Source organism: Parageobacillus sp. VR-IP (assembly GCF_013357975.1).
Taxonomy (GTDB): domain Bacteria; phylum Bacillota; class Bacilli; order Bacillales; family Anoxybacillaceae; genus Saccharococcus; species Saccharococcus caldoxylosilyticus.
This window is the reverse complement of the sequence record NZ_JABVYQ010000004.1, coordinates 173,015-230,685: the sequence shown is the minus strand read 5'-3', so window position 1 is coordinate 230,685 and position 57,671 is coordinate 173,015. Positions and strand designations below refer to the sequence as shown.

Genomic DNA, 57,671 nt, shown 5'->3' with positions numbered 1-57,671 from the left:
TCATGTGCTCCCCATCCACAATGAGTGAAATGTAACGGCTTCCATTTCCAATAATCATTGTGTCACATTCATTGTACCCCCACATTGTACAAGCGTCAAGAAAACAAAGTCATAAAATGTTCAAACATTTGTATACGAAAACGATAGAGAAAAATAGAAAGAAAGATAATGCACGTCCCCCACTATTTCGCTATAATGATGAATGGATAGAAAGAGGGGAATCATGTGAAACTGCCAACACTAGAAGAACAATACAAGTCATTAGGAGACATCTCTATTTCCGCATTCGGCGCGGAACTTCTCCGGCAAATTGTCCTTCCGGAATTGCTGGGAAAAGAAACGGCCAACATTTTGTACTGGGCTGGAAAAAGTTTAGCGCGCCGCTACCCGCTCGAAACAGTATCCGATATCATTACTTTTTTTGAAAAAGCTGGCTGGGGGACACTGTCCATTGTTGAAGAGCACAAAGACGAACTTCACGTGGAACTGTCCGGCGACATTATTGTTGCGCGGTTTACCCTTCATGAGCATTGCACCTTCCAGCTCGAAGCGGGATTTCTCGCCCAGCAAATCGAACAACAAAAGCGCCTCGTCACCGAAGCATTTGAACAACAAAAAAGGCGGGAAAATAAAGCACTCATTATCATTAAATGGGACCGCAAACAGAAGATAGAATAATAGAAAGAAGCCTGTCCGGTGCAGGCTTCTTTCGTTTTATGCGCGCACTGCCGCCGCTTCTTCGGCAAGTCCAAACGCTTCATGGAGCGCTTCGACTGCTCGAACCATGCTTTTCTCATCAATGACAGTAGAAATTTTAATTTCTGACGTGCTGACCATTTTGATTTCAATGTTCTCGCCTGCCAGCACTTCAAACATGCGCGCCGCCACCCCCGGGTTTGAAATCATGCCAGAGCCAACGATCGACACTTTCGCCAAGCCGCTCTCATATTGCACGTTTGCCTCTTCAAGCGATTGCAATACTTGAAGCGTTTCCGGCAAATCCTCCGTACGGATCGAAAAAGAAACAGACGTAGTGTCCGCATTCCCCGCGCTTTGAATAATAATGTCCACATTAATGCCGCGCTGTGCGAGCGCCGTAAAAATAGTCGGCAATGCATATAAACTGTTTTTGATTCCAGACACTGTCACTCTCGTTACTTGATCTTCAAAAGCGATGCCGCGTACGATTAAATGCTGTTCCATCGAAACTTCCCCCCTCACGATTGTGCCGTTTTCTTTTTCCATGCTTGAGCGCACCTCAAGCAGCACTTCATAGTTTTTCGCAAATTCCACTGCGCGCGGGTGCAGCACCCCCGCTCCTAAATTGGCTAGCTCAAGCATTTCATCATAGGAAATCTCTTTTATTTTTCTTGCTGTCTTTACATAGCGCGGGTCGGTCGTAAACACGCCGGTTACATCCGTATAAATATCGCACTTATCTGCTTTTAACGTTGCCGCCAGCGCCACCGCTGTCGTATCGGAACCGCCGCGGCCGAGCGTGGTGATCTCCCCTGTTTCCGTCACGCCTTGAAACCCGGCAACGATCACAATTGCCCCTTCATCAAGATAACGGCGGATTCTCGTTGTATCCATGTTCATAATGCGGGCATTGCCGTGCATTTCTTCCGTTGTGATCCCCGCCTGCCATCCCGTTAAGGAAATGGCTTTATATCCCTTTTCCTGCAATGCCATGGCGAGCAGGGCTATGCTTACTTGTTCCCCTGTCGAAAGGAGCATATCCATTTCCCGCTTGCTTGGCTGTAAGGAAATTTGTTTTGCCAAATCAACAAGTTCATCCGTTGTCTTGCCCATTGCGGAAACAACAACGACAACTTGATTCCCCTTGTCTACCTCCTCTATCACCCGAGTGGCCACGTGTCGAATTCTTTCGATCGAACCGACGGATGTTCCGCCAAATTTTTGTACAATAATTCCCATTTCACCTCACCCTTTTGCCTGTTTATAAAATAAAAAAAGCAATGAGAGAAATCTCATTGCTGTGCATCACGAAAACGGAAACAAGCGAATTCGCCTCGCACAGTGAGATAGCTCTCCAAGATGAATAACATCTTGACAGTCCTACATTTCTTAAACGCAGGACCAGCGGAAAAAGCAATGAGACTTTTCCCACTTCGGCGACGCTCCCCTTTCCACACTCATCATCGGAACTCATTTTCCTCCGAATGTGTACTCTTGAAGTTCGCACCTCTATCTTCACTTCAGCGATCGGAAGTGCATGAATATGCAATTTAGAGCAATAATATCAAATTTTTATGCTATTGACAATACTACTCTCGTAATTTCTTATAAATTTTTTCAGCCACCGTGCGCGGAATGTTCGCTTGCTGCAGCTCTTCGATCGTTGCTTCTTTCATGTTTTTCAATGAACCGAAATGCTTGAATAGCGCTTTTTTTCTTTTTTCGCCAACGCCAGGAATATCGTCTAACACGGAGCGAAACATCGTTTTTTCCCGCGTCTGCCGATGGAATGTAACCGCAAACCGGTGCACCTCGTCTTGAATGCGCTGCAGCAAATAAAACTCTTGGCTGTTTCTCTCAAGCGGCACGATTTTCGGCGGATCCCCCATGATTAACTCCGATGTGCGATGCTTCTCATCCTTGGCGAGGCCGGCAAGCGGAATATCCAGACCTAATTCATTTTCCAGCACATCGCGTACCGCTGCCAAATGTCCTTTCCCACCGTCAATAATAATCAAATCGGGAAGCGGAAGCTTTTCTTTTAGCACGCGCGTATAGCGCCTCCGCACCACTTCACGCATCGATTCATAGTCATCGGGTCCTTCGACCGTTTTCACTTTATATTTGCGGTATTCTTTTTTCTCCGGCTTTCCATCAATGAATACGACCATCGCCGATACCGGGTCGGCTCCATAAATATTGGAATTGTCAAACGCTTCAATACGGTGGGGAACAGGTATTTCTAATATTTTTCCTAGGTTTTCCACCGCCTTGATTGTCCGCTCTTCGTCCCGCTCGATTAGATAAAACTTTTCCTTCAAGGCAATTGCCGCATTTTTGCTGGCCAGCTCGACCAATTCTTTTTTCTTTCCCTTTTTTGGCTGCACAATCGTGACTTCTAGCAGCTGACCGGCAAGCTCTCCATCGACTTCGGCAGGCAAAATCACCTCTTTTGGCTTTAAATGATTGGCCTTTGTATAAAACTGTCCTAAAAAAGTCAGCAGCTCTTCGTCCGGATCTTGATACATTGGGAAAATCGATACATCGCGCTCGATCAGCTTCCCTTGGCGAATGAAAAAGACTTGCACGCACATCCAGCCTTTGTCATACGCATAGCCGAACACATCGCGGTCGATAAAGTCATTCAAGGTCATCTTCTGCTTTTCCATTGTCGCTTCAATATGGGCAATTTGGTCGCGGTATTCTTTCGCCCGCTCAAATTCGAGCGCTTCCGCTGCTTTCATCATCTTCTCTGCCAATTCTTTTTTCACTTCCTGATATCCGCCGTTGAGGAAACGAACGATTTGCTCAACCATCTCTTTATTTTGTTGTTCAGACACCGGATATACACATGGGGCAAGACATTGCCCCATATGGTAATATAAACAAACACGGTTCGGCATGGTCGAGCATTTGCGCAGCGGATAGAGGCGGTCTAACAGCTTTTTCGTCTCATTGGCCGCCTGCACGTTCGGATATGGTCCGAAGTATTTGCCGCCGTCTTTTTTCACTTTTCTCGTAATGAGCAAGCGCGGATGTTTTTCCGCCGTAATTTTAATAAACGGATAGCTTTTGTCATCTTTCAGCATGACGTTATATTTCGGATCATACTTTTTAATTAAATTCATCTCTAAAATAAGCGCCTCTGCGTTGGACGAAGTGACGATATATTCAAAATCGGCAATCTCATTGACAAGCCGCTGCGTTTTTCCATCATGCGTGCCGGTAAAATACGAGCGCACGCGGTTTTTCAGCACTTTTGCTTTACCGACGTATATGACCGTACCGTTTTTATCTTTCATCAAATAACATCCCGGCTGCTCCGGGAGTATGGCTAATTTTTCTTTTAAGTGATCATGCATCATAATCACTCCATCAAATTAATTCATCCATTCATACAACGTAATGTTTCCGTACACCGGATCTGCCAATGTGCTGGAACGATATATTTTCACTTTCCGCACATGGCGGGAAAGGGAAATCCCCTGTGCTTGAAAGCCCTTGACCACATGATCGGTCATATAAATTTTAACATGTCTATAGTTCTCCTTGTCTTGTAAAAAAAATGAAAAGTGCAATACGTCTTTGTGTGGAAAATCGACATCAAGATACTGCAATACTCGCGTTTCCTCCCATGTATATAGGACGAAATTTTCTCTGCTGTCGCGTAAATCATACGCCAACTGATAGGTTGCTGGCAACTGCAATGCTTGTTCGCGCAGATGCCATGTCCCCGTTACGAATTGCACGGCTAACACAGCCAGCGCTATGCTCCATCGATACATAGACAGATGATGGCGGACATAGCAGGTCCATCCGTACAACAAAACAAGATGAACAAGCGGGAGAATGTGACGCGGTTTCTCAATATTTTGCGCAAATAACGCCCAAAGAAAATAAACAAATCCAGAAACGAGAAGCCAGCGCGGAAACAAGAACTTCCTTGACCGCCATATCGCTGTCCATACAACCATATACAAAAAAAGCAGGATAACGTTTTGGCTTGCTATCCCTGTCCATAAAATATTATAAAAGAAAAAATGAATCACTCGTTCCCATAACGGCTGCCCGTCATTTGCCGCTGTTCCTCCCCATTCCTCAAAATGGCCGCTTGTAAATGAAAGAGCCAGTTTGAAAAAGGATTGGAAACTTCCTTCTGTCGCCGCAACCGCTGTGATCCAAATAAATTGGAAAAAGGCAGCTGCTGTCAAAAAGCAAACGATTCGGCGGACACTGCGATGTTTTTTCCAATCTTCGTACCATAAAAACAAGATTGCCACCGCAAATGGAGCATACGACAAGCGGATTCCCATTAATAGGCTAAAAAAAGCAAGCGGAAGAAGCTGCCGCTGCCATTTATCGCGCTCTCTTGCCCACTCAACGGACCACCAGTACCACCATAGCGCTGCTAATGCCGCACCGTCCGACATCGGTTGTGCAGCAATAACCATAACATAGCTGGCCGACTGAATGAGAGCACTAATGAACAACGCGGCCGCGGTCGAGAGATATTTTTTTACAAGCAGAACGATTGGAACGGTTGCGGAAAACATGGCAACGACATTAAAGATAGATAGCGCTTTCGCCGGATTGTCAACGAATGCATGAACGAACATGCCGCCAAGAATAAAATACGGGTATCCCGGAAAATGCGGCTGCATCGCCAATAAATCATAACGGTCTAACGCCAAGGCAAAATCGACCTGATCCCATGTCGCCGCATAAGGGCTCGCATAATATATTTCTAGCAAGAACAAACTTGCTAATATAACGAAACTAACATATGACAAAAATCGATTATTTCCTAGAAAATGTTTCATCGCCTTTCCTACCTTTAACCATTTATAAAATGAGAAAAAGCACAAGACATCATGTCTTGCACTTTTTACATCACCTTTTTCTTTTTTGGTTCAAGCGCTTGAACGACTGTTTTTGTTTGCTCCGCATTTTTCTCTGCATTTTTCTTTGTATTACGGTTCGCAACTAATAAATAAATCACGACAAAATATCCAATATAAGCGATTACTTCTTCCAGCGACGGCATGGACGAATAGCCGAAGAGCGCTTTTAAAAACACGCCGACCTCTCCTGAAAAGACAGGCGCGACGCCGTGATCGCGGAGATAATGTTCATAATCAATCGGATGTTCCGGAAGCAGCCATGTTAAATCATAAACGTGAGGCATTACGCTGCCGATGATATTTAAATCCTGAAGCATGGAAATGCCTTGGACAAGCAGGCCCGCAGCAATCAAAACGATGAACGCTCCGGTTACTTTAAAGAACGTCTTTAGCGGGATGCGCATCGTTCCTTTGAAGAAAAGGTAGCTGACAACCGCCGCAACCGCAATTCCTGTCGTCGCTCCCCATCCTTGCATCGCCGCACCAATGTTGCCATGGGTAATCGCGGCAAAGAAAAAGACCGTTTCGACACCTTCGCGGAGAACGACTAAAAACGAATGGATGACCATTCCAATAACATTGCCTGCCGTAATAAATTGGTCCATCTTTCCTTCAACGCTTTTTTTCATATCGCGGCTATGCTCGGCCATCCAAAAGACCATTTGTGTCAGCAAAATCGCCGAAACAAACATAATGCCGATCTTTAAGTACGTTTCGCTTCCCATCGCGGCAAATCCAGTAAACACGACTTGGAAAAGAATTGCGACCCCAACGCTCGCTAAAATCGCCAATCCTGCCCCAAGCCAAACGTACTTTGTATATTCTTGATGGCCGACTCGCTTTAAATAAGACGTAATAATTCCGACAATCAGCAACGCCTCGAGTGCTTCACGGAACGTAATTAACAGCGCTTGAACTTCCATCGCATGTGTCCCCCTTTGTTTCTATCCGTCATGTCCGCTTGCGACGCCATGAATACACGGCAACCCCGGCAATCACAACAATAAGAATCGCAATCGGAATCCAGTTTTTTAATTTGGATAAGTCCGTCCATTCTTTTTTCTGCACTTCTTGTGGCTTTTCCGTTGCACTTTCCGAAAAATGTCCCACTTTCAAACTTTTCAATCCAAATTGCTTTTGCAACGACGTTAAAATCGTTTCCTTGCTTTTCTTAAATTGCTCAATATCCGCTTTCTTCTCGCCGACACCAAACAATCCTGGGTTTCCTAATGACTGCAGCGCTTTATTGAATTCATCTCTTAACCGTTTATCAAGGGCTGCATCTTTGCCTTGCACCATCGGGGAAAGCGTTTCGTATGTAGCAAATGCCTTTGCTAATAGCCGTTTGCTCGTATCATACTGCTCAAAATTTTTCTCGATATTTTCCAACCGGCGTGCGATATTTAAAACAAGAATTTTTTCCATAGTTTCCAAAACTGCTTCTTTATCCTTTTTGTCGAGCGCCGATAACACTGCTTGCGAAGGCTCCGTTCCCATATGCATATCGATTTCTTCTTTTACCGTTTCGAAAATTTTGCGCGCCTCCGTAAAGTTTGGCGGCTGCTCGTTTAACTTTTCAGCCATTTGTTTATAAACTTCCGCCACTTTTTCTTCATTTGGGTCGCCATAGGAGTACGCAAAAGCAGAAATCGGAATACTATTGAGAATGAATATCATCGCTAGAGAAAAAAATAAAAAAAATCGCCTCATTATCGATCTCCTCCTACATCACCAATGATAATGATTATCATCTTCTATGTCAATATATTAATGAAAAAAATTCCCTTTCCTGTTCGCGAAAAAGAAAGGGCTACGAACATTGTTTGTCCGCTATGCTTGGGAGGCGATGGGCGTCTTCATCAATCGCTACTTTTTTCACCGGCCGCCGCATCTCCCTCCAAATTGCTGGAAGAACAGCCGTGACATACGCGCGAAATTTAATAAATGACTGTCCCGTTGTCCGCACTTGATAGCGAATCGGTACTTCTTTGATGCGAAACCCTTTGCGAACTAAATTTAAAGTAAGTACTTGGGCGTAGTTATAATCATGGATGATCTCCGCATGTTCCATCGCTTGCCGCGAAAAAGCCCGCATCCCCGATTGCCCGTCGTAAATCCATGTTCGCAGAAGAAGCGATTGCAGAAACGTAAAGAAGTAATTGCCCAGACGGCGATGCCATTTCATCCCGCGAATCGTGCCAAGAAAGCGCGAGCCCATCGTATAGTCCGCTTCTCCCGCAAAAATCGGAGCGAGCAATTCCGGGATTTGTTCCGCTGGATATTCATTGTCCGCATCAATCATCACGCCGATATCCGCACCGAGGCGGAGAGATTCCTGCAGCCCTTGGCGTACAGCGGCACCAAGACCGCGGTTTTCCGGCATTTGATAAATGTAATCAGCTCCTGCTTCTCTTGCAGCTGCTACGGTGTTATCAGTCGAACCGTCATCAATGACTAATACTTTCACATCCACATAAGGATGGAAAGAACGCGGAATTCTGCGAATGACCTCGCCAATCGATTGCTCTTCGTTATACGCTGGTAAGAAAACGATCACTTTTTGCTTCTTCATCTCCTGCTTCCCTCTTTCGAATCGCTTCCGTTAACACGGGCCCGCGGCTATGGCTCGGGTACGGTGCGCCCAACAAATAAGCAATCGTCGGTGCCACGGATACGAGACTTTTCTTTTCATCGATCCGTTTGCCTCGCTCAATCGCCGGTCCGTACAAGAAAAACGGCACAAACCGCTCTCCTTCATCCAAATGCCCGTGTCCGCCGATGCCGTCTGCTTGTCCGTGATCGGCGCAAATGATTAACGTTGCATTTTTTAATTTTCCTTTCTGTTCAAGCCACTCGACGTACTCCTTGATAAGCGCGTCCGCTTCTTCTATTTTTTGAAGATATTCCTCGTATAATACGCCGCGGCTGTGCCCCGTTTGGTCCGTGGCAATTAATTGAACAATGAGCAAATCAGGATCTTGCTCTTCCATAATGCGTTTGGCGCGTTCGATGATATTACGGTCAGCTACGTCATTATGCATGACCGCCGTTACCGTTTCGACATCATCTCCAAACGAATCGACGAGATGGGCAATGCCAAGCAGCCGCCCCGTTTTTCCTATTTTTCTTAGTGAGTCAAAAATGCTTTCTACCTTGATGCCAAGCTTCCATACCATATTAGAGCGTATGCCGTGTTCAAACGGATATGTTCCGGTGAACATCGAGGTAAAACAAACGACAGTACGTGCCGGATAAACTGTTTCCATTTGCGTAAATTCCGTCCCCTGCTGGCGCAGCCGTTTTAAAAATGGAGCATTGGCTTGTTCAAACCGATCTTTCCGCATGCCGTCGATGACAATCACAATGACTTTCTCATTGATTGGCTCTTTTGGAACGCTGGCATTATTGGTGTATGTCGGAATGATTTTTGGCTTCCAATCAAATAACTGGCTGTGCAAAATGAAAGAAAATAAAAAGACACCTGCATAATAGAGTGCAAAGCCCGCAAGAGAAAGATCGCCTGCTTCTCGCTCCAGCTGTACGTACGCATACTGCCAAATCGACAAAAGCAACAAAAATTTCGGCAACTGTTCTTGCGCGTTTCCGCTTGTCGAATCGCTATTTTTCAGCACTAGTTTCCAAAAACGGGTAAAATTCCACCATGATGTACCAATGCGCAAATGATAGTAAAGCGTACCCCAAAAAAAGACGGTAAAGAAAAAATATAGCCCCAGTGCTAAACTTAGCAGCTTAATGTCGGCAAACTGCCAAACGATTAAAAACACAACGTATGGAATCCATAAATAATTTCGCAAAAATAGCGGATAGTCGTACATATAATAGATAACAAAAAGCGGAAGCGCTGCTAGAAAACCAAAGAACCAGTGTTTCATATGCTCGATGGTGCCGAAACTGGCAAGATGGTAGATCGCCATCGTCCCGATAACGAAAATCGGCGTAAACGGTTTTCCCTCGTTCAGCAAATTCCAACATCGCGCCGCTACTTTCTCAAATGTTGAAGCTTCTTTCATTGTCTCTCCCTTCCTTTTTTCCAAGCCGACCCAACGAACGAAATATCTGTTGGAGACATAAACAGCATGGCAATGCCAACTAAATAAGAAAAAACAAATTTGAACGCATGGGCCATCATCGCTGCCATATACGCGCTGTTCCAGTCCGGGACGATTCTCGTAACCGCAAACGCCATTATCGCTTCATACGTCCCCAGCCCGCCTGGAGTGATTTGAAACACTTGACCGGATACAGTGATGCTGTTGACCCATACGGATTCCCAAAGGGACAAGGGCAACCTAAGCATGTGGGTCATCTCATAAACGACAACCGCCTCACACAACCAGCTGAGCGCAATCATGCCCACCATATAAACGCCGCGTTTTCCTCTTAATGCACTTTTTATCATGCGATGGTGTTTACGAATCCATTCTGCATCCGATTTGCGTGACAGCAAAACAGCAATTGCAGCTGCGCCGATTATTCCTATAACACCAATAACCGTTGCATTGATTGCAGGAAATCGATTGGCGTATGCATACATTCCCCATGCCGACAAAAGACACAAAACCAGCATGTCCAAAAGCCGCATCACCGCCACCGAGTGAACCGCTTCATCGACAGACACGTCCTTCTGCTTTGCTAAAACAGCAACACGGGCAATATCGCCTGCTTTTAACGGAAAAATATGATTAATAAGCAAACTTAAAAAAATGCCTTTGGCGTATACAATCAAAGAAATTGGTTTTCCCACGTATGACTTCCATGCCAGCGCCCTTAGCCAAAAGGAAGCGGCGTATATGATCAACATCCATGCTAGCGTGTCCGGTCTTCGAAAAAGCAGGTGAAGTTGCTCAAGAAGCACCTCTCCATCGAAATAGTAGTATGTCAGCCATAGGAACACAAGGACAAGCCCGGCACCGACTAGCCGTACCGCTGCCATTGCGTGTTTACGTTTCATACGCCCTTGCCCACGCGACTGTTCGCGCCAGCCCGTCCTCGAACGTTACGCTCGGTTTGTATCCGAACGCCCGCTGTGCTTTCGTAATGTCCGCCCATGTCGCTTTTACATCTCCCTTTCGCTCCGGTGCATATCTCATCTTCATCGTTGGAAAATGCGTTTTCAGTTCTTGCAGCAATCGCTCCATCGCGATCGGCCGCCCTGATCCTAAATTAAACACATCATTTCCGCCGCGGCGGCCGAGCGCCGCTACCATTCCGCTGACGACATCATCCACAAACGTATAGTCTCTTGCTGTGTTCGTGCCGTACACGACAATCTCTTCACCACGTAACAAATGACGGATAAACTTGCTGATTGCCATATCCGGTCGGCCCCACGGACCGTATACAGTAAAATAGCGAAAAATCGTCACCTGATAGCCGAATAGATGGGCATACGCATAGCAAAACGACTCCGCTCCGTATTTTGCGGCGGCATATGGCGAAACGACTTTTCCCGTCGCCATCTCTTCTTTCAGCGGCACATTCCCCTGGTTGCCGTAGACAGACGAGGAAGATGCGAATAACACATGCCCGGCCCCGGCTTCCCCCGCTGCCTTTAGTACATTAATCGTCGCTTTGATATCATAATCGACATAATCAAGCGGCTTAAGAAGTGAATTTGGAACACCGGGCAGCGCCGCTAAATGATACACACAGTCCGGCTGATAGCGGCGAAACAATTCTTCCGTTTTTTCTTTATCTAGCAAGTCAATGCGATAAACAGGAAGATTTCCTCCCGTCAACGCGCGAAATTGCCGATGCTTTCGTTCCGCCGGGTAGTAAGGATGAAAATTATCAATAACCATCACATCATGCCCAAGCGAGAGCAATTTGGCAACAAGATGGCTTCCGATAAACCCAGCTCCCCCTGTAATGAGAATTTTCAATGGATTCACCTCAAAATTAATGATTTATTCCTATTAGCATATTATCATAAGAAAATCGAAAAGCAGCAGCGCCAAAATTTGATTTCCTTCATAAGAAGGCAAAAAACCTTGCTAAAGAACAAGGTTTTTTTGCTTTATCGTTATTTTGCCTTTTCCATAGCAGTGTTTAATGTTGCTTCTAGTTGGGAAAGAAGTTTTTCCCCCTCCGCTTTATTTTTCGCTTTTGCTGCCTCAAGATAGCGCTGCGCCTGATCATTCAATGACGCATAAGCTTGATCACCTAACAACGCTTTTAAGTCGCTTTCCATCATATTAATAAATAAAGCGCCTTCCAAAGCGGTAATTACCGATTTATCTTGTCCCCAGCTTTCTTTACTTTCTTCATATTCATGAAGCGCCACCTTTGCCCAGCCGCGGACGAACGCTTTATTGATCGCTGCCGAATCAAGCGTTTTTACATCTGTTTGCAAATCAAATTGTTTTAAAATGTAGTCCGCTTCTTCTGGTGCATGCTTTTTCATATATGGATATACGGATTGATAAAACGCCCATCCTTCTGCTTGTTCGACTTTCGCTTCTTTTTCATCTTGTTTTGCCGCATTTGCCGCCTTTGAAGCGTAGCCGTGCGGAAGTGCACCTGTCGCTAAATAAAAGGTTTTCATCAGCGTTTTGTCTACGACTTGTTTTCCTAAGGAGAAGGCAAGCAAATCATCTTTTGCAGCCGCATCTTCGATTTGTGCGAACGCTCCGTCTATCGCATCGACCAACTTCGTTCCGTAAGCGGCATCACGCTTCTCGACCGTCGGCTGTAAAATCGCGTAAAACTGTTTTGCTTCTTCGATTTCCTTCTTTACTTCTTCCTTATTAGCCCAATTTTCCTCTACTTCGGTAAATTCATGCTTGATTGTGGTATAAAATACTTTTTGCATGAGCTTATCAAAGATTTGTTTTACGACCACTGGATCGAGTGAACCATCTTTCCCTGCCGCCAGCGCAGTAGTAATATGTTGGTCAAGCGTATCTTGAAATTCGGCGTCCCGCTTTTGCACAAGCGTCTGTAAGTTTTCTTCATATAGTTTTGTCACTTTATCAAAGTCAACTTTTTGCCCTTGCTTTGCTTTTTCCAGCTCGACAAGCGCCTGTTTAAATACATCAGCATAATGGATTTCTTTTTTCTCTGTTTCCACTGTTTTTTCTTCCCTTTGTTTAGCGGCTGTTTGCTCTTTTTTCTCCGTTTTGGTTGTTGCTGTTTCTTCGCTGTTCGAGCAAGCTCCCATCATTATCGCAAACGCTGTAAAAACAGCAAGCAGCTTCCATTTAACTGACATTATGTATCCCCCTCATACCTTTTTATTTGATAATAATTTTCATTAGCACAAGTTGATTATAATAGATAATGATTATCAACGTCAATGGAATTTTTATCAAAGAAAAGAGCCTGCCAACGTTTGGGCAAGCTCTTCCCTATCATCACACTTTGATAAATGAAGGAAAAAATTCATGTCCGATAATCTCTCCTTGTATAGACTGTTTTGTCCGTTTTTTGTGGTTTAATGGTAGAAGCGGGAATAGCAGTTCAGCTACCCGATATGCTTCTTCTAAATGCGGGTAACCGGATAAAATAAAATACCGGATACCTAATTGATAGTACTCTAATAGCCGCTCTGCCACTGTTTCCGGATCCCCGACTAAAGCGGTTCCTGCTCCTCCTCTGACAAGGCCAACCCCCGCCCATAAATTTGGACTAATTTCTAACGATTCTCTGCTTCCATTGTGCAACTGTTTCATACGCTGCTGCCCGACCGAATCATACCGGGCAAAAACTCGTTGTGCTTCCTGAATGGTTTTGTCGTCCACATAACGAATGAGCTGTTGTGCAGCATTCCATGCTTCCTTTTCTGTTTCGCGCACAATAATATGAAGCCGAATGCCAAATTCAATTGTACGTCCTTGCTGTTCAGCCAATTTTCTCACTTGGGAAATTTTTTCTTCCACCTGTGCTGGCGGTTCTCCCCATGTTAAGTAAACATCTGCATGTTTCGCTGCCACCTGTTGGCCTGCTAGCGACGACCCTCCAAAATAAACCGGAGGATACGGTCTTTGTATTGGCGGAAACAGAAGCTTAGCCCCAGTTACGTTGATATGTTTTCCTTTTAAAGTGACTTCTTCGCCGCTTAACAATCGTCTCCAAACTGTTAAAAATTCATCCGTTGCTTCATAGCGCTCGTCATGGCTTAAAAATAGCCCATCACCCGCGAGTTCAACGGGATCTCCGCCAGCTACGACATTAATAAGCAACCGGCCTTCCGAAATTCGGTCTAATGTGGAAGCCATTCTCGCCGCAAGTGTAGGAGACATTAATCCCGGTCGTACGGCAACAAGAAAACGCAATTGTTCTGTTTCCGCTGCCAATGCTGACGCAAGCAGCCATGGATCTTCGCATGATTTCCCCGTTGGAATTAATACCCCTTTATAGCCCAGCCGGTCAGCAGCTTGGGCAATTTGCCGAAAATAACTATACTCCGCAGTACGGCCTCCTTTTGTTGTTCCAAGATAACGTCCATCGCCATGGGAAGGGATAAACCATAATAATTCCATTTTCATTTTCTCCTTTCTATCATTAAATGAGGGTTTGAGTGTTTGAAATAGATTGCAACACTTCCTTTATCCTTTCTTCAATGTCGGATGGAAAAAATATTTCGCCCGTTTCATCACGTTGAATCGTTTTGTCTAAAATAAATACTCCATGTAAAATCTCTTTTGCTCCCATAATGGAGAAAATAGGTTTTAGCGCATATTCAATCGATAACAGATGGGCAATAGTTCCGCCTGTGACGATCGGAGCAATAATCTTACCTAAAAATGCCTTTTCCGGTAACAAGTCGAGAAATGCTTTTAAAATACCCGTATAGCTGCCTTTGTAGACAGGACTTAACACCATGACCGCATCTGCCTCACGAATCCATTCGTGGGTTTGAGCAATCGCTTCACTATCGAATTTTGCATGCAGCAAATCTTCTGCCGGCAAATCCCGAACATGGATTAAATGAACATGATGCCCCCTTTTGAGCAATTCTTTTTGCAATCGGTTAGCGATCTCCGCTGTTTTGGATTGTTTAGATGGACTTCCCGAGATTAAAGTGATTGTCGTCATTAATGTCTCCCCCTTTTTTTACATCGTTCCTTTATACGTATCCTGCCAACGAAGCAGCCGTTTCTCCAATACACGGACTAATGAATCTGTAAGTTTTCCTACCACCGCAAAAAGAATAATGCCGACAAAAACAATATCCGTATTGCTAAACTGTCTTGCATCCATCATCATATATCCAATTCCTTCTGTAGAACCCATCAACTCCGCAACAACAAGACCGAGCCAGGCCGCTCCAAGAGAAAGACGAATTCCAGATAAAATAGTAGGAAGAGCAGACGGGATAATGAGCAACGTAATTTTCTCCCATCTACTAAAATGGAGAATACGTGCGACATCAAACAGCTTCGCATCGACTCCTCGTATGCCAAGAAATGTATTCACATACACAGGAAAGAACGCGCCTTTAGCGATCAATAAAATTTTCGATGTCTCTCCAAACCCAAACCATAAGATAAAAAGTGGCGCCACTGCCAAATGAGGAATTGTTCGCAGCATTTGTACCGTAGGGTCGATGACATCCTCCGTTTTGGTAGAAAAACCTACAGCAATGCCTGCAAAGAGCCCGATGCCGGCTCCAAGCAAAAATCCTGTCGCCGCTCGAAAAATACTAACTTTCAAATGGGTAAATAATTCCCCTGAAATAGTTAATTGATAAGCAGCATTCATAATATCTGCCGGCGTTGGCAAGACGGTTTTGGAAACGGTCCCTGTCATCCCAACAAGCTGCCATATGAATATAACGGATAGTGGTAATGCCGCTTGTGTCATCCACTTTTTTATTTTCTTACGACCGAAAGCTGGAATCTTTCTTTCCCACTCTTTTCGCAGAAGCGGCTGCCTGGCAGTGATGGTTGTTTTATTCATGTTTGTTCTCACCTTCCTTCTCTAATTCTTGAAACACCTGTTTAATATATTGGTTATCGACTACTTTGCTTGTATTAATTTTTGTTTTAATGATATGTTGGGCATATTGGAAATCAGCGGTTTTTTGCTGTGCTTGAATAATATCATCCGTAATTGGCTCGTTTAATGATGGGTTGTTGCGTAATGCTCGCAGTACGACATCTTTGTCTAACTTTTTCACTTTCGCATAAATCTCTGCCGCTTCGTTAAAATGATCATTTTGCCAACGCAGAGCTTTCTCATAAATTTTTAAAAATTGGACCGTTAAATCAGGATGTTCTTTGATAAACCCCGTTCGTGCCACGATAAATGATGGTGAATATGCTTGAAGATCTTCTCCATCCGCTACGATACGTGCTTTATTTTTGATCACCTCGTAGGAAATAAACGGCTCCCAAATCGCCCAAGCATCCACTTTATGTGTATCAAACGCTGCTTGCGCTTCATCCGGTTGCAATTGAATCATTTCAACCTCTGACGCTTTCAAGCCAGCGTGCTGGAGGGCTTCATATAAGAAGTTAAATCCACTGCTTCCTTTGGCAACGGCGATTTTTTTCCCTTTTAAATCCTTCAGACTGTTAATTTTACTTCCTTGCGGTACAATGATGGCATCTCCTTTTAATCCTTCTGCTGCTTTACTGATCTCCTTAAATTCAATGTTGGCGGCTTGGGCAGCAATTACCGGAGAGTTTCCAACAACGCCGAAATCAAGATTATTGGATGCCATCGCTTCAAAATGTGGAGGTCCGCTTTGGAACTCAATCCATTTGACGTGGACTCCTTCTTTTTCCAATTCTTTTTCAAACCATCCTTTTTCTTTTGCCAGTAAAAGCGGTCCAAGACTTTGCTGAATGCCGATGCGAATCGTTACGTTTTTTTCTTTTCCTTTCGCTGTTGTACTTGTCATTGATTCCTGTCCGCAGCCAAACATCAACACGATAAACAGGCTTATAAACATAATGAATATATGTTTCCTCATAAGAGGTTCCTCCTCTCTTAAATTCCTAGTCCCTCCAGTAAAGGAGAGTTTTCCGCTGTTTCAAATTCACGCAATATGCGTTGCCTCATTTCTTGGAAAGATGGATGAGCGCGCTGTCGTGGAAATGGCAATGGAACGGAAACAATTTTACGAATTTGTCCTGGCTTTGCTTTCATCACTATTACTTTCGTTCCTAAATAAACCGCTTCATCTAAGTCATGAGTGACAAGAATCATCGTAATTTGTTTATTTTGCCATATATCCAGTAAAACATCTTGCAAATGCTTTCTTGTAAAGGCATCAAGTGCACTAAACGGTTCATCGAGCAATAATATTTTTGGTTCCCGCAGCAATGCTCTCGCAATTGCCACGCGTTGTGCCATTCCCCCTGATAATTCTTTCGGGTAGGCTTTTTCAAAGCCTTTTAGCCGGACAAGCTCTATTAACTCATCCACTTTTTTCCGGACATTTACGTCTTTCAGCGATTGATTGGCTGCAATATTTTCTTCCACGGTTAACCATGGGAATAAACGATGTTCCTGAAAAATAAAGCCTTGCTCTAACCCTGGACCATCAATTTGAACACCATCTATTTCTACCGTACCTTTATAATCGGTATCCAACCCTGCTACAATTTTTAGCAATGTACTTTTTCCACATCCACTTGGGCCAATGATCGTAATGAATTCACCATTTTTTATTTCTAGGTGAACATCTTGAAGCACATGAACTCCTTGTTTTCCTTGGAAAAAACTTTTACTTTTCACATCAATCTGTATACTCACTTCGTCCTCCTCCTTTCTGCGAATGTTAGAAGAAAAATGCTGTAATCACTATTCTCATAAAACCGCCTCCTCTTTGAATCGATCTGAATGAAGAAAAATGATCTTAGTTGTTCTTTATAAAATATATAATTCCTATAGGTTAACTATGTTTATGAACGCAAAAAAACAAAGCGTTGTACCAATAGCAGTTTTTAATTCATAGTTAACCTATAAGATTTATTGATTATAAATATAAACAATTTCGTAAATTCGGTCAATTGTTTTTTTACATTTTTCGTTATCATAAATAAAAAATAAAAAAGAGATTCAAGCAATATATCGCCTGAATCCCCTTGAAGAAAAAGGAATTATACGTGTTTTTCCAGCAATTGAACAAGCGCTTCTTTCGGTTGATAGCCTACCGTTTTGTCAACAAGCTCTCCATTTTTGAAAACGAGCAATGTTGGAATGCTCATTACCCCGAATTTCGAAGCCGTTTCTTGGTTTTCGTCGACATTCACTTTAACGATTTTTACTTTATCGCCCATTTCTTGGTCCAATTCTTCAAGAACCGGTGCGATCATGCGGCAAGGTCCGCACCAAGGCGCCCAGAAATCGACTAAAGTTACGCCGTCTTTCGTTTCTGCCGCAAACGTTTGATCTGTCGCATTCACAATTGCCATTTTGCATTCCTCCTATTTCGCTAGTAATGCTGTAAGCAAAGTATACCATGTAATGAAGTTTGGCGCGAATGTTTTGCTTCGTTTCTAATATTCGCTTTCTGGCAGGAATTATGCCGTCTGACAGACAGCAGAAAACGAGCAAAGGCGGCTTGCCTTGCCCGTTTCTGTCATAATTATGAATGCACTTTTAATTTTTTAAATTCCTCTGTCAGCAACGGAACGACTTCGAACAAGTCTCCGACAATGCCGTAGTCAGCTACTTTGAAAATGTTTGCTTCCGGATCTTTGTTAATCGCTACGATGACTTTTGAGTTGGACATCCCTGCTAAATGCTGGATGGCGCCCGAAATACCGCAGGCGATATAAAGATCTGGCGTGACGACTTTTCCTGTTTGCCCGATTTGCAACGAATAATCGCAATACCCGGCATCGCACGCGCCGCGGGACGCACCGACGGCGCCGCCTAGCACTTCAGCAAGCTCTTGCAGCGGTTTAAATCCTTCCGCGCTTTTCACGCCGCGGCCGCCGGCAACGATAACTTTTGCTTCGGTTAAATCGACGCCTTCGGCTGTTTTACGGACGATTTCTTTCACGATTGCGCGCAAATCCTTAATGTCAACGGAAACCGCTTTTACTTCTCCAGAACGGGATTCATCGCGCTCTAGCGGCTGAATGTTGTTTGGACGTACCGTCACAAAAATAATGCCGTCTGTAACGATTTTCTTTTCAAACGCCTTTCCGGAATAAATCGGACGCGTAAAGATAAGGTTTCCGCCTGCCTCTTCAACCACAACCACATCGGAAACTAGTCCGGAGTTAAGTTTAATCGCCAATTTCGGCGACAAATCTTTTCCTAAAGCGGTGTGGCCGAATACGATTCCTTCTGGTTTTTCTTCGTCAATCACTGCTTTCAGCGCTTGAGAATAGCCGTCAGATGTATAATTTTTTAAGTTCGGATGCTCTACAACAACCACACGGTCGGCGCCGTAGAAGAATAACTCATTGGCATACGATTGAACGCTTTCACCAACAAGGACGGAAACGACCTCCCCGCCCTGGGCGATCGTTTTTGCCGCCGCAATTGCCTCAAACGATACGTTTCTTAATGATCCGTCACGAACTTCTGCTAATGTAAGTACTTTGCGTGCCATTTTTCAGTCCCCCTACTTTATTGATAAAATCAAACTACTTTTGCTTCAGAACGTAACAGCCGGACAAGTTCTTTCACTTGATCTGCAATTTCGCCTTCGAGAATTTTTCCAGCTTCCCGTTTCGGCGGCAAGAATACTTCGATCGTTTTTGTTTTTGCTTCGACATCTTCTTCCTCCAGATCTAAGTCATCCAATTCCAATTCTTCAAGCGGTTTCTTTTTCGCTTTCATAATGCCTGGAAGCGACGGATAGCGCGGCTCGTTTAATCCTTGCTGTGCAGTAACCAGCAATGGCAGCGACGTTTCGATAATTTCTTCGTCGCCTTCCACATCGCGAATGACGGTTACTTTATTGCCGTCAATATCTAATTTCGTAATCGTTGTGACATACGGAATGCCAAGCAACTCGGCAACACGCGGACCAACTTGCCCCGAACCGCCGTCAATGGCCACATTTCCGGCCAAGATCAAATCCGGGTTTTTATCTTTTAAATATTCGGCAAGCACTTTCGCCGTCGTGTATTGGTCTTGCTCTTCAACATCGTCTTCAATATTAATAAGCACCGCCTTATCGCAGCCCATCGCTAACGCCGTGCGCAATTCTTTTTCCGCATCCTCATTACCTACCGTCACAACCGTTACTTCACCGCCATGTTTGTCGCGTACTTGGATCGCTTCTTCGATAGCATATTCATCGTACGGATTAATAATAAATTCTGCTCCTTCTTCGCTTACTTTGCCATCCACAATCGTAATTTTCTCTTCTGTGTCAAATGTGCGTTTCATTAAGACGAAAATATTCATGTGAGCCCCTCCTCATTTTGATCAAACATTACTTCAGTTTCAAAGATTCTGTCAATTAAAAACATTATTTGCCACGAAAGACTGGCGGGCGCTTTTCAATAAACGCTTGCACGCCTTCTTTCGCATCTTCTGTTGTAAACACGCTTCCAAACAGCATTGCTTCCTCATGCACCGCTTCCCGGAACGGTTTTTCTTTAAAAGAATTTAAAAGCTGCAAGGTAGCGCGAATCGAAATTGGGCTTTTTTGCGCAATTTTTTGCGCCAGTTTCTTTGCTTCCTCCAGCAATTGCTCTTCCGGAACCGCCTTGTTTGCCAAGCCCCACTGCACCGCTTCTGTTCCGGTAATCGGCTCGCTCGTCCACATCATCTCGGCCGCTTTGCCAAAACCGACGTAGCGAGGAAGCCGCTGCGTTCCGGCAAAGCCAGGTATAATGCCAAGCTGCAGCTCTGGCAGGCCGAGTTTGGCGTTTTCAGAAACAATGCGGATATGGCAGCTCATCGCCAGCTCCAATCCGCCGCCTAGCGCTGCGCCATGGATGGCAGCAATCACTGGTTTTGGAAAACGCTCGATACGTTCCAGCACTTGCTGGCCATTTTGCGACAGCGCTGTCGCTTCATCGCTGGATTTTACAGAAGTAAACTCTTTAATATCGGCACCTGCCGAGAAAAATCTTCCCTCGCCGTGAAGAAGCACAACACGGACTTGATCATCCGCTTCCAGCTCATCAAGCACGGATGAAAGCTCTTTCAATACAGCGGATGAAAGAGCGTTTGCCGGAGGACGAGAAAAGGTGACGTCCGCGACAAACTCCTCTTTATGGATGTGAAAATATTCCATCTATCCTCTCCCCCTTCCAACAGATTGCGTTTTAGCGAGAAACTGCGCATCCTTTCGTTAACAATTCATAGACAGGTTTGGCCAAAGCGACGAGATCATATTTTTGCTCGTTCATTACCCATGTCGTTATCGTCTCGTCAATCGTTCCAAAAATCATTTGTCTCGTTAGTCGGATATCTAAATCGGGACGAAATTCTCCCTTTTCAATCCCTTCTTTTACAATCCCATCAATAATTCGTAAATATCCTTTCAACACCTCATTAATTCGGTGCCGCAGTTCTTTATTCGATTGACGCAATTCTAATTGAGTAACGACGGCTAAATGATGATCCGCGGCCAGTGATTCAAAATGTTTTTCCACTAATACGTATAATTTCTCTAAAGGACTCGAAATTCCTGCTATTTCTTGTTCGATTTTCTCAATAAAAGAGCCCATCTTTTCTTGAAACAGCGATATGAGAATATCTTCTTTATTTTTAAAATAGAGATAGATCGTGCCGTCCGCGACCCCTGCTTGTTTCGCGATTTTTGATACTTGCGCCTGATGGTAGCCATGTTCGGCAATGACGACTACCGCAGCATCGATAATTTGTTTAAATTTCGGTTTATCCCTCCGCAATACTCATTCTCCTTTACGAAAACATGAATGATTATTCATTCATGTTTTCATTTTACGAACTGTTTATTTATTTTGTCAAGCCTAAGTTGGACAAAAAGAAGTCATTCTTTTTTTCCTTCTTCTCCGAGCAAGGCGCGGCGCAAAATTTTCCCTACCGCTGTTTTGGGAAGCTCTGTGCGGAATTCGTAAATTCTCGGTACTTTGTATGCCGCCAAACGGCTTCGCATAAATTGATCCAATTCTTCTGCCGTACACTGCTGCCCTTGTTTTAAAACAACGAATGCTTTTACCGTTTCCCCCCGGTATTCATCTGGAACGCCAACGACTACCACTTCCTGCACTTTCGGGTGCTGATATAATACCTCTTCTACCTCCCGCGGATAAATATTGTATCCGCTCGCAATAATCATATCTTTTTTCCGATCAACGATGTAAAAATAGCCACGTTCGTCCATATAACCGACATCTCCCGTATACAGCCAGCCATCGCGCAACACGTTTTCCGTTTCATGCGGCTGATTCCAGTAGCCTTTCATCACTTGCGGACCGCGGACAACAAGCTCGCCAATTTCATTGGCTTTCGCTTCTTCCCCTGTTTCTAAAGAAATAATTTTTGCTTCCGTATCCGGCCATGGCACGCCGATGCTTCCTTTTACCCGCTCTCCGTCCCAGACGAAATTGCTGTGAGTGACAGGGGAAGCTTCCGTCAATCCGTATCCTTCAATCAGTTTGCCACTCGTCACTTTTTCGAACTTCTCTTGCACTTCGACTGGCAGCGGCGCTGATCCACTAATACATACTTTAATGGACGACAAGTCATAACGCGCCAAATCCGGATGATTGAGCAGCGCAATATACATGGTCGGCGCTCCCGGAAACATTGTCGGCCTTAATTTCTCAATCGTTTTTAATGTCGCTTCCACGTCAAACTTGGGCAAAAGAATCATTTTATACGCTTGCACAATCGCCAAATTCATCACGGTTGTCATGCCGTATACATGGAAAAACGGCAAAATGCCTAAAATCGATTCTGTTCCTTTATCACAGCGGTACATCCAATGGGCGCACATTAACGTATTAGCGATTAAATTTCGGTGCGTCAGCATCGCTGCTTTCGGCACGCCTGTCGTTCCACCGGTATATTGCAGCAAGGCGATATCTTCCGCTGAGTTTATTTCCACGCTGGGCTCTGTTGCGTTCGGTTGGGCCATAATTTTCGAAAACAAATGCTGGTCGCTCCGCTCTTCCACTTTGACCATCACAGGTTGCTGCTTCCGCTGCATGAGAGGATACAGCCATTTTTTCATTGTTGGCAAATAATCTTTCATACTTGTAATAATGAGATGTTTCACGTTTGTCTTCGCTTTCGCTTTGGCCGCTTTCGGATAAAGCATGTCAAGCGTAATTAGTATCGTCGCACCGCTGTCGTTCAGCTGATATTCCAATTCATGCTCCGTATAAAGCGGATTCGTCTGCACGACAATGCCGCCTGCGAACAGCACACCATAATAGCTGATGACCGCCTGCGGGCAGTTTGGCAGCATAATCGACACGCGGTCGCCTTTTTGCAAGCCGATTTGTTTCAAATAATTCGCTAATGTAAGCGCCTGTTCATATACTTCACGGAACGTAAGCGTTTTCCCAAGAAAATAAATCGCTTCATGTCCGCCAAACTGTGCGGCCGTTTCCCGCAAGTAATCGGGCAACGTTTTATCGGGATAGTTAAGGTGATGCGGAATTTCTCGTGGATAATGAGCAAGCCATGGCTTTTCCATCGTACTCCCCCATATTCAAAAATTTCAAATTCGTTTATTTTTATTTTATTATATTTTTTTGAATTTTACATCCAAAAAAAGATCCCAAAAGTTACCTTTTGGGATCCTTTCCTATAAAAATAAATAAAGAAGACCGATCAATACAAAAAAGGCACATAAAATAAACAATATTTTGGACAATGTTTCCATCGTTTTATTTTTCCACGCTAAATATACGATGCCGCCAATGAGGAAAATTCCGGCAAAAATAAGCAATGTTCTCGCCAATGTCTCCATGCTTCTTTATCTCCCTTTAGTGAATTCCTTCGCCAATGACAAAAGACAAACCAATGGAAATAACCATGGAAATCAAGCCGACAGCCCGATTGTCTTTGGCAATTTCTTCGTCGATGTTAAACTTCGGGGTAAGAAATTCGTAAATGAAATACGCGATCAGCAGCAACAAAAAGCCATATACGCCCCAGCCGATCGTCGCCAGCAATGAATCATGATGGCGAAGGGCATAACGAAAAATATTGGTAATACCCAAAATTTTCCCGCCGGTCGCCATCGCTACTGCAACATTTCCTTTTCGAATCTCTTCCCAATTTTTATATTTCGTCACTAATTCAAACACCGCCAAAAAGATGACCATGCATAAAACGGCTACGCTGAAATTGGCGGCAATTTTTACAATTTCATTTTCCCAAAACGTCTTCATCCCGCTCTCTCCCCGTCATTTCAATTCGACAACCGTTACCCCTGTTCCTCCTTCACTGGCTTCGCCAAAATGGAAGCTTTTCACGGCGCGATGCTTTTTCAAAAACTCCTGCACTCCTTTGCGAAGCGCACCCGTCCCTTTTCCGTGAATAATGGAAACGCGCGGGTACCCAGCCAATAGCGCATCATCGATATATTTTTCCAAACGGACAAGCGCATCTTCGTACCGTTCGCCGCGCAAGTCCAATTCCAAGCCGACGTGATAGTCTTTTCCTTTGACGGTCGCGATCGGCTTTGTCTCTGTTTTCGGAGCGCTGCCGATATATTCCAAGTCTCGTTCATGAATTTTCATTTTCAAAATGCCAAGCTGGACTTGCCATTCCTCATCCGATACTTTTTCGACAAGATAGCCTTTTTGATTTAAGCTTGTCACTTTCACCTCGTCGCCCGGCTGGAAGACATGACGCTTCTCTTTTTTGCGTTCCTTTTTCTTCTTCGCCAAAGTCGGCATCGCTTCGGCAAGGCGCTTTTTCGCCTCAATCAGCTCATGTTCTTTTATTTCCGCTTGTTTTTCTTTTTGCATGCGACGGAGCTCCTGAATAATCCGCTCCGCTTCTTGCTGCGAGGAGCGGATGATATCGGCTGCTTTCCGTTTTGCCTCATCGATGATCTCATCCTGCTTTTCTTCAAGCGCTTCCCATTTTTGTCTCCATTCGTCGCGCAGTTTTTCCGCTTCCATCCGTGCTTCTTTTGCCTGCTTTTCTTCCTCTTCTGCTTGCTTTTTGCTTTGTTCTAGCGAGGCGATCATGTTTTCCACTTTATTACTTTCGGTGCTAATATGCGATTTTGCCCGCTCAATAATGCGCTCGTCAAGGCCAAGCCGCCTCGAAATTTCAAAAGCATTGCTCCGACCTGGGACACCAATCAATAATTTATACGTCGGACGAAGCGTTTCGGTGTCAAATTCAACACTGGCATTAATGACGCCATCCCGATTGTATCCGTACGCTTTTAATTCCGGATAGTGGGTGGTGGCTACTGTCCGCGCTCCGCGTCCATGCACCTCATCTAAAATAGCGATTGCAAGCGCAGCTCCTTCTTGCGGATCAGTTCCTGCTCCTAGCTCGTCAAATAAAACAAGGCTTTTTTCGTCAACGCGGCGCAAAATATCAACAATATTGACCATATGCGAGGAAAACGTGCTTAAGCTTTGTTCAATCGACTGTTCATCGCCGATATCGGCATAAACCGCGCGAAATACAGCCAGCTCCGAGCCATCGAGGGCCGGGACAAATAAGCCGGCCTGCGCCATTAATGTCAATAGTCCAATCGTTTTTAAGGTAACGGTCTTCCCACCGGTGTTCGGACCGGTGATGACGATGGTTTTATATTCTTTGCCGAGTTCAATATCATTAGGAACGACAACGCCCTGATCAATGAGCGGGTGGCGCGCCTGCAGCATGCGAATATAGCCACGGTCGTTCATCGCCGGCTTTGTCGCTTTCAGCTGGTTGGCGTATTTGGCTTTAGCAAAAATAAAATCAAGCTGTGCCAATATATGAACCGTTTCTAGCAATGCTTCTGCGTGATTAGCGACTACCTTTGTCAGTTCGATTAAAATCCGCTCGATTTCCTGTTTTTCTTTCACCCGCGCTTCTCGCAGCTGGTTGTTTAGTTCCACTACCGCTTGCGGCTCGATAAACAACGTCGCTCCGGAAGCCGATTGATCGTGGACGATGCCGCCGTAAGCACCGCGGTACTCCTGTTTCACCGGAATGACGTAGCGTTCGTTGCGGATCGTAATAATCGCATCAGACAGCATTTTTTGCGCCGATGGCGAGCGGATGATGCTTTCTAGCTTTTCCCTAATGCGTGCCTCTGTCATGCGCAGCTGCTGGCGGAGCGAGCGCAATCGTTCGCTCGCGTGATCAAGCACTTCTCCATGATCATCGATGCATCGTTCAATCTCCTGCTCCACTTCTGGAAGCAAAGCAAGGCTTTGTGCATAGCCAGCCAAATGCGGGAAGTTTCCATGTTCCTCTTGCAGCGATTCTATAAACTGCTTTAACTGCCGGCTGGCAGAAACGGTGCTGGCAATGTCCAGCAGCTCCTGCGGGCTAAGCGTGCCGCCGATTTTCGCCCTCTTCAGACTTGCGCGAATATCGAAAATACCGCCAAGCGGCACATGTCCGCGTAAACGAAGCACCGCCGCCGCTTCATCCGTTTCCTCAAGCCAATCCACTACTTCGGCAAAGTCAGAAGACGGAAGCAATGTTTCAATTTTTTCTTTTCCTAACGACGATGCCGCATGCTTTAACAATTGTTCTTTTACTTTATCAAATTCCAATACGTGAAGAACTTTTGTCTGCACTGATGCAAAACCTCCATGCCCATTTTATTTAGTGGAACGTTTTCGCCGTAAAAAATGTCGTAATTCCTCCAGCGTCCATGTGTTGATGACCGTATTTTTGCGAATCCAGCCTTTGCGCGCCGCCACCACTCCAATTTCCATATCCTCAAGCATGTCCAAATGATGGGCGTCGGTATTAATGGCAATTTTCACACCGGCATCTTGCGCTTTTTTCAAATAAACATACGATAAATCAAGGCGGTTCGGATTCGCGTTTAATTCCAACACGGTATCCGTCTCCCGTGCCAACTCTATGAGCATATCGATGTCGACGTCATATCCGTCCCGTCTGCCGATCAGCCGTCCTGTCGGATGGGCGATGACATCAACATAGCGATTGCGAAGCGCAGCCGTAAGCCGCTTCATAATGACATCGCGCGGCTGCGAGAAGCTCGAGTGAATCGCAGCAATGACAAAGTCCAATTCCGCCAACACCTCATCATCGTAATCGAGCGTCCCGTCCGGCAAAATATCCATTTCCACGCCAGCCAAAATCGTAAAATCATCGTATTTCGCGTTTAATCGTTCAATTTCTTCGCGCTGCCGCTTTAATCGTTCGACTGTCAGCCCGTTGGCAACCTTTAAATATTGAGAATGGTCAGTAATCGCCATATAGCGGTATCCTCGCTTCCGACATGCCTCCGCCATCTCTTCAATCGAACACGCCCCGTCGCTCCAAGCCGAATGCATATGCAAATCCCCCTGGATATGGGAAAGATGAAGAAGCGGATAATCGTCGCGGTAACGGTCGACTTCTGTGCCGTCTTCCCTTAACTCCGGCGGAATAAACGGCAATTGAAAATAAGCAAAAAACGCTTGTTCACTCGGAAACGTTTTTATTTCTCCCGTTTTTCCATTTTCTACGCCATATTCGCTAATTTTTTCCCCTCGTTCTTTCGCCAGCTGCCGCATGCGGACATTATGCTCTTTCGACCCTGTAAAATGATGAAGCGTTGTGGCAAATTGTTCTTCTGTCACTAACCGAAAATCAACGGCAATGTCGTACTCATAAGAAAGTTGCAATGATACTTTCGTATCCCCGCTGGCGATCACATTGGAAATGTGATTTAGCTGTAGCAGCTGTTCCCGCACCAGCTGCGGGTCATTCGTGGCAATAATGAAATCCAGATCTTTTACTGTCTCTTTCATGCGCCGCAAACTACCGGCACGCGAAAAACGGATGATTCCTTTCATCGTCCTCAACTGCTCTTCAATTTCCGTGGCAATCGGTAGCACCGCTGCCAGCGGCAGCCGCTCCGGACGGGCTCCGCTTTCTTCGATCGCCGCTAATAGTTTTTCTTCTGTTTTTTTTCCAAAGCCCGGCAGTTTCTGCACTTTCTGAGCGAGGCAAGCTTCTTTTAAGGTGGCCATATCGACAACCCCTAGCTCCTGGTACAATTTGGCGATTTTCTTTCCGCCAAGCCCGGGAAGCCGAAGCAACGTAAGCAAGGTTTCAGGAATTTCCTCCTTTAATTGTTCAAGAACCCTCGATGTACCCGTTTCCAAAAATTCGTTGATGACGCTTGATGTCCCCTTTCCGATTCCCGGGATGGCGGTGAAATCGTCTATTTCCGCAATGCTTCGTTCATCGGTTTCCAATGCGCTTGCCGCCTTGCGAAACGCTGCAATTTTAAACGGATTTTCCCCTTTTATTTCCATATATAGCGCAATCGTCTCCAACAGACGAATGACATCTTTTTTGTTTCCTTTCATTTTATCCTCCACCTATCTGTACCATCCGCTACGAAACATAATACAAGTTTTTACGAAAAAGTACAAAAAAACTTCCCTATGAGTCATAGAGAAGTGATTACACCATGTAGCGCATCCACATTTGTTTCAACATTTCCGATAAAAATGGGGTATGCTTGACAATGGCAGTAGCAAGAAAAGAACCTTGAAGCTTTGCCTGCCAGCTTTGAATGGGAACTAGTGCACCAATGTATAGGATAAGAAACACAATTAAATATACTTCGACAAATCCTAACGCTCCGCCAGCCCAGCGGTTGATGCTACGAAGGAGCGGCAATTGCGCCACGAAATCCAGCATTGAACCAATAATTTGCATCACAATTTTCGTAGCGAAGAATAAAATCGCAAACGCGATCGCCCGATAATATGCGTCATCCAAATGCGTGCTTTCAAACAACAGTTTGACCGTTTCCGGATCGCCAAACGTCGGATACGGAATCCACAGACGCAGCGGCGGCACTAATTTTTCATAATAAAGATAAGCGACAACAAAAGCGATGATAAAGCCGGTCATATGAATAAATTGGAGAATAAAGCCTCGCTTTAGCCCGATCATAAACCCCATTAAAAGGATAAAAAGTAAAAGAAGATCGACCATTCCGTTACTCATCCTTTTCCTTATGTAGTTTTTGTAAAAGCCGATCATATTCTTCTTTTAATTTTATATAATCATGAACGATATTAATTGCTGTTAGTACCGCTAGTTTATTAATATCCAATGTCGGATTTTTCTCGCTAATCTCCCGCATTTTGTCGTCGACAATCGATGCGACTAATCGGATATGGCTTGAGCTTTCTGTGCCGACGATCGTATATTGCTGCCCGTATATATCGACTGTCACCCGCGTTTTTTGTTGCTCCGCCAAATGATTTCCCCCATTCTGCAAAATCCTATTGTTTATCATACCATGAATGCTGATATAATGAAAAGATACGACTATGATATGCAAAAGAAAAAACAATTGCAATTAGGAGTGAATGGCCATGGCAAATCACGTCATCACGGCAACAGCAGCGATGCTGGAAAAGATGCGGAATCATTACGCTTCCGATATAACGGGGCATCTTCCTGCAGGTGCTTTGTTCGTTGCCAAACGATCAGGCTGCACAATTACCGCTTACCGTTCGGGAAAAGTGCTGTTTCAAGGAAAAGAGGCAGAACAGGAAGCAGCGAAATGGATGAAACAATCGGGTCAAAAAGAAACGGCGGCTTTCCAACCTCGTTTGGCTGCTGCATCAGCAGTCGGCTCTGATGAAGTCGGAACCGGAGATTATTTTGGGCCAGTTGTCGTTGCCGCCGCATATGTCGCCAAAGACCAAATGGATGTGATCACAGCAACGGGAGTAAAAGATTCGAAACTATTAACCGATGAAGCTATCCGCCGGCTTGCCCCATCGCTTATGAGCATGATCCCGCACCAAACGGTGATACTGTCCAATCCAATGTATAATGACTGGCAACGAAGCGGAATGCCTCAAACGAAAATAAAAGCGTTATTACATAATGAAGCAATTAGAAAGCTCGTGGAACAACTTTCGCCGCTTGAGCCAGAAGCGATCATTATTGACCAATTTATTGAGCGTAACTTATATTTTCGCTACCTCGAAAGCGAAACAAATGTCGTCCGCGATCGTGTGTATTGCTACCCGAAGGCAGAAACGATTCATATTGCAGTGGCCGCTGCTTCGACGATCGCCCGCTACGTATTTTTGCAGGAAATAGAGCGGCTAAGCAAGCAAGTCGGCATGACATTGCCAAAAGGGGCAGGAGCACAAGTCGATCAAGCTGCTGCAAAGCTTATCCAAATGTACGGGCCTGCCATTCTCGAAACGTGCGCAAAGCTTCATTTCGCTAATACGGAAAAAGCAGTGCGGCTTGCTAAACAGTAAACATAAAAAGAGGATGGCTCGAAAAGACCGTTGTTAACGACCTTTTGAGTCAGCCTCTCTTCGTTCATACATAGACGAGTCAGTTCGGCTCCCGTTGCCGTTTATCATCTTTACTTTCCTTTCTCCTCCAGCGCCTCAACAACCTTTTCCGCCGTGCTTCTACTGGATTGCGGGTTTTGCCCGGTAATCAAATTGCCGTCACGCACGGAGAAATCTGTCCATTTTTCACCGTGGACGAAATTGGCGCCTCTTAAGCGCAACGTCGATTCAAGTAAAAACGGCATATATTGATCTAACTGCACCTCTCTCTCTTCTTCATCCGTAAACGACGTTACCGTCTTTCCCTTGACAAGCGGCGTCCCGTCCTTATATGTCACATTGACAAGACCAGACGGACCATGGCAAACGGCGCCAATGATTCTTCCATCTTCAGCGAATTGCTGCAGAACGTACTGCAATGTTTCATTATCTGGAAAATCAAACATCGTCCCATGACCGCCAGGAAGGAAAATCGCATCAAACCCAGTTGCATCGTCTTTGCTCAAACGGGCAGTGTTTTTCAACTCTTTTTCAGCTTCTGCCCAAGCTGGATCTTTTTCTTCAATGCTGCGCGGATCAAGCGGTACTTCCCCGCCTTGAATGCTTGCTACTTTTACGTCATATCCTTTTTCTTTAAACACCAGATACGGAACGGCGAATTCTTCGAGCCAAAGCCCTGTTTTATGGTCGTCGGTAATCGTTGTATGGTTGGTAACCACCATCAGCACACGCTTGGTCATTGGTTATTCCTCCTTTTATCGAATTCGTACTTTTATCATAGATTACCTTCTACAAAAACACCAATAAATATGCTCAAAAAAGCGGGCTCCCTGCCAGAGCACCGCCTTTACTTCATAAACGGCCACCAGTTTGCCTTGCCAAATGTTTTCACCATCACAGGGACAAAGAGCGGCAGCACAACAAGCGCGTATAAAATTAATCCTGTAAGAACAATCGTCGCGATTTGCAAGAGCGACAAGACGCCGGACGGATACATCGCCGCAAACGTCCCGCCTAAAATGACAGCAGCGGAAATAATGACCGTTCCCATATTGCGCATCGCCAGAAGCATCGCTTCCTGCACCGTCTTGTCACGATATTCGTTGAAGCGGTCCATCAAGAAAATGCTGTAGTCGATGCCAAGCGCGATCAAGATGACAAACGCGAAAAACGATACCGCCCAGTTTAGGCCGGTATATCCAAGTCCATGGACGAAAATAAGCTCTGTTACCGCCATCGATGTGTAGTATGTCAAAATAAGCGATAAAATTAAATACATTGGCATGATCAGCGAACGAAGCAAAATGATTAAAATAAGCGCAATGCCGGCAAGCATCAACACGACAGTGCGGGAATAGTCATTCGACGAGATGGTGTGCAAATCAGAATAAATGCTTGTCACTCCGCCAACGGCAACTTTTGCGTTTTCGAGTTTCGTATCTTTGACCGCGCGCGCGACCGCTTGTTTAATATCATCGATTTTATTTAACGCTGACGTCGAATACGGATTTTCATCAAAAATTACATCAAACGTCACTACTTTTCTATCTTTGGACATATATGCATCTTGTGCTTGGGCAAACTCTTTGCTCTCAAGCACTTGTTTCGGCAAATACCAGCCTGTCATTTCTTCGTTTGGCGAAGACGAAAGCTCGGATAAATAGCTTTCTGCGGAACCGAGGCCTTTCGATACTTGCCGAAGACCGTTCGCGCTTTGATCCAGTCCTGTAATTAATTGATTCATTTGCCCGTCTAACTGCGAAAAGCCTTGCAACAGCTGTTCTTGCCCGTCATTTACCTGGCTTAATCCATTCGCCAATTGTGGCAGGCGTTCGATGACTTGATGCTGTCCGTTTGCTGCTTTATCCATCCCTTTTTGCAGCTTGTCAAGCCCGGCAATCAGCTTGGTCATGCCAGCGATCAATGCTTTTTGGCCGCTGATAAGCTGCGTAAACGAGCCATTCGCTTGACGCACCTCATCGCTCACCTGTTTGAGCGCAGTATTTAATTGTACAAAACCAGCAGTCATTTGTTGTGATTGTTTCGCCAGTTCTGCAGCAACCATTTTTGCCCGCTGGTATTCGCGGTCTTGCTGCAACTCTGGATGTGTTTGCTCAATACGGTTCAACGATGCGCTTACCGAGGATAATTGCCCCGATAAGACGTTCATGCCTTCTTGCAGCTGTTCATACTGGCTGACAAGCGAAGAGAGACCGGCGCCCGCCTTTTCATAGCCTTGCAGCAACTGTTCAGCGCCTCGCTTTAACTTTTTCGCATTGTCATGGATTGTTGTCAATCCTTTTTTGATTTCGCCAGCTCCCATCGAACCGCTGCGAATGCCTTGCTCAATTTGTGCCAGCCCTTTTTGCAGATCGCCGACCCCCATTTTGAGCCGCTCCGTCCCTGATACAATCTTTTCCATAACTTTTGTCGCTTGTTTTAATTTTGGCGCGGACACAGAGAGCTGTTCGCTCGCTTGACTTAGTCCAGAGCTGATTTTCTCAATCCCTTCTTTTCCTTGTCCAAGACCGTTTTTTAAGTTTTTCGCTTGCTCGGTGACAAACAATTGTTCAATCGGTTTTCCTGTCGGACGCGTGACAGAACGTACTTTGTCCACCCCATCGATTTTTTCGACTTCACGGCTAATTTTTTCGATTAATGCGAAATACTCCTGCGAGTTCATCGCTTCATCGTTTTTCATGACGATTTGCGTCGGCATCGCTTCGCCAGGATTAAAGCTTTTGGCAATAACGTTAAAAGCTTTGACGGACGCATAGTCGTCACCAATTTCTTCAAGGGAATCAAACGACAAATTCCCTTCATATGTCACCAATACGGGAACGGTAATGACCGCAACGATGCCTAACGCAATTAACGGTCTGGCAAACGCAAACCGGCCTGCGGCATCCCACAATCGGCTTTGTTTATGTTCCAAATTTCCTTTTACCGGCCAAAACAGCTTTGGGCCAAGCGCCGCCATAAAAAACGGCACCAACGTCATCAGCGCAACGAGCAGCACCGCGACACCAACCGCGACCGCGGCAGCCGATTGATACAACTTAAACGTCGACAGCCCAATTGCGGCAAACCCGATCATCACCGCGATTCCACTGAACAATACCGTTTTTCCTGCGGTACGGTATGTGGCGACAATGGCATCCGTGCGGTTTTCATGCTGTGAAAGTTCTTCCTTAAACCGGCTTAACAGCAAAATGCAATAGTCCGTCCCAATTCCAAACAACACAGCAACTAGAAAGATTTGCGTAAACGTAGACAGCGGAAAATTCACTTGATCCACAAGAAAAGCAACGATCGACTGCGACACTAAATACGTCATCCCGACGGTGACAAGCGGAATAAGTGGCGCGACAAACGAACGGAACACGACAAATAGCACCACTAAAATAAACACAACCGTAATGCCTTCCGTCTTTTTCAACCCTCTCTGCGAGCTGACGACAACGTCTTCGTCAATCATCCATCCTCCCGTGTAATAATGTTCGACAGAAATGTCATCAATCGCTTTGTAAAGGGCCTTGCTTATTTCTTTCGTGCTTCTTCCGTTCCGCTCCAGCTTCACGGACGTTAAAATCGTCGTGCCATCCTTGGAAACAAGTTGATCTTTCAATTCTTTTTCTTTAAACGGGGAAATAACTTCGGTAATCCCGAGCTCCTCTTTCTGCGCTTCCAGCTGTTCAACGGCACGCTCTGCTTCCTTCCAATCGTTGTCCGTCAGCCCGCCTTTGCGGTAAAACACAAGCGCCGTTGACAGTTCGCTTCCTTTGTTCTCCTTCTTTTGCACTTCGTTTAAAATATCGATCGCTAGCGAAGAGGAATATCCTTTTGGCACGCTAAGCTGCCCTTTCTCGCGGACAAGGTCGGCCATGTTCGGCGCCGTCACCATCAGCACGACAAGAGCGGCAATCCACGCCAACAGCACAAACCATTTTCCTTTTACGATTCCTCTCACAATGTTCCCTCCATCTCTTGCAAAATGCGGGCAAGCTTTTCATACGTTTGAATAAATGCTTCAATTTCCTTCTCCGAAAATTTGGTTATGAACGACTCGACTAATTTATGAATTTTTTCTTCCGTTTCCGTAATCCATTCGTCCCCTCGTTCCGTTAACGTCAAATAAACAACCCTGCGGTCGTTTTGGTCACGCGTGCGCTGAATCAAGCCTTTTTTGACAAGGCGGTTTGTCATCGCCGTAATCGCGCTTTTGTTTACGCCAAACATGGACGCAAGCTCGGTTGATGTGCATTTCATTTTCTTTTTTATGTAACGAAGCAGGTAATATTGGTCGTTTGTCATATCCTCATCAAGCTCGCACTTGACGAGCGCCGCTGCTTTTCTCATCACGATAAAGGAAACAGACAAATATCGTTCTACTAAATCTTGAATGTTTCCGTACCGCAAGCTATCACTCCTTTTTGTGAAAAATAGTTTAATTATTTAACTATTAAACAATGTAACAATCTCCTAGAAAAAAAGTCAAAAGAGAAGTATTGAGAAAGGACAACTGTTATTTTTATGCCAAAAACTTAACAAACCGCAGCCATGTGACTTTTTCGATAATGCCGAAAACACAAACAGGCTTCACCTATGGAGCCATTGATGGCAGATTGTTCTGACCCAATTATGGTAGTGTTCCCAGCTCTTCCAGACATCTTCTGCCTAGGATTTAAGCATCTCGTCTCTTTTCTTGCCTGGTTCCACACGCAACACATCGAATACCGTCAGCGAATATGTTTGATGAGGTGGTTCGAAGCGAGGCCAGTCATGCCGCCGCTTGGCTAATTCCATGTGTGCTTTCTGTACTTGCCTTCCCGTGTATCCGCATTCAATGGATAAATATAAGCCGATGAGCGCAAATGCTGTTGTGATGTTGCGCGTCACTCCTCCTGAATGTTGCGCGCCGTAGGCGTCGACGGCTAGTTGGTGGATGAAACCGGGATCATTTTTTGACATGTTATATGCGGCTAATTCTCCGTAAAGCTGCCAACACTCGCCGGATGAGTGATAACGGTCGCAAGGCTCCAAATTTTTACTAGGAAGTTTCAGTTTGCATCCTGGGCATTCTACCATAAGATTTCCCATTTGAAAACACCTCCGTATATTCTTTTCATTTTACAAGATAAAATTACAAGAAACGATAGATTCGTAAACGAGCGGCGTTTGCTCGTTTAAGCATAACAAATACATAAATGAGAATGGACAATAATTGGTTATATACCTCATTCTCCGTTGCACTAAACAATGCTTGGACATTTAATAAAAAAATCCATCTCCTTGGCAGTCACATACCATGATAAAAAACAAGGGCCAAGGAATGGATCGTTTCCATAAACGAATAGGACCGATTACGCCGCAACATCGCGCTTCCGGAAAATAAACCATGTAAGTACGCTAAATATAACAAAGTAAATAAGCAGCATCATCATGGAAAATGGCATCGTCATTCCTTCGACAAGCGGCGTTCCATCAATATATTGCGTTAAGTTTGTATTGGCAAATAATAAATATTTTGCCCAGTCAAATTTCATGGCAAGAAGCGTCGTAATCTGCGGTCCTACAAATAGTGCAAAAGTCGTCAGTCCAACCGCAAGTGAGTGATTGCGAAACACCGCGGATATCATAAACGCAAAAGTCGTCATCATAACAAGATCAACACAATTTAAGGCATATACTTGCATGACATAGAGAAGCATGTTTTTCTCAACAACCGTTCCGTTTTGGTACGCTAAATATGGTTCGCGGATGTTTTCGATTCCAAAAACAATCGCGCCGACGACGGACGAGAAAACAAATAGCAATAGCAGCATGCAAAGCGCAAACAACAGGGCGGCAATGTATTTCGAAAGCAAAATTTTCGTGCGGCTGGCAGGACGAATGAGAAGCAGCTTGATCGTTCCCCACGAGAATTCACTCGCTACGCTTCCTGCCGCCACAATAATCGTAAACAGTGTGATCAGCACAATAATGTCTGCAGAATTTACCAAATATCCCCAGAACGTATTGGACGCCACAGGTTTTATATTATGCTCTAGACGATACTCATTGATTTTCAACTGCTGTTCGAGATGATTTTTATACATTTTTGGCACCTTTTCCTCAGAAAGCTGGGCTTCAATTCCCTTTATCTCCGAAGCAACCTCGGCCTTCCAGTTTGCCGGTTCTTTATATGTTGCTTTTATAATCAGCGCTCCCGTTAATGCCGACAAGGCAAGAAGCCCGATCATGAACCATGTGCCAATACGGCGATAAATTTTCATATTTTCGTTTTGAATTAATGAAAGAATGCTAGACAATTTCATTACCTCCCGTCATTTCTAAAAATCTTTCTTCCAACGATTTCGTAAGAACTTGAATGCCATATACTTTGATATTTTCTGACACTAAGGCGGCATTCAAGCTTGGTATTTCCTTATAATCAATGGAAACTTCAATTCCTTGCTTTGTCTATGTGATGTTCATATGAGGATAGATGTTTTTGATCACAGTTAGTGCCTGTTCCACCGGCTCTACTGTTAGCAGCACTTTTTGAGCTTGTTTTGACAGTTCCTGAACCGATTCAATTCCAACTAATCTTCCATGTTGAATAATCGCAAAGCGGTTGCACATCATTTCCATTTCCGACAGAATATGGCTTGAAACGATGATCCCCAGCCCTTCTTCTTTCGCCAGCTTGCGCAAGTAATCGCGGATTTCGCGGATGCCGGCGGGATCGAGCCCGTTTGTCGGTTCATCCAAAATAAGCAAAGAAGGCCGATGAAGCAATGCTTGCGCCAGCCCTAGACGCTGCCTCATGCCGAGCGAATATGTTTTCACTTTGTCATAAATTCGTTTTTCCAAACCCAATAGTTTGACAACCTCATCGATTCGCTCTTTTGTTACTCCTTTTGTCATTCGCGCATAGTGCAATAAATTTTGGTAACCCGTTAAAAATTTATACATCTCTGGATTTTCCACAATGGCACCGACATGTTGAATCGCTTTTTCAAAGTCTTTTTGAATACTAATTCCATTAATCAGCACTTCGCCGCTAGTAATTCCCATCAGTCCTACGATCATGCGAATCGTTGTCGTTTTTCCGGCGCCGTTCGGTCCAAGAAATCCAAACACTTCTCCTGGAAATACCTCAAGCGACAAATCATGGATAATCGTTTTCTTGCCAATATCTTTCCTGACATTTTTCAACTGCAAAAGTGGATTCATGGTCGTTCCTCTCCCTTATAAATTTTTTTCAGCCGGTTTACTACACTATCGCGGCTTGTTTCTCTTAATTCATCGACGTGGACGAGCTCCGCCACTTTTCCATCACGGAGGAAAATCGCCTCATCCAGCAATGGTTCCACTTCATCGATTTCATGTGTCGTCATCACAATCGTCTGCCGTTCTAGATCGACAAATGAAATCAGTCCCTTGACGATGGATTCGCGCACCATCGGGTCAAGACCGGACAGCGGTTCATCCATCAATAAAATCGGCGCTTCCCGCGCTAACGTAAAAGCGATTTTCGCACGGCCCCGTCCGCCTTTGGACAGCTGTCTTAGCTTTTTATCAGGCTGGATTTCCATAAACTCTAAAATGTCATGCGCTTTTTCTTTGTGGAAATCGCTAAATTGCGAAGCGTAAAACTCCAGCATATCCTGAACCGTAAAGCTGTCATAATAGACGTCCAGCTCCGATAAATACGCGACTTTGCCGCTGATTTTTCTCGTTACTTCCATTCCATCGACTAGCACTTTTCCTTTTGTAGGAAAAACGAGCCCGGCAATCAATTTCAAAAAAGTCGATTTGCCGCTGCCGTTTGCGCCAAGGACGCCGATGATTTTTCCTTTTTCTAAACTTAGCGATACATCATCTAATGCGATGACATTACCGTATTTTTTTGTGACACGCTCGAATTCAATCATTGTTTCTCTCCATCCTCTCCCCTGCTGAAATCTTTTAACGAAGCTATCATGTCATTCATCGTAAATCCAAGCTCTTTCATGTTCCGTATAAAATCAGCCACAATATCTCGCTTCAGCTGTTCACGCAACCGTTCGATGACTTCCACATTTTCTGTGACAAACGTTCCTTGACCGCGCCGTGTTTCCACAATCCCTATCCTTTCGAGCTCACTATATGTGCGCTGGATCGTATTCGGGTTTACTCCAGTTTGTACAGCCATTTCCCGCACAGACGGCAATTTATCTCCCGCTTTCCATTCGTTACGCACAATTTTCTTATTAATTTTTTCCATTATTTGTATATAGATCGGTTTCGTTGTATCAAATTCCTCTGTCACGATGCTTACACCTCAACTTTTCTGTCAATCAACCAAATAGAAGCACAAAATACGAGAACAGCAATAATACCGTAAAAAACAATTACTCCTATTGCTATCGTTTCAATCTTTTCGATCATTATCCATCCTTCAGTTGTATCGTATTTGAACGCAACCCCCGGCATCGCTACTTTTCCCCATCCCGTTAGCCATTCGTATACGTTTGTTTTCATAAACAACGAAAATAGCCAGCCTAACAGAAAATAAATAAGCGCAACGATCAACCCCGAGAGTTTTGGAAACATTTGTTTACAGATGCGGTAAATCACCCAATAAAACAAACACCAGATCGCCATATGGATAGATAGCAGCACAATAGATAGAACCGCCAGCACACCGGCTTGGATAAAAAGCTCATGATTCCACATCTCCTCATGGAAATACCTCTCTTTTATCTCAAGCGACGCAATGTAGGTAAATAGCGCTGAAACAAACAAGGAAACAAGCAGACTGCCAAACGCGATGAGCAGTTTGGCGCTTACTAATCGAAATACCGATTGCGGGGTTTGAAGCCATAAATGGAGCCGCTTCGTTTCTGTTTGCAAGCTGAGAGCCATAAATATCAACATATAAAAAGCATGCAGGCATGTGACAATCAATGATGGAAAGAACATCGTTACCGGCTCATCGTATTTTAGAGCCAATAAATATGCCACTATATTAACAGCGATCACGATTCCAACCGTAGTTATTATCCACAGTTTCGAGATGCGCCATTCTTTTCTTAATAAGCCAATCCACGGATTCATTCTTTCCCCTCCAACAACAGTGAATTAGTGTACTAGTAATATAGTACACTAATATTCAAAATAATGTCAATTTGTCACTCTTCTTTTCTTCATACACATAAACGACCGAAAATCGTCTTATGCTTAAACAAAGGAAACGAGGCAAATAAAAAAGATGTCGTAAAATTGTTTGATCGACATCCTTTGTTCCACACTATTTACATTTTGAAATATCTCAGCAAAGATTTTCTGGAAATTCGCGGTCGTCCTACCGCGTATAGCGTTTCAGTAAAAAAATGTCGGCCGATGCATCGCAACAAAGATTGCAAAAAGAGGAGCGATTTCATCATCCATTGCATGTTCCGCAACTCAATTAGAAATCATGTTAATATCCACCCCTTGGGATGGTAGTTGGACCTCAGTATATAATTTCCAAGGTGGTGGATTTTCATGAATCGATTATGCATTTTTTACCACGTTCTAAATATTGACAAAATTTCTTAGATCCTAGATATTGATTAACCTTAATGAAAATGAGTTTAATCATGTTAAAATCACTGAAAAAGAGTTTTTAGCACTCCATTGAAAATGAGATAAAGTCCAATTTTACAATTGACTTAATCTTCTTGAGACACAACAAAAATGAACAATTATCTAATTTTTATTTACTTTGGTTAAACCTGTACAATTTATGTTCAGCATCTTTGCATTAAAACCAGCTTTTCCGTGATTTTTATGCTTGGAATCACTGCTGGAAAGACAAATTTCCGATTCGTGATTCGTCTCATAAAGCGACAAAGGCGTCACGTTTTTGCTCAACAGATGGGGTATGCAGAGACTGAGTGAGTGGAAGATATAAGGATACTTGCGTTCCCTTGTTGACTTCGCTCGCAATTTGGATCGTTCCACCCATCGATTCGATAATTCGATAGACGACCATCATTCCAAGTCCGGTGCCTCTTCTTCCTTTTGTTGTAAAATATGGTTCTCCGAGGCGCTCGATTTGTTCTTTTGTCATCCCGACTCCTGTATCTGAGATGCGGATCAGCACTTGATCTTTTTCGATAGAAATGTAAACTTCGAGTGTGCCGCCATTTGGCATTGCTTCAATGGCGTTCTTGATAATATTGAGCAAGCATTGTTGAAGTTTTTGGCGTTCCCCTTTGACGTTACAAGGAATAAGCGACGTTTGGACTTCAACACTATTCATGTTTGCCAGCGGACGCACAATATCGATGACGCGTTCTATTTCTGTTTTCACATTTAGATTTTCTACGCTTTCCGGAGCAGGTTTGGCAAATGTAAGATAATCCGTGATAATCGCTTGAGCGCGATCTAATTCTTCGATGGCAATGCGAATGTATTGTTTCCGCTTTTCTTGCGTTAAATGGCTTTGCTCCAGCAATTGTATAAACCCTCGCGCGGTCGTTAGGGGGTTGCGTACTTCATGGGAAATAGAAGCAGCCAAGTGGCTGACCACTTCCATTTTTTCCGCGCGGATAATCCGTTTTCTTAATACGCTGTTCTTGTATAAAATTTCCTTAAGATAGCATGTGAAAATCATACTGATTGGCTGAATAGGCAGGTAGAGCCAAAACGCTGAAGAAGCCGGCAATGTGTGATGAAAGGATTGGATCAAAACGACCATGAGCATCTCGGAAACAGCGGATAATAGAAAAGCAAGCAAAATGCGCTGTTTGGAAGACAAGGCCAAAAATTTTTTCGATAAGGCTATGCCGGCGATCATAATGGCGACCGATGTAATAGCGGTCAGCATGAATTCTTTTCCGCCAAAAAAAGAGTGGTAGCCAATCGTCACCATACAAAGAAAAAAGCTGGCGATCGGCCCTTTATACAAACTGCCCAACCAAAGAGGCACTTGATGTAAATCGTAAATATATTCCGCATCGATGTTGGGATTGATAGGAAATGTCATGCAAAGAATGATGATAATAGCAAAAGCAAGTGTTAAAATGTACTTCCTTATTTTTTCAGGTGCGTTTCTTTCCTCAAGCCATAATGCAAGAATGAAAACTGGGATTAAAATAAAAAACAAATTTAATAGGACGTTTTTTACAATGTCGAGGAACATATTCACACCTTCCTTTACATGACAAAATCTTAATGAATTCAGCATTTATTTAGCCATTTACTATTGTAAAAGAAAGAAATGTCAGATGTTAAGTACGAATGTTTAGTGTTTTTCTGACATAAACGTTTGTTTTTCGACATAATTTTCCTTAAAAAATTTTTTCAATCGTTTTATTTAAATTTTCCTAAAATCAACAAATCCCCCACCTTATGCTTTCGCATAAAATGGGGGATTTGTTTTATCCGCGCAATGTTGCGCCGAATTGCTGTTCCACCGCCTGAATGACTTTTTCATGAACGGCGGTTACTTCTTCATCTGTTAATGTACGTTCCGGATCGTAGTAACGGAGCGAAAAGGCAATCGATTTTTTGCCGTTTGGAAGGCGGTCTCCTTTGTATACGTCGAAGATCGATACTTCTTTCAACAATTTGCCGCCCGCTTCGATAATCGTTTTTTGCAGTTCGCCAGCGATGACGTTTTCATCGACAACAAGGGCGATATCACGCGTAATCGATGGGAAACGCGGAATCGGCGAATAGCGGATATCTTCCACTTCGGCGTTTAACAAATCGGTCAAGGCAAGTTCAAAGACATATGTTTCTTTTAAATCGTACTCCTTTTGTACAACCGGATGGAGCTGTCCGACAAAGCCGATCGTCTTTCCATCTAGCAAGATATCAGCGGTGCGCCCCGGATGCATATGTTCGCGTTTTGCTTGTTTATATTCAATGCGATTCGTTAAACCTAGCAACTCGAACAATCCGTCTAAAATGCCTTTCGTGACATAGAAATCGACCGCTTTTTTCTCGCCTTGCCATAAGTGGGCGTGCCATACGCCTGTTACAACTCCGGCGAGGCGTTCTTTTTCGTTTGGCAATTCGTTGTCGCCATTCGCCAGATACACCGCACCTGTTTCATAGACAGCGACGTTTTCAACTTGGCGCGCGCGGTTGTAGCTCGCTACTTCCAAGAGGTGCGGCAGCAGGCTTTGGCGAAGGGCGCTGCGCTCTTCGCTCATCGGAAGCGCCAAGCGGATCGGTTCCGCCGTTTCCAACGCGAACATTGTCGCTTTTTCCTCGCTTGTAAGAGAATACGTAATCGCTTGGAACAGGCCGACATCTTCTAAATAACGGCGTACTTGCCGGCGTTTTGCTTGATATGCTGTCAGTTTGCCCGGCTTCGCTTCCGCGACTGGCAATGTCGCCGGCAAGCGGTCATAGCCGTACAATCTCGCCACTTCTTCGATAATATCTTCTTCAATCGAAATATCCCGGCGTCGTGACGGAACGGTAATCGTAAACGTTCCGTTATCTTCCATGAACGCAAATTGCAAGTTCGTTAAAATCGTGGCAACTTCGTCTTTCGTAATCGTCGTGCCAAGCACACGGTTAATGCGGTCTAGCGTAATGGTGACCGTCACTTCTTGCTCTTTTAGCGTATTGGCCTCGACAATGCCGCCAACCACTTCGCCGCCAGCGTACTCGGCCATTAACGCGGCCGCGCGGTCAAGCGCTTCTTTCGTCCGCGCCGGGTCAATGCCTTTTTCAAAGCGCGTGCTTGCTTCACTGCGCAAGCCGTGGTCTTTCGACGCTTTGCGAATGACAGGGCTCGTGAAATAGGCCGATTCAATAAACACCGTTGTCGTGTCGTTTCGCACTTCGGAATTCGCGCCGCCCATGACACCGGCAAGCGCCACTGGCTCCGTACCGTTGGTAATGACAAGATGATCTTCCGTTAACGTGCGCTTCGTATCATCCAACGTGACAATTGTTTCTCCTGCTTTTGCGCGACGCACAACAATTTCTTTCGAACCGAGGCGGTCATAGTCAAACGCATGAAGCGGCTGGCCGTACTCAAGCAAAATGTAGTTCGTAATATCGACCACGTTGTTATGTGGACGGATTCCTGCCGCCATTAATCGCGTTTGCATCCAAAGCGGCGATGGACCGATTTTCACGTTTTTCACAATACGCCCTGCGTATAACGGATTGTCTTCCGGCGCATCGACGCGCACAGAAATATAATCATGAACATTTTCGTCATTTTCTTGAAGCTCAATGGTTGGCAGCTTCACGTCCCGGCCTAAAATCGCCGCCACTTCATACGCGACGCCAATCATGCTTAAGCAATCGGCGCGGTTTGGCGTAAGTCCGAGCTCTAATACTTCATCATCTAGATTTAGTAATTCCAATGCATCGGCGCCAACCGGAGCGTCGCTCGGAAAAACGAAAATGCCATCAGCGTATTCTTTCGGTACTAATTTCGATTCAATACCGAGCTCTTGCAAGGAGCAAATCATGCCGTTCGATTCTTCGCCGCGCAGTTTTGCCCGTTTAATTTTCAAATTTCCTGGTAAGACGGCACCGACTTTCGCAACTGCTACTTTTTGCCCTTTGGCGACGTTCGGGGCGCCGCAAATAATTTGTACCGGCTCCCCTTCGCCGATATCGACGAGGCATTTGCTTAATTTATCCGCGTTTGGATGCTGCTCGCGCTCAAGCACATGCCCGACGACAACGCCTTTTGCCCCTTTATTTAATACTTCCACGCTTTCGACTTCAATGCCGCTTTTTGTAATGCGGTCGGCTAGTTCTTTTGCGGTGATGCCTGTTAAATCAACATATTCTTGCAGCCATTTATAGGAAACAAACATCGATCAAACCTCCCTTTTATACGCGATGGAATTGTTGCAAGAAACGAATGTCATTTTGATAAAAATGACGGATGTCATCAATGCCGTATTTGAGCATTGCAATGCGCTCTGGCCCCATGCCGAACGCGAAACCCGTATATTTTTTCGAATCAAATCCAGCCATTTCTAATACGTTTGGATGGACCATGCCGGCGCCTAAAATTTCAATCCAGCCCGTTCCTTTACATACGCTGCAGCCATGACCGCCGCAATGGAAGCAGGACACATCGACTTCGACCGACGGCTCGGTGAATGGGAAAAAGCTTGGACGGAAACGGATTTCGCGATCTTCGCCAAATATTTTGCGGGCGAACTCGCGCAGCGTTCCCTTCAGGTCGCTCATGCGAATGTTTTCATCGACAACAAGCCCTTCGATTTGCGTAAATTGATGCGAGTGAGTCGCGTCATCATTGTCGCGGCGGTACACTTTCCCCGGACAGATGATTTTCACCGGACCGCGCCCTTGATGTTTTTCCATCGTGCGCGCCTGCACCGGTGACGTATGGGTGCGAAGCAAAATTTCTTCGGTAATGTAGAACGAATCTTGCATATCGCGCGCCGGATGGCCTTTTGGCAAGTTCAACGCTTCAAAATTGTAGTAGTCTTTCTCGACTTCCGGCCCTTCGGCAATCGTATAGCCCATGCCGATGAATAAGTCTTCGATTTCTTCAATGACGCGTGTGAGCGGATGGTGATTTCCTCTTCGGACCGGGCGGCCTGGAAGCGTGACGTCAATGGCTTCCGCGGCTAATTTTTTCTCGACTTCCTCTTGTTCGAGCTTCGTTTGCTTTGCTTCTAACGCGTTTTGAATCGCTTGCCGTACTTCGTTGGCGAGCGCGCCTATGACCGGACGCTCTTCTGGCGATAATGCCCCCATGCCGCGGAGCACTTCGGTAATCGGTCCTTTTTTGCCAAGATAAGCGACGCGCACCTCATTGAGTGCTTTCAAGTCACGAGCCTGTTCGATTTTTTCGAGCGCTTCTTGTTGAAGCTGCTGCAACCGTTCTTTCATGGAAAACTCCTCCTTTTCTTCTTTATTCGAACGGGCATAGAAAGAAAATGCTTCTTCGACTGCCCATACTTGATGTTCATGGAACAACACTTTTGGAATATCTTCGCGTGGAATCCACACTAGTTCGTGGTCTTTTTCGAAAACGGAGTGTTGCTCTCCTGTAATTTCTGCTATGTAGAAAAACCCATCGCTAGCCATATAGTCATGAAAAGTCGTTGAGTAGAAATACTTTTGCGCACGTCCGATAAATTGGAGAATACGGACGTTATACCCCGTTTCTTCCAAAACTTCACGCTTGAGACAGTTTCCCAATGTTTCTGTCCCTTCCCCCCACCGCCGGGCAAAAAATATCCCGTTGGCGTTTTCACGACAGCGACCATGCCGTCGTTAATGATGACCGCATAGGCGCCTCTCCTGACGATGTAATGTACATGTTCGAGGCGATTGCCAAATATCCACGCTCCCTCCATCCCCCTACTCCTCTTCACTATGTTCCATAAAAAAACTCGCCCCTTAAAATAAGGGACGAGTGCACTCGCGGTACCACCCTTGTTAACAGCGCAAAAAGGCGCTGTTCGCTTCATTGCGATAACGGCATAGGCCGGAACACCTTTACATTCCGCAGACGCGGAATGGTCCCGGTGTCAACTCCAGAGGTGAATTCACTTGCTTCTGCCATAAAAACGCTCCCAGTCTACGGCGTTTTCTCCCTGGATGGCGAGTGGCAAGCTACTCTTCTCTTTCATCGTCGTTTTCCGTATTTATAACTTATTTAACTATTTTTATATTATAGGCAACGGGCAAGGGCGATGCAACCTCTCATATTCAAAAATAGCTTTTATCTATAATTTTACAATGCCCTGACGCAAATGATAAAGCAAAATTCCGGCGGCGACGGCGACGTTTAACGACTCGGCCTGCCCATAAATCGGAATGTATAAGTTTTTCGTCGTCATTTGCAGCAATTCCTTTTGAACCCCGCTTCCTTCGTTGCCGACAAGCAAGGCAAACGGACGCGCCGGTTTGATATGACGATAATCTTCCCCGTTTTCCAGCGCTGTTCCGTAGACCGCGACATTTTCCGTCTGCAGGCGCTCGATCCATTCGCGGAGATTTCCGCGCATAATCGGCAGATGGAAAAGAGAGCCTTGCGTCGCGCGGATGACTTTCGGATTGTATACATCGGCGCATCCTTCGCCAAGAATGACGGCATCCATTCCCGCCGCATCAGCGGTTCGGATCATCGTGCCGACGTTGCCTGGATCTTGCACGGCGTCAATCAGAAGCACATTCGCCTGCGCCCAGTCCATATCGTCATAGGAAAACTGTTCGCATACAGCGGCGATGCCTTGCGGTGTTTCCGTATCGCTGATCGTTTTCATCACGTCTTCTGTAACGATGGCTATCGGGAGACCGCTCACATCCCAAGTTGCCGGGATCGCTTTATTCTCGTCAACAATCAATTGGATAATGGATATGTTGCTTTTTAACGCTTCTTCCACTAAATGAAATCCTTCGATAAGAAAGTGCCCTGTTTTGTCTCGTTCCTTTTTCGTCAACAGCTTTTTCCATTGCTTCACTTGCGGATTTTTTACCGACTCAATTCGTTTCAACGTTGATTCTCCTTTACGTTTTGCGTATCCATATACATAATAAACGAAATTCGCGTAAAAAATAAGCATGTAACTACATACTAGTGAGGTGAACAAGATGGATTTAAATTTGCGCCAAGCAGTTATACAAAATGTGGCCAACAACACGAAGGAGCAATTAGAAGATACGATCGTTGATGCGATTCAGCGTGGAGAGGAGAAATATTTGCCAGGGCTCGGCGTCCTTTTTGAAGAAATTTGGAAACATTCAAGCGAGCAGCAAAAAGAAGAAATGCTCACAACACTGGAACAAGCGGTCAAGCAACACGCATAAAAAGGGAAGCAGAATCACGCTTCCCTTTCCTATTGAATTTTCACGAAGGAAACGTTCCCCCGCTAGAAAGTGCCTTTCCCCGCGCTTCCCTTGCCGCATCTCTTTCATGATCTTCATCGTGTATCATCGGCTTTCACATTTTGATGACAAGGTGTGCCGCTACGCGTAACAGGCCTTGAGGTTGGCGGCAATTTTCGCGGCAAGGACAGCGTTGTTTTTGACTAATGCGATATTTGCTTCAAGGCTTTTTCCGCCTGTTAATGTTTTGATTTTATCGAGCAAGAAAGGCGTCACCGCTTTTCCGGCAATTTGTTTCTCTTTCGCTTCTTTCAGGGCTTCCTCAATAATCGAATTGATGTATGACTCTTCTAGTTCTTCTTCTTTTGGAATCGGATTGGCAATAATCAGACCGCCGTTTAGCCCAAGTTCCCATTTTGTTGCGATTAATTTCGCCATTTCTTCCGGTGTATCGACACGGTAATTCACTTTAAATGGACTTGTGCTCGAATAAAAAGCTGGCAATATGTCCGTACCGTAGCCGATGACGGGAACGCCATTTGTTTCAAGATATTCCAGCGTTAACCCTAAGTCCAAAATCGATTTGGCTCCTGCGCATACAACAGCCACATTTGTGTGCGCCAGTTCCTGCAAGTCCGCGGAAATGTCCATCGTTTGCTCAGCGCCGCGGTGAACGCCACCGATTCCGCCAGTGGCAAACACTTTAATGCCGGCCATATTTGCGCAAATCATGGTCGCCGCTACGGTGGTCGCCCCGTGTTTTTTCATGGCAATCACATATGGCAAATCTCTCCGGCTTACCTTTTCAATCTCTTTGCTTGTCCCTAAAAATTCTAGTTCCTCTTCATTGACACCGATTTTCATCTTTCCATCCAAAATGGCGATCGTCGCAGGAACAGCACCGTTGTCGCGGATAAGCTGCTCCACTTCCTTTGCCGTCTCTACATTTTGTGGATACGGCATGCCATGGGAAATGATCGTTGATTCCAAAGCCACGACCGGTTTATTTTCTTTCATTGCTTTTTCGACTTCTTCTGAGAAAACAAGCACGTCTTTTAAATTCATCGATTAGACCTCCCGAGAAAAATATTGCGCAAATGTTTGCTTTAATAAATGTTGATTCAAGTTGGAACAAACGGTTTCTTTCGTTTGCAATGTAATGATGGAACAGCACATTCCTAGCTGGCAGGACTTGACAAACGGTTCTCCGTTATGGATGCCATATAAAAAGCCTGAAATAAACGAATCTCCCGCACCGGTTACGTCGATCACTTCTATTTTTGGGGTGGGAAGCGCTCCATGCTCTCCTTTTTTGTTTTTGAATACGATTCCCTTTTCCCCTTGCGTAATAATAACATGATCAACGCCGCGCTCTAATATTTTTTCGCATGCCGCTTCTACATTCCCATCTTCCACTCCCGCCAGGGCCAGCGCTTCATCTTGATTGGCAATCATCCATGTAACGCCATTCAAATCAAAAGGCAGTTTTTTGACCTTGATGGCGGATACCGGTGCAACGCAGAGGGGAATGTTTTCTTGACGGCAGCGTTCGATGACCGTCTTTAACACCTCGCCAGGAAAATTCGTATCCAAAAGCACCATGGAGGCGGAAGAAATATGGCTCCAGCGCTTTTGGATAAAATCCGAAGTAACGTTGTCATAAATCGCCATATCCGCTAGCGCGATCACCATCTCGCCTTTTTCATCCAATACGGCCGTGTATGTACCCGTGTTCGCCTTATCCAGCTTTACCGTTTGGCTTATATCGACGTAAGCGCTTGTTGTCTCAAGAAGCCATTGCCCTTCTTGATCGTTCCCCACGACGGTGAAAAGAGAAACGGAATGGCCAAGCCGCCCGAGGTTTTCAGCAATATTGCGCGCTACGCCGCCGCATGTTTGCGTCACCGTAACAGGATTAGAAGTGCCTAGCTGAATCGCCGATAGACATTGGGCTTTCCGGTCAACGTTCGCCCCGCCAATGCACACAATTCTTGACGGTTCGGGCAGCACATACGCCCTGCCGATAATTTTTCCTTGTTTTGTTAACGAAGAAATGTAGCCCGCTACTGCCGACCGCGAAAGCTTCAGCTGCTTTGCCAGCTCGTTTTGTGTCATAAATGGGTTTTTACGGATTAACTCTAATATGAGTTTTTCTTTTTCATTCATGATGTGCATGCACCTCAGCACAATAAACAAACATTTGTTTATATATTAAACATTTGTATAAACGTTGTCAACAAAAACCGGTTTACAGCTTTCCGCTGATATGGTGGAAAGTTTAGTGTAAAAAGGGGTTTCTTTGACTTTGTGTAATTTATTAATAAGACATATTAGTGTTTTATCGAGATATTTGAACTGAATTTAGGGGGATACTGGATGGATAATGGCGTTATTACTGTTATGGTTTGTAGTTTTATGGGTGCATTTGCTTGTTTGATAGATGTCACAAAAATAAAAAAGGTAGGACATATTTTTAATAATGAATGCTTGAGTCGAATAAGACGTAGAAATTTTAAAATGACATTTCTCATACTAAAAAATAAAAAAGCGTGTCAAAACTGTTGTCAGTTTGCACGCTATTTTTCATGTAAAATTAACTTTTGCACCCTAAAACAGAATTCGTTAGAATCATACCCATATTTCTCTTTTCCCGCTTTTCTCTTCTTCACTGCTATCATTCGAATCCGTTTATAAACATCATCGCCCACTTCATAGCCCCATATACTTCGCTTTACCAACACCCGTTTTTGTGTTTTACTAATAATTCACCGCTATCCCATACCGTTATTGATAAAATACAAAATCGCTCTGCCGCGGCGGAAAAGAAGCGGTTCTTTCCGCTGAACTCCGCTGTTTCTGCCTGCAGCTCTGTTTTTCATTTTTATGCTCTTTTTATCAATATCAAAAAGAGAAGCCGGCATCCTTTGTTGCTGGCTTCTCTTTGCTGATTATTCAAATGTAATTTGTTTTACTTTTTCCGCGTCTAAGCGCTTGATGACTTCAACAAGCAATTTTACTGTGTTTTCGTAATCGTCACGGTGCAAAATCGCCGCATGGGAGTGGATATAGCGCGTTGGAATCGCGATTGTCAGCGACGGAACGCCGCTTGCCGTTAAATGAATCGCGCCGGCGTCGGTGCCGCCGCCTGGCATCGCATCAAAATGATACGGAATGTTGAGTTCTTCGGCGACATCAATGACAAACTCACGCAAGCCGCGATGCGATACCATCGTTGCGTCGTATAGGACGATATGTGGCCCGGCGCCAAGCTTGCCCATCGCTTCTTTTTCGGAAACTCCTGGCGTATCTCCGGCAACGCCGACGTCCACGGCAAAAGCGATATCCGGCTGAATGAAATGCGACGCTGTTCTTGCCCCGCGCAAACCGACTTCTTCCTGCACCGTACCGACGCCATACACGACGTTTGGATGATCGACATCTTTTAATTGCTTTAACACGTCAATCGCAATCGCGCAACCGATCCGGTTATCCCAGGCTTTCGCAAGCAGCATTTTTTCATTGTTCAACACGGTAAATTCAAAATACGGAACGATCGAGTCGCCCGGGCGCACACCCCATTCCATTGCTTCTTCGCGGCTTGTAGCGCCGATGTCGATGAACATATCTTTAATTTCAACCGGTTTTTTGCGCGCTTCCGGCGGCAAAATGTGCGGCGGTTTCGAACCGATAACGCCTGTAATTTCTCCTTTTTTCGTTAAAATCGTCACGCGCTGTGCCAGCATGACTTGGCTCCACCAGCCGCCTAGCGTTTGAAAGCGGATAAATCCTTTGTCATCGATTTGCGTCACCATAAAGCCGACTTCGTCCAAATGGCCGGCAATCATAATTTTCGGACCGTCGGCGGTTCCTTTCTTTTTCGCGATTAAACTGCCAAGACCGTCGGTTGTTACTTCATCGGCATAAGGAGTTATGTATTTTTTCATTACTTCGCGCGCTTCCCGTTCATTTCCAGGGACTCCTCTCGCGTCGGTCAGATCCTTCAGCATCGTCAACGTTTCATCGAATTTCGCCATTATGAAACCCCTTTCTGTTTCTATCCATCCTTTATTATACCCAAAACCGCCAATAATGTATAAAATTTGTTAATAATTCTGATTTTGCCGTTCATGATTGACTTGATTTTTTTGCTTATAGGCTTGTTCGATTTGTTCCGTAGAAAAGCCTAGCTGTCCGCCAAGCAGCAAATACTCGGTAAACAACCGGTCATAGCTTTGCCGCGATTTCGTTTTTCCAAACTCATCCGCGGCTTGAAAAACAGCGAGAAACTGCTCGACAAGCGGCAAAGCGGCCGATTGCGGCGGAATCTCGGAATATAGAAAATCGCATTCCAAGCCGAGCGATAAAATAAAATGCAGGCCGTCGACATATTCTTCAAGCACTTTTTCTTGCGGAGAAGGCGGTTTTACGCTCCAAAATTTAAAACAACGCGTTTCATTGGCCAGCTCGCCAATTTCGACGAGCAAAGCAAGCAGTTTTTTTGCAAACAACTCTTCCTCCATAAGGCCGTGCTGCGTCTCAATCCGCTCATCGAGCTGGCGCTGCAGCGAGTAAAGCGCCGCAAAGTCCATCCTTTCACCCCCTACAAAGAGTTAAAAAACAAACATATGCCACAATCTCCATCACCGCCAGAAGCGGCAAACCATAACGGAAAGCACGATGGCGCGTTTTATGATGAAACAAATACATGCCCGCCGCCGTACCGGCCGCCCCGCCAATAAAGGAAACGAGCCAAATCGTTTTTTCGGCGATACGCCATTGATGGCGCTTCGCTTTATATTTATCGATCGCCATGATGAAAAGGCCGATAATATTCATCACCAAACTATATTGTACCATTGCCATTTCCTTTCCTGTAAGAAAAAAGACCATTCCCGTCAGCGAGAATGGTCACTGCTTCCTTACTTGTTCAAATTTGCTTTCGCCAGGTCGGCAAGCTGTGCGAACGCAGCTTGGTCATTAACCGCTAAGTCTGCTAACATTTTGCGGTTTACTTCTACTCCCGCTAATTTCAAACCGTGCATAAAGCGGCTGTAGGAAAGGCCGTGCATACGTGCCGCTGCGTTGATGCGCGTAATCCAAAGTTTGCGGAAATCGCGTTTCCGCTGACGGCGGTCGCGATACGCATACATTAACGATTTCATTACTTGTTGGTTTGCGACTCTATATAAAGCATGTTTCGCTCCGAAATAACCTTTTGCTAATTTCAACACTTTTTTGCGACGTCTGCGCGTTACCGTTCCACCTTTAACACGTGGCATACATATTCCCTCCTATATTTCTCCATTATTTCAAGTTGTCAAGCAGTTGGCGAATGCGTTTGAAGTCGCCAGGAGATACAAGCGCTGCTTTGCGAAGTTTGCGTTTTTGTTTTTGCGTTTTATTGGCAAATAAGTGGCTTGTATAAGCATGACCGCGTTTTAATTTACCGGTACCAGTCTTTTTGAAACGCTTTGCAGCGCCACGATGAGTTTTCATTTTTGGCATAGGGTGTTCCTCCTCACTCGATTATTTATCGTTTTTCGGTGCTAGTACTAAAAACATATTGCGCCCGTCCATTTTCGGTGCCGTCTCGACGACGCCGATATCCGAACATGCCTCGGAAAACCGTTCAAGGACGCGTTGACCAATTTCCTTATGCGTAATCGCCCGTCCTTTAAAGCGGATTGTCGCTTTTACTTTATCGCCTTTTTCAAGGAACTTGCGCGCGCTGCGGAGCTTCGTATTAAAATCGTGCTCCTCGATCGTCGGGCTTAAGCGCACTTCTTTGACGTTGATCACCTTTTGCTTTTTGCGCGCCTCTTTTTCTTTCTTTTGCTGCTCGAAGCGGAATTTGCCGTAGTCCATGATGCGGCATACCGGCGGTTTCGCGTTTGGCGCTACCAGCACTAAGTCGAGGTTTAATCTCGCCGCAATTTCAAGCGCTTCTTGTTTCGATTTGATCCCCAGCTGCTCGCCGTTTGGATCAATTAAGCGGACTTCACGGGCACGAATGTTTTCGTTGATAATAAAATCTTTGCTAATAACCAGCCACCTCCAAGGTTTTTTGCGAATTACTTGTTTGTCGCATCGCACTCCCGGCATCGAGCGGTTCCGGAAGAGCAACCGATCGCCGGCCTTTCTCTTCCAACAAAAAAGTGTGGATGCATACGACACCCACACTACTTACGTCCGAAAACCATTTCACGAACCGTAACGACCTGTCAACAGCCATGCCGGCGTCAACCAGGTGAGAAGCGGGGTGCTTCTGCTTTTGTTACAAACAAGTATTCTATTCACTTTATACAATATATCACCTTGGAGGTGGCATGTCAAGGCGTTTTTCTTGATTGATAAACAACGTTTTTTATTATAGCGAATACACATTTATTTAGCAATATGAATTTCAAAAAATTATAGAAGGGTTTTCCATCTAAAACTGCTTTTTATCCATGCATTATTCGTGTGCGCTCTCTTTTAATTTTACTCATGCAATTTACTTAAGAACATTTAAAGTACTAACCTAAACACTCCTTTGCAAATATGCTATAATTAATAGCACAAAAAAATATTCTGAAACTTCACAAGAATTATGTACAAGAGAGGGAAATAGTTCCATGTCTAATGTATATCAACTTATTGCTAGCAAAATACCACAAATGAGTAAATCACAAGCAAAAATAGCAAAGTATATTTTAGAGAATCCGAATTTAGTTCCGTTTTTTACTGTAGGAAAGTTAGCTGAAAAGACAGGAGTTAGTGAAGCAACGATTGTCAGATTTGCTAATTTTCTTGGTTATTCTGGTTATCCCGAACTTCAACAATATATGCAACATTCTGTTCAAAAGCAGCTAACGACTGTCGAACGACTTCAAATGTCACACCATATTTATGAACATGAAAAAGGTGTATATGACATTTTTCAAGACGATATACACAATATAAAATCTACAATGGAGCAATTAGATTTAAGTGCTTTTAAACAAGCGGTAGACTCTATACTAAAGGCCAACAGAATTTATATTGTTGCGAATCGAAGCGCGATGTCGCTCGGTATCTTTCTTCATTATTATCTACAAATTATTTTAAATAATGTACACATTCTTAAATCGATGGAGACAGAAGTGGAAAAAATATATGATTTAAGTGAAAAAGACGTAGTCATTGGAATAAGTTTTGCTAGATATACCAATAGTACTATAAAAATGTTATCATACGGAAAAAAGAAAGGAGCAACAACAATCGCGATCACGGATAATCTACTTTCACCTTTAGTTCCTAATGCTGATATAGTGTTAACCGCCTCTAGTCAAATGCCCACTTTTATCGATTCTTTTGTGGCCCCACTAAGTTTAATTAATGCACTTATTACCTTTATAGGAAAAGAAAAAATTAACGATATCCAAATTAAGCTGGAAACATTAGAGGATATTTGGGATCATTTTGGGGTCTTTTATAAAAAAGAAGACTTATAAAATATACCTAGTTGTTATTCTGATCCTCTGCATGATGGAAAGCGGCAGGTTCTAGCGCATAAAAGTGTTTTTCTACACTTCGTGTACCCGAGTTCGACACTCACTAGATAAACATTCGTTCATCAATCCTTGGTATATAAGGATTGATGAACGATAAGGACATACATTATTTTGCTTTACTCCATTGTTCCTCTCCATTCGTGATCAAACTAACATTCTCGCTTGCATTTGGTGAAAACACACCCTCCCATTTTGCCACTGCTACAGAAGAGAATACGTGACCAATAACATTAATTGCTGTTCTCGCCATATCAATAATCCTATCGATTCCTAAAATAAGTGCAACACCTTCAGCTGGCAAACCAACAGCCGTTCCTGTTGCAAGAAGGATTACCATGGAAGAAGAAGGTACTGCTGCAACTCCTTTACTCGTAACAACAAAAAATAATATCATAATTAGCTGTTGAGACCAACTCATATCAATTTCAAAAGCTTGAGCAATAAATAATGCAGCAATACTTAAATACAGTGTTGTACCATCTGAATTTAGTGGCATACCAGAAGGAATAACGAAAGAAGAAATGTATTTTGGGACACCGAATTTTTCTACCCGTTCCATTAATTGAGGAACTACTGTCTCAGTACTACCTGTTGATGCTCCGATTAACATTAAATCCCAAACCATTTTATAAACATCAGTTATCTTTATTTTCAATAAAAGTGCTACCAATGGGAATAAAACGAATAGAACGATTGCCAATCCAAAATAAGCTGTACCAATTAATTTTATTAATGGCAATAATAAACTAATCCCATAAGTACCAATAGTCGCTGACATAAGAGCAAACACACCTATGGGAGCCACTGACATGACTATATTTACAAGTTTAAAAGAAGCCTTTGAAATCGTTTCCATAATTCGTATTACTGGCTTTGCTTCCTCTCCAATACTTACTAAAGCAATACCAAACATGACACAAAAGAAAATAACTGCGAGGAGATCACTTCTGGCAAGTGCATCAACAATATTAGTTGGAATAATATTCAAAATTAATGTTTTGCCATCCATGACAACGGAGGTATTCTCTGCGATAGAGGAAATATCAGCTTTAGGTAAATTTTTTAAGTTTGTCCCGACACCAGGTTTTAATATGTTGCCTACAGCTAGACCAATAAATAAGATAATAGTAGTAATCAATTCAAACCAAATGATTGTTTTTATGCCAATCCTCCCCATTCTCTTTATATCTCCAACCCCAGTAATACCAACTAAAAGAGTAGAGACAATAACCGGCAGAACAACCATTTTAATAAGACGGATAAAACCGTCACCTAATGGTTTAATAGCAACTCCTGCTTCTGGGAAAAAATGGCCAAAAACTGCACCTAAGATGGCTGCAATCAGAATAAAGAAGGCAAACCTGGTTTTCAAATGAATCCCTCCTAAATTTTTCATTTTGAAATAAATCTAACATATTTGAATATTCTGTGCAATAGATTTTTCATTATTCAATATATTCTAAAATATAAATCATAATTCTTACCATAAATGACTGTACTGCAGATAATTTTGCTTACTAACTTTAAAATATACTGAAAATTCTTGATAAAGAAATAAAAATTTCATATAATTATGTACAAAGAAATAAAAATTTTATAATGGAGGCAATAAAATGACTATTCCAGAGAGTGAAATTTTGTTGTCTAATTTGACACCAAAATCAGCAGAGTATTATCAAAGAGCATGTAAAGTTATTCCAGGGGGAGTGACCGCTAATATTAAATATTTTGCACCACATCCTATTGTGATGAAAAAAGGGAAAGGAAGTAAACTTTATGATCTAGACGGGAATGAATACATTGATTATTTATTATCTTACGGGGCACTTATCCTAGGTCATGGCCATCCTGATGTACTTCATGCCGTTGAGAACCAAATTAAAGAAGCCGGCACAACTATATTTGGTACACCACATGAACTAGAAATCATAATGGCACAAACTTTGATTGATTTATATCCTGGAATTGAAATGGTTCGCTATACCAATTCAGGTTTAGAAGCAACACTTTTGGCGATTCGAATTGCGATGGCATACACAGGTAGAAAGAAGTTAGCAAAATTTGAAGGCCATTACCATGGCGGCTATGATCAAGTATTACTTAGTGTAAATCCAAACTTAAATAAAGCGGGAGAGCCTCACCAACCTCAGACGGTCCCTGAATCACCTGGAATTCCAGATTATTATGTTCAAAATACGATCATATTGCCATTTAATGATATAGAAGCAACAGAAAATATTTTACGTACGCATAAACATGATATAGCAGCAGTTATTCTTGAACCAGTTCAAGGAGGATTCATTCCAGCTGAACCAACATTTATGAAAAAACTTCGCAAATTAACTGAGGAACTTGATATTGTGCTTATTTTTGATGAAGTAAAGACAGGTTTCCGAGTATCCCTAGGTGGGGCACAAGAAGTATATGGAGTGAAACCAGATTTAACTGCATTAGGAAAAGTACTTGGTGGAGGATTTCCAGTAGGAGCTGTTGGTGGGAAAAGGGATATTATGATGATTAGCGCGCCAAATCAAGGGCGTGATCTTCTGACTTTTGGAGAAGATAGTGAGACAAAGAAAGACCCTTTGTTTCATAGTGGTACTTACAATGGTCATCCAACAGTCTTGGCTGCAGGTTTAGCCACAATTGAAGCGTTAAAAAAAGACGGAGTAATGGATTCACTATTTAATAATACAAACATGTTGCGACAGCAATTAGAAACACTTTATCATTCTTATGGTTTAAAGATGCAAACACTTGGAATGGGAAGTATTTTCAACATAATTTTAACAGATAAACCAATAAAAAATTACAGAGATATGTTTCAAGCAGATATGATATTACGTAAAAAGATAGATTATGAGTTATTAAAAGCTGGTGTTTATATAAAACCATTAAATCGATATTCGATGTCTATTGTTCATGATGAAAAAGATATCGAGCGGACGATAGAAGCACACGAAATCGCTTTAAAAAATGTAACTAAAAATTATACAGGTCATTAACTTTGCATAAATCAAATTTTCATTTATCAAGTAGATAACACAAAATAGTTGATTTAATAAAAAACTCCTTATAATTAGGAATGTCTAGCAAACAACCCCTAATTATAAGAAGATCCCTAGTGTGGTATCACATTTCAAGCATTATGGAAAGAACTAGATGCACAAACGTACATATAAGAAAATCAAGGAGGATATTGGACAAAAAAGCAAGGCGGCACTGAAACACCCGTGAAGCAAAACTTCACGGGTGTGTTTTTGTCTATTTTCGCCGCACTTCCTCCTGCAGGGAAGCAATAAAGTCATCGAGCGCCACCGTTTCGCTTTTTTGTTCACCGTATTTGCGGACGTTCACGGCGTTTTCCGCGATTT

At 44.1% G+C, this 57,671-nt stretch carries 54 protein-coding genes, 2 pseudogenes, 1 riboswitch and 2 other annotated features (1 of these 59 cut by a window edge); of the genes and pseudogenes, 5 read left to right on the top strand and 51 right to left on the bottom strand.

The window, feature by feature from the left end; all coding sequences use genetic code 11:
* Positions 1–225 precede the first annotated feature (225 nt).
* Positions 226–678 (top strand): YslB family protein, encoded by a 453-nt coding sequence (locus HT574_RS11760; protein ID WP_175244748.1) that lies wholly within the window; start codon positions 226–228, stop codon positions 676–678.
* A gap of 36 nt (positions 679–714) precedes the next feature.
* Here the strand turns inward: HT574_RS11760 and HT574_RS11755 are convergent, their stop codons facing one another.
* The 27 genes from HT574_RS11755 to zapA all read right to left on the bottom strand — a co-directional run bounded on the left by HT574_RS11755 (position 715) and on the right by zapA (position 28,899).
* A complete protein-coding gene (locus HT574_RS11755) occupies positions 715–1,938 on the bottom strand; it encodes an aspartate kinase (RefSeq protein WP_175244747.1) in 1,224 nt (407 codons plus the stop codon).
* Positions 1,939–2,038: 100 nt separating this feature from the next.
* Positions 2,039–2,219, bottom strand: a riboswitch (Lysine riboswitch).
* Between the two features lie 69 nt (positions 2,220–2,288).
* Positions 2,289–4,061 carry an excinuclease ABC subunit UvrC gene (gene uvrC, locus HT574_RS11750; protein WP_175244901.1) on the bottom strand — a complete coding sequence of 591 codons (1,773 nt, stop codon included), beginning with the start codon at positions 4,059–4,061 and terminating at the stop codon, positions 2,289–2,291.
* Positions 4,062–4,079: 18 nt separating this feature from the next.
* A complete protein-coding gene (locus HT574_RS11745) occupies positions 4,080–5,519 on the bottom strand; it encodes a nucleoporin-interacting protein (RefSeq protein WP_175244746.1) in 1,440 nt (479 codons plus the stop codon).
* Positions 5,520–5,584: 65 nt separating this feature from the next.
* On the bottom strand, positions 5,585–6,523 hold the full coding sequence (locus HT574_RS11740; protein WP_175244745.1) for an FTR1 family iron permease: 939 nt from the start codon (positions 6,521–6,523) through the stop codon (positions 5,585–5,587).
* Positions 6,524–6,551: 28 nt separating this feature from the next.
* The gene (locus HT574_RS11735; protein ID WP_175244744.1) at positions 6,552–7,310 is read right to left on the bottom strand and encodes a hypothetical protein; all 759 of its coding nucleotides are present in this window, start codon (positions 7,308–7,310) and stop codon (positions 6,552–6,554) included.
* Between the two features lie 100 nt (positions 7,311–7,410).
* A complete protein-coding gene (locus HT574_RS11730; protein WP_175244743.1) occupies positions 7,411–8,172 on the bottom strand; it encodes a glycosyltransferase family 2 protein in 762 nt (253 codons plus the stop codon).
* On the bottom strand, positions 8,132–9,631 hold the full coding sequence (locus HT574_RS11725; protein WP_175244742.1) for an alkaline phosphatase family protein: 1,500 nt from the start codon (positions 9,629–9,631) through the stop codon (positions 8,132–8,134). The genes HT574_RS11730 and HT574_RS11725 overlap by 41 nt, the downstream gene beginning before the upstream one ends.
* On the bottom strand, positions 9,628–10,572 hold the full coding sequence (locus HT574_RS11720) for a lysylphosphatidylglycerol synthase transmembrane domain-containing protein (RefSeq protein ID WP_175244741.1): 945 nt from the start codon (positions 10,570–10,572) through the stop codon (positions 9,628–9,630). Before HT574_RS11720 ends, HT574_RS11725 begins: the two co-directional genes overlap by 4 nt.
* Positions 10,562–11,503 carry an NAD-dependent epimerase/dehydratase family protein gene (locus tag HT574_RS11715; protein WP_175244740.1) on the bottom strand — a complete coding sequence of 314 codons (942 nt, stop codon included), beginning with the start codon at positions 11,501–11,503 and terminating at the stop codon, positions 10,562–10,564. The genes HT574_RS11720 and HT574_RS11715 overlap by 11 nt, the downstream gene beginning before the upstream one ends.
* A gap of 140 nt (positions 11,504–11,643) precedes the next feature.
* Positions 11,644–12,831, bottom strand: coding sequence for a hypothetical protein (locus HT574_RS11710; RefSeq protein ID WP_175244739.1), 1,188 nt, complete (start codon positions 12,829–12,831; stop codon positions 11,644–11,646).
* Positions 12,832–12,973: 142 nt separating this feature from the next.
* Complete coding sequence (gene ssuD / locus HT574_RS11705) at positions 12,974–14,101, bottom strand: FMNH2-dependent alkanesulfonate monooxygenase (RefSeq protein ID WP_175244738.1); 1,128 nt, start codon at positions 14,099–14,101, stop codon at positions 12,974–12,976.
* Positions 14,102–14,123: 22 nt separating this feature from the next.
* Positions 14,124–14,657, bottom strand: a complete 534-nt coding sequence (gene ssuE, locus HT574_RS11700; RefSeq protein WP_017435447.1) for an NADPH-dependent FMN reductase — start codon at positions 14,655–14,657, stop codon at positions 14,124–14,126.
* A gap of 18 nt (positions 14,658–14,675) precedes the next feature.
* Positions 14,676–15,521: an ABC transporter permease gene (locus HT574_RS11695; RefSeq protein ID WP_175244737.1), complete on the bottom strand. Its 846-nt coding sequence runs from the start codon at positions 15,519–15,521 to the stop codon at positions 14,676–14,678.
* On the bottom strand, positions 15,514–16,539 hold the full coding sequence (locus HT574_RS11690) for an aliphatic sulfonate ABC transporter substrate-binding protein (RefSeq protein ID WP_175244736.1): 1,026 nt from the start codon (positions 16,537–16,539) through the stop codon (positions 15,514–15,516). Before HT574_RS11690 ends, HT574_RS11695 begins: the two co-directional genes overlap by 8 nt.
* 17 nt (positions 16,540–16,556) lie before the next feature.
* Positions 16,557–17,324, bottom strand: a complete 768-nt coding sequence (locus tag HT574_RS11685; protein WP_175244735.1) for an ABC transporter ATP-binding protein — start codon at positions 17,322–17,324, stop codon at positions 16,557–16,559.
* Between the two features lie 347 nt (positions 17,325–17,671).
* The gene (gene trxA / locus HT574_RS11680; protein WP_017435443.1) at positions 17,672–17,986 is read right to left on the bottom strand and encodes a thioredoxin; all 315 of its coding nucleotides are present in this window, start codon (positions 17,984–17,986) and stop codon (positions 17,672–17,674) included.
* Between the two features lie 173 nt (positions 17,987–18,159).
* Positions 18,160–19,137 (bottom strand): electron transfer flavoprotein subunit alpha/FixB family protein, encoded by a 978-nt coding sequence (locus tag HT574_RS11675; protein WP_175244734.1) that lies wholly within the window; start codon positions 19,135–19,137, stop codon positions 18,160–18,162.
* Between the two features lie 29 nt (positions 19,138–19,166).
* Positions 19,167–19,940: an electron transfer flavoprotein subunit beta/FixA family protein gene (locus HT574_RS11670; RefSeq protein WP_017435441.1), complete on the bottom strand. Its 774-nt coding sequence runs from the start codon at positions 19,938–19,940 to the stop codon at positions 19,167–19,169.
* Positions 19,941–20,004: 64 nt separating this feature from the next.
* Positions 20,005–20,778 carry an enoyl-CoA hydratase gene (locus HT574_RS11665; protein WP_042406564.1) on the bottom strand — a complete coding sequence of 258 codons (774 nt, stop codon included), beginning with the start codon at positions 20,776–20,778 and terminating at the stop codon, positions 20,005–20,007.
* Between the two features lie 31 nt (positions 20,779–20,809).
* Positions 20,810–21,397: a fatty acid metabolism transcriptional regulator FadR gene (locus HT574_RS11660; protein ID WP_017435439.1), complete on the bottom strand. Its 588-nt coding sequence runs from the start codon at positions 21,395–21,397 to the stop codon at positions 20,810–20,812.
* A gap of 101 nt (positions 21,398–21,498) precedes the next feature.
* Positions 21,499–23,172 (bottom strand): long-chain-fatty-acid--CoA ligase, encoded by a 1,674-nt coding sequence (locus HT574_RS11655; protein WP_175244733.1) that lies wholly within the window; start codon positions 23,170–23,172, stop codon positions 21,499–21,501.
* 111 nt (positions 23,173–23,283) lie between these two features.
* Positions 23,284–23,448: a hypothetical protein gene (locus HT574_RS11650; protein WP_017435436.1), complete on the bottom strand. Its 165-nt coding sequence runs from the start codon at positions 23,446–23,448 to the stop codon at positions 23,284–23,286.
* A gap of 16 nt (positions 23,449–23,464) precedes the next feature.
* Positions 23,465–23,872 carry a DUF350 domain-containing protein gene (locus HT574_RS11645; protein WP_175244732.1) on the bottom strand — a complete coding sequence of 136 codons (408 nt, stop codon included), beginning with the start codon at positions 23,870–23,872 and terminating at the stop codon, positions 23,465–23,467.
* 15 nt (positions 23,873–23,887) lie between these two features.
* Positions 23,888–26,242 carry an endonuclease MutS2 gene (locus HT574_RS11640; RefSeq protein ID WP_175244731.1) on the bottom strand — a complete coding sequence of 785 codons (2,355 nt, stop codon included), beginning with the start codon at positions 26,240–26,242 and terminating at the stop codon, positions 23,888–23,890.
* A 24-nt stretch (positions 26,243–26,266) separates the two neighbouring features.
* On the bottom strand, positions 26,267–27,994 hold the full coding sequence (polX, locus tag HT574_RS11635; protein ID WP_175244730.1) for a DNA polymerase/3'-5' exonuclease PolX: 1,728 nt from the start codon (positions 27,992–27,994) through the stop codon (positions 26,267–26,269).
* A 97-nt stretch (positions 27,995–28,091) separates the two neighbouring features.
* A complete protein-coding gene (locus HT574_RS11630; RefSeq protein WP_017435432.1) occupies positions 28,092–28,631 on the bottom strand; it encodes a CvpA family protein in 540 nt (179 codons plus the stop codon).
* A 4-nt stretch (positions 28,632–28,635) separates the two neighbouring features.
* Positions 28,636–28,899, bottom strand: a complete 264-nt coding sequence (gene zapA / locus HT574_RS11625) for a cell division protein ZapA (protein ID WP_017435431.1) — start codon at positions 28,897–28,899, stop codon at positions 28,636–28,638.
* 118 nt (positions 28,900–29,017) lie between these two features.
* On the opposite strand from zapA, the gene rnhC reads away from it, so the two are divergent.
* A complete protein-coding gene (gene rnhC, locus HT574_RS11620; protein ID WP_175244729.1) occupies positions 29,018–29,923 on the top strand; it encodes a ribonuclease HIII in 906 nt (301 codons plus the stop codon).
* Positions 29,924–30,033: 110 nt separating this feature from the next.
* Here the strand turns inward: rnhC and HT574_RS11615 are convergent, their stop codons facing one another.
* The 14 genes and pseudogenes from HT574_RS11615 to HT574_RS11550 all read right to left on the bottom strand — a co-directional run bounded on the left by HT574_RS11615 (position 30,034) and on the right by HT574_RS11550 (position 46,434).
* Positions 30,034–30,702, bottom strand: coding sequence for a type 1 glutamine amidotransferase domain-containing protein (locus HT574_RS11615; protein ID WP_061579356.1), 669 nt, complete (start codon positions 30,700–30,702; stop codon positions 30,034–30,036).
* A gap of 107 nt (positions 30,703–30,809) precedes the next feature.
* Positions 30,810–33,932 carry an MMPL family transporter gene (locus HT574_RS11610; protein ID WP_175244728.1) on the bottom strand — a complete coding sequence of 1,041 codons (3,123 nt, stop codon included), beginning with the start codon at positions 33,930–33,932 and terminating at the stop codon, positions 30,810–30,812.
* Positions 33,929–34,381, bottom strand: coding sequence for a MarR family winged helix-turn-helix transcriptional regulator (locus HT574_RS11605; protein ID WP_175244727.1), 453 nt, complete (start codon positions 34,379–34,381; stop codon positions 33,929–33,931). Before HT574_RS11605 ends, HT574_RS11610 begins: the two co-directional genes overlap by 4 nt.
* 258 nt (positions 34,382–34,639) lie before the next feature.
* The gene (locus tag HT574_RS11600; protein WP_175244726.1) at positions 34,640–35,062 is read right to left on the bottom strand and encodes a DUF5946 family protein; all 423 of its coding nucleotides are present in this window, start codon (positions 35,060–35,062) and stop codon (positions 34,640–34,642) included.
* A gap of 263 nt (positions 35,063–35,325) precedes the next feature.
* On the bottom strand, positions 35,326–36,273 hold the full coding sequence (locus HT574_RS11595; protein ID WP_175244725.1) for an ABC transporter permease: 948 nt from the start codon (positions 36,271–36,273) through the stop codon (positions 35,326–35,328).
* Positions 36,266–37,180 (bottom strand): annotated as a pseudogene (locus HT574_RS11590) (ABC transporter ATP-binding protein). The gene HT574_RS11595 and the pseudogene HT574_RS11590 overlap by 8 nt, the downstream one beginning before the upstream one ends.
* Positions 37,177–37,881 carry an ABC transporter ATP-binding protein gene (locus HT574_RS11585; protein ID WP_175244724.1) on the bottom strand — a complete coding sequence of 235 codons (705 nt, stop codon included), beginning with the start codon at positions 37,879–37,881 and terminating at the stop codon, positions 37,177–37,179. Before HT574_RS11585 ends, HT574_RS11590 begins: the two are co-directional and overlap by 4 nt.
* Entirely contained in the window at positions 37,878–38,258 is a 381-nt protein-coding gene (locus HT574_RS11580; protein WP_175244723.1) for a GntR family transcriptional regulator, read from the bottom strand. Before HT574_RS11580 ends, HT574_RS11585 begins: the two co-directional genes overlap by 4 nt.
* Positions 38,259–38,263: 5 nt before the next feature.
* Positions 38,264–39,046, bottom strand: coding sequence for a hypothetical protein (locus HT574_RS11575; RefSeq protein ID WP_175244722.1), 783 nt, complete (start codon positions 39,044–39,046; stop codon positions 38,264–38,266).
* Positions 39,047–39,809: 763 nt separating this feature from the next.
* On the bottom strand, positions 39,810–41,117 hold the full coding sequence (locus HT574_RS11570; protein WP_175244721.1) for an ATP-binding protein: 1,308 nt from the start codon (positions 41,115–41,117) through the stop codon (positions 39,810–39,812).
* Between the two features lie 238 nt (positions 41,118–41,355).
* Positions 41,356–43,770: a phenylalanine--tRNA ligase subunit beta gene (gene pheT, locus HT574_RS11565; protein ID WP_175244720.1), complete on the bottom strand. Its 2,415-nt coding sequence runs from the start codon at positions 43,768–43,770 to the stop codon at positions 41,356–41,358.
* Between the two features lie 16 nt (positions 43,771–43,786).
* The gene (pheS, locus tag HT574_RS11560) at positions 43,787–44,821 is read right to left on the bottom strand and encodes a phenylalanine--tRNA ligase subunit alpha (RefSeq protein WP_175244900.1); all 1,035 of its coding nucleotides are present in this window, start codon (positions 44,819–44,821) and stop codon (positions 43,787–43,789) included.
* A gap of 150 nt (positions 44,822–44,971) precedes the next feature.
* Positions 44,972–45,106 (bottom strand): annotated as a pseudogene (locus tag HT574_RS19940) (NUDIX domain-containing protein); the annotation flags it as partial.
* Positions 45,107–45,339: 233 nt separating this feature from the next.
* Positions 45,340–45,576, bottom strand: a binding site (T-box leader).
* Positions 45,577–45,663: 87 nt separating this feature from the next.
* Complete coding sequence (locus HT574_RS11550; RefSeq protein ID WP_175244719.1) at positions 45,664–46,434, bottom strand: TrmH family RNA methyltransferase; 771 nt, start codon at positions 46,432–46,434, stop codon at positions 45,664–45,666.
* Positions 46,435–46,531: 97 nt separating this feature from the next.
* Between HT574_RS11550 and sspI the strand changes: the two genes are divergently transcribed.
* A complete protein-coding gene (gene sspI, locus HT574_RS11545) occupies positions 46,532–46,747 on the top strand; it encodes a small acid-soluble spore protein SspI (protein WP_017437220.1) in 216 nt (71 codons plus the stop codon).
* A 159-nt stretch (positions 46,748–46,906) separates the two neighbouring features.
* Here sspI and HT574_RS11540 read toward each other — a convergent pair whose 3' ends face one another.
* From HT574_RS11540 to infC, 8 genes are all read right to left on the bottom strand, one after another.
* Positions 46,907–47,830, bottom strand: a complete 924-nt coding sequence (locus HT574_RS11540) for a pseudouridine-5'-phosphate glycosidase (RefSeq protein WP_175244718.1) — start codon at positions 47,828–47,830, stop codon at positions 46,907–46,909.
* 3 nt (positions 47,831–47,833) lie between these two features.
* Complete coding sequence (locus HT574_RS11535; protein ID WP_175244717.1) at positions 47,834–48,931, bottom strand: carbohydrate kinase; 1,098 nt, start codon at positions 48,929–48,931, stop codon at positions 47,834–47,836.
* Between the two features lie 782 nt (positions 48,932–49,713).
* Positions 49,714–50,799: a M42 family metallopeptidase gene (locus tag HT574_RS11530; protein ID WP_175244716.1), complete on the bottom strand. Its 1,086-nt coding sequence runs from the start codon at positions 50,797–50,799 to the stop codon at positions 49,714–49,716.
* Positions 50,800–50,868: 69 nt separating this feature from the next.
* A complete protein-coding gene (locus HT574_RS11525; RefSeq protein ID WP_017437225.1) occupies positions 50,869–51,354 on the bottom strand; it encodes a dUTP diphosphatase in 486 nt (161 codons plus the stop codon).
* Between the two features lie 4 nt (positions 51,355–51,358).
* Complete coding sequence (locus tag HT574_RS11520; protein ID WP_175244899.1) at positions 51,359–51,622, bottom strand: DUF1294 domain-containing protein; 264 nt, start codon at positions 51,620–51,622, stop codon at positions 51,359–51,361.
* Positions 51,623–51,684: 62 nt separating this feature from the next.
* The gene (gene rplT / locus HT574_RS11515; protein ID WP_017437227.1) at positions 51,685–52,044 is read right to left on the bottom strand and encodes a 50S ribosomal protein L20; all 360 of its coding nucleotides are present in this window, start codon (positions 52,042–52,044) and stop codon (positions 51,685–51,687) included.
* Positions 52,045–52,069: 25 nt separating this feature from the next.
* Positions 52,070–52,270 carry a 50S ribosomal protein L35 gene (gene rpmI / locus HT574_RS11510; RefSeq protein ID WP_017437228.1) on the bottom strand — a complete coding sequence of 67 codons (201 nt, stop codon included), beginning with the start codon at positions 52,268–52,270 and terminating at the stop codon, positions 52,070–52,072.
* Positions 52,271–52,291: 21 nt separating this feature from the next.
* Positions 52,292–52,867, bottom strand: a complete 576-nt coding sequence (gene infC, locus HT574_RS11505; RefSeq protein WP_175244715.1) for a translation initiation factor IF-3 — start codon at positions 52,865–52,867, stop codon at positions 52,292–52,294.
* 41 nt (positions 52,868–52,908) lie between these two features.
* Positions 52,909–53,042: a sequence feature (ribosomal protein L20 leader region), on the bottom strand.
* A gap of 337 nt (positions 53,043–53,379) precedes the next feature.
* Here infC and HT574_RS11500 point away from each other — a divergent pair.
* On the top strand, positions 53,380–54,237 hold the full coding sequence (locus tag HT574_RS11500; RefSeq protein ID WP_175244714.1) for a MurR/RpiR family transcriptional regulator: 858 nt from the start codon (positions 53,380–53,382) through the stop codon (positions 54,235–54,237).
* A gap of 166 nt (positions 54,238–54,403) precedes the next feature.
* On the opposite strand, the gene HT574_RS11495 is transcribed toward HT574_RS11500, so the two are convergent.
* Positions 54,404–55,669: a dicarboxylate/amino acid:cation symporter gene (locus tag HT574_RS11495; protein WP_175244713.1), complete on the bottom strand. Its 1,266-nt coding sequence runs from the start codon at positions 55,667–55,669 to the stop codon at positions 54,404–54,406.
* A gap of 241 nt (positions 55,670–55,910) precedes the next feature.
* On the opposite strand from HT574_RS11495, the gene HT574_RS11490 reads away from it, so the two are divergent.
* Positions 55,911–57,302 (top strand): aspartate aminotransferase family protein, encoded by a 1,392-nt coding sequence (locus HT574_RS11490; RefSeq protein ID WP_175244712.1) that lies wholly within the window; start codon positions 55,911–55,913, stop codon positions 57,300–57,302.
* 259 nt (positions 57,303–57,561) lie between these two features.
* On the opposite strand, the gene thrS is transcribed toward HT574_RS11490, so the two are convergent.
* Positions 57,562–57,671, bottom strand: partial view of a threonine--tRNA ligase gene (thrS, locus tag HT574_RS11485; RefSeq protein ID WP_175244711.1) — the final stretch only. 1,825 nt of this gene lie beyond the right edge of the window; only the last 110 of its 1,935 coding nucleotides appear in the window; its start codon lies beyond the right edge, outside the window; it ends in the stop codon at positions 57,562–57,564.

Coding starts and splice junctions, on each gene's coding strand:
- HT574_RS11755 (WP_175244747.1), bottom strand. CDS start 1,938: ATGGGAATTATTGTACAAAAATTTGGCGGAACATCCGTCGGTTCGATC.
- uvrC (WP_175244901.1), bottom strand. CDS start 4,061: ATGCATGATCACTTAAAAGAAAAATTAGCCATACTCCCGGAGCAGCCG.
- HT574_RS11745 (WP_175244746.1), bottom strand. CDS start 5,519: ATGAAACATTTTCTAGGAAATAATCGATTTTTGTCATATGTTAGTTTC.
- HT574_RS11740 (WP_175244745.1), bottom strand. CDS start 6,523: ATGGAAGTTCAAGCGCTGTTAATTACGTTCCGTGAAGCACTCGAGGCG.
- HT574_RS11735 (WP_175244744.1), bottom strand. CDS start 7,310: ATGAGGCGATTTTTTTTATTTTTTTCTCTAGCGATGATATTCATTCTC.
- HT574_RS11730 (WP_175244743.1), bottom strand. CDS start 8,172: ATGAAGAAGCAAAAAGTGATCGTTTTCTTACCAGCGTATAACGAAGAG.
- HT574_RS11725 (WP_175244742.1), bottom strand. CDS start 9,631: ATGAAAGAAGCTTCAACATTTGAGAAAGTAGCGGCGCGATGTTGGAAT.
- HT574_RS11720 (WP_175244741.1), bottom strand. CDS start 10,572: ATGAAACGTAAACACGCAATGGCAGCGGTACGGCTAGTCGGTGCCGGG.
- HT574_RS11710 (WP_175244739.1), bottom strand. CDS start 12,831: ATGTCAGTTAAATGGAAGCTGCTTGCTGTTTTTACAGCGTTTGCGATA.
- ssuD (WP_175244738.1), bottom strand. CDS start 14,101: ATGGAATTATTATGGTTTATCCCTTCCCATGGCGATGGACGTTATCTT.
- ssuE (WP_017435447.1), bottom strand. CDS start 14,657: ATGACGACAATCACTTTAATCTCGGGAAGTCCATCTAAACAATCCAAA.
- HT574_RS11695 (WP_175244737.1), bottom strand. CDS start 15,521: ATGAATAAAACAACCATCACTGCCAGGCAGCCGCTTCTGCGAAAAGAG.
- HT574_RS11690 (WP_175244736.1), bottom strand. CDS start 16,539: ATGAGGAAACATATATTCATTATGTTTATAAGCCTGTTTATCGTGTTG.
- trxA (WP_017435443.1), bottom strand. CDS start 17,986: ATGGCAATTGTGAATGCGACAGATCAAACGTTTGCGGCAGAAACGAAA.
- HT574_RS11675 (WP_175244734.1), bottom strand. CDS start 19,137: ATGGCACGCAAAGTACTTACATTAGCAGAAGTTCGTGACGGATCATTA.
- HT574_RS11670 (WP_017435441.1), bottom strand. CDS start 19,940: ATGAATATTTTCGTCTTAATGAAACGCACATTTGACACAGAAGAGAAA.
- HT574_RS11665 (WP_042406564.1), bottom strand. CDS start 20,778: ATGGAATATTTTCACATCCATAAAGAGGAGTTTGTCGCGGACGTCACC.
- HT574_RS11655 (WP_175244733.1), bottom strand. CDS start 23,172: ATGGAAAAGCCATGGCTTGCTCATTATCCACGAGAAATTCCGCATCAC.
- HT574_RS11650 (WP_017435436.1), bottom strand. CDS start 23,448: ATGGAGACATTGGCGAGAACATTGCTTATTTTTGCCGGAATTTTCCTC.
- HT574_RS11645 (WP_175244732.1), bottom strand. CDS start 23,872: ATGAAGACGTTTTGGGAAAATGAAATTGTAAAAATTGCCGCCAATTTC.
- polX (WP_175244730.1), bottom strand. CDS start 27,994: ATGAAAGGAAACAAAAAAGATGTCATTCGTCTGTTGGAGACGATTGCG.
- HT574_RS11630 (WP_017435432.1), bottom strand. CDS start 28,631: ATGGTCGATCTTCTTTTACTTTTTATCCTTTTAATGGGGTTTATGATC.
- rnhC (WP_175244729.1), top strand. CDS start 29,018: ATGGCAAATCACGTCATCACGGCAACAGCAGCGATGCTGGAAAAGATG.
- HT574_RS11615 (WP_061579356.1), bottom strand. CDS start 30,702: ATGACCAAGCGTGTGCTGATGGTGGTTACCAACCATACAACGATTACC.
- HT574_RS11600 (WP_175244726.1), bottom strand. CDS start 35,062: ATGGGAAATCTTATGGTAGAATGCCCAGGATGCAAACTGAAACTTCCT.
- HT574_RS11585 (WP_175244724.1), bottom strand. CDS start 37,881: ATGATTGAATTCGAGCGTGTCACAAAAAAATACGGTAATGTCATCGCA.
- HT574_RS11575 (WP_175244722.1), bottom strand. CDS start 39,046: ATGAATCCGTGGATTGGCTTATTAAGAAAAGAATGGCGCATCTCGAAA.
- HT574_RS11570 (WP_175244721.1), bottom strand. CDS start 41,117: ATGTTCCTCGACATTGTAAAAAACGTCCTATTAAATTTGTTTTTTATT.
- pheT (WP_175244720.1), bottom strand. CDS start 43,770: ATGTTTGTTTCCTATAAATGGCTGCAAGAATATGTTGATTTAACAGGC.
- pheS (WP_175244900.1), bottom strand. CDS start 44,821: ATGAAAGAACGGTTGCAGCAGCTTCAACAAGAAGCGCTCGAAAAAATC.
- sspI (WP_017437220.1), top strand. CDS start 46,532: ATGGATTTAAATTTGCGCCAAGCAGTTATACAAAATGTGGCCAACAAC.
- HT574_RS11540 (WP_175244718.1), bottom strand. CDS start 47,830: ATGAATTTAAAAGACGTGCTTGTTTTCTCAGAAGAAGTCGAAAAAGCA.
- HT574_RS11535 (WP_175244717.1), bottom strand. CDS start 48,931: ATGAATGAAAAAGAAAAACTCATATTAGAGTTAATCCGTAAAAACCCA.
- HT574_RS11530 (WP_175244716.1), bottom strand. CDS start 50,799: ATGGCGAAATTCGATGAAACGTTGACGATGCTGAAGGATCTGACCGAC.
- HT574_RS11525 (WP_017437225.1), bottom strand. CDS start 51,354: ATGGACTTTGCGGCGCTTTACTCGCTGCAGCGCCAGCTCGATGAGCGG.
- HT574_RS11520 (WP_175244899.1), bottom strand. CDS start 51,622: ATGGTACAATATAGTTTGGTGATGAATATTATCGGCCTTTTCATCATG.
- rplT (WP_017437227.1), bottom strand. CDS start 52,044: ATGCCACGTGTTAAAGGTGGAACGGTAACGCGCAGACGTCGCAAAAAA.
- rpmI (WP_017437228.1), bottom strand. CDS start 52,270: ATGCCAAAAATGAAAACTCATCGTGGCGCTGCAAAGCGTTTCAAAAAG.
- infC (WP_175244715.1), bottom strand. CDS start 52,867: ATGCCGGGAGTGCGATGCGACAAACAAGTAATTCGCAAAAAACCTTGG.
- HT574_RS11500 (WP_175244714.1), top strand. CDS start 53,380: ATGTCTAATGTATATCAACTTATTGCTAGCAAAATACCACAAATGAGT.
- HT574_RS11490 (WP_175244712.1), top strand. CDS start 55,911: ATGACTATTCCAGAGAGTGAAATTTTGTTGTCTAATTTGACACCAAAA.